The sequence below is a fragment of the Nonomuraea sp. NPDC049709 genome (assembly GCF_040674815.1).
In the GTDB taxonomy this organism is placed as follows: Bacteria; Actinomycetota; Actinomycetes; order Streptosporangiales; family Streptosporangiaceae; genus Nonomuraea.
Genome location: NZ_JBFANM010000030.1, coordinates 56630 through 112366 on the forward strand (window position 1 = coordinate 56630; position 55737 = coordinate 112366).

Annotated in this window: 59 protein-coding genes (2 of these 59 only partly in view); 34 read left to right on the plus strand and 25 right to left on the minus strand. The window is 72.2% G+C overall.

Going from position 1 to position 55737, the window contains the following annotated elements; genetic code table 11:
* Together AB0J69_RS28640 and AB0J69_RS28645 are read right to left on the minus strand one after the other, a co-directional pair.
* A protein-coding gene (locus tag AB0J69_RS28640; protein WP_364123219.1) for a cytochrome P450 crosses the window boundary here: on the minus strand, positions 1-1163 show its 5' portion. The gene continues 70 nt to the left of window position 1, outside the view; the window shows 1163 of its 1233 coding nt (coding positions 1-1163); its start codon is at positions 1161-1163; its stop codon lies off the left edge, out of view.
* Positions 1164-1412: 249 nt separating this feature from the next.
* Positions 1413-2189: an AfsR/SARP family transcriptional regulator gene (locus AB0J69_RS28645; RefSeq protein ID WP_364123221.1), complete on the minus strand. Its 777-nt coding sequence runs from the start codon at positions 2187-2189 to the stop codon at positions 1413-1415.
* Positions 2190-2958: 769 nt separating this feature from the next.
* Here AB0J69_RS28645 and AB0J69_RS28650 point away from each other — a divergent pair.
* Complete coding sequence (locus tag AB0J69_RS28650) at positions 2959-3657, plus strand: PEP/pyruvate-binding domain-containing protein (protein ID WP_364123223.1); 699 nt, start codon at positions 2959-2961, stop codon at positions 3655-3657.
* A gap of 85 nt (positions 3658-3742) precedes the next feature.
* Here AB0J69_RS28650 and AB0J69_RS28655 read toward each other — a convergent pair whose 3' ends face one another.
* The 5 genes from AB0J69_RS28655 to AB0J69_RS28675 form a co-directional block, all read right to left on the minus strand.
* A complete protein-coding gene (locus AB0J69_RS28655) occupies positions 3743-5212 on the minus strand; it encodes an oligopeptide:H+ symporter (RefSeq protein ID WP_364123225.1) in 1470 nt (489 codons plus the stop codon).
* Positions 5209-6087, minus strand: a complete 879-nt coding sequence (locus tag AB0J69_RS28660) for an NAD(P)-dependent oxidoreductase (RefSeq protein WP_364123227.1) — start codon at positions 6085-6087, stop codon at positions 5209-5211. The genes AB0J69_RS28655 and AB0J69_RS28660 overlap by 4 nt, the downstream gene beginning before the upstream one ends.
* Positions 6084-6494, minus strand: a complete 411-nt coding sequence (locus AB0J69_RS28665) for a SchA/CurD-like domain-containing protein (protein WP_364123229.1) — start codon at positions 6492-6494, stop codon at positions 6084-6086. The genes AB0J69_RS28660 and AB0J69_RS28665 overlap by 4 nt, the downstream gene beginning before the upstream one ends.
* A gap of 21 nt (positions 6495-6515) precedes the next feature.
* Positions 6516-7253 (minus strand): SDR family NAD(P)-dependent oxidoreductase, encoded by a 738-nt coding sequence (locus AB0J69_RS28670; protein ID WP_364123230.1) that lies wholly within the window; start codon positions 7251-7253, stop codon positions 6516-6518.
* A gap of 90 nt (positions 7254-7343) precedes the next feature.
* Positions 7344-7799, minus strand: a complete 456-nt coding sequence (locus AB0J69_RS28675; RefSeq protein WP_364123232.1) for a DUF1772 domain-containing protein — start codon at positions 7797-7799, stop codon at positions 7344-7346.
* Between the two features lie 264 nt (positions 7800-8063).
* On the opposite strand from AB0J69_RS28675, the gene AB0J69_RS28680 reads away from it, so the two are divergent.
* From AB0J69_RS28680 to AB0J69_RS28745, 14 genes are read left to right on the plus strand one after another with little or no spacing between them, the layout of a single operon-like run.
* Positions 8064-8384 carry a TcmI family type II polyketide cyclase gene (locus AB0J69_RS28680; protein ID WP_364123234.1) on the plus strand — a complete coding sequence of 107 codons (321 nt, stop codon included), beginning with the start codon at positions 8064-8066 and terminating at the stop codon, positions 8382-8384.
* Positions 8385-8388: 4 nt separating this feature from the next.
* A complete protein-coding gene (locus AB0J69_RS28685; RefSeq protein ID WP_364123236.1) occupies positions 8389-8835 on the plus strand; it encodes a cupin domain-containing protein in 447 nt (148 codons plus the stop codon).
* Entirely contained in the window at positions 8832-10103 is a 1272-nt protein-coding gene (locus tag AB0J69_RS28690) for a beta-ketoacyl-[acyl-carrier-protein] synthase family protein (protein WP_364123238.1), read from the plus strand. Before AB0J69_RS28685 ends, AB0J69_RS28690 begins: the two co-directional genes overlap by 4 nt.
* A complete protein-coding gene (locus AB0J69_RS28695; protein ID WP_364123239.1) occupies positions 10100-11302 on the plus strand; it encodes a ketosynthase chain-length factor in 1203 nt (400 codons plus the stop codon). Before AB0J69_RS28690 ends, AB0J69_RS28695 begins: the two co-directional genes overlap by 4 nt.
* Positions 11303-11337: 35 nt before the next feature.
* Positions 11338-11586: an acyl carrier protein gene (locus tag AB0J69_RS28700; protein WP_364123241.1), complete on the plus strand. Its 249-nt coding sequence runs from the start codon at positions 11338-11340 to the stop codon at positions 11584-11586.
* Position 11587: 1 nt separating this feature from the next.
* Positions 11588-12070: an SRPBCC family protein gene (locus AB0J69_RS28705; protein WP_364123243.1), complete on the plus strand. Its 483-nt coding sequence runs from the start codon at positions 11588-11590 to the stop codon at positions 12068-12070.
* A 29-nt stretch (positions 12071-12099) separates the two neighbouring features.
* Positions 12100-12558, plus strand: coding sequence for a DUF1772 domain-containing protein (locus AB0J69_RS28710; RefSeq protein WP_364123245.1), 459 nt, complete (start codon positions 12100-12102; stop codon positions 12556-12558).
* A gap of 10 nt (positions 12559-12568) precedes the next feature.
* Positions 12569-13321: an SDR family NAD(P)-dependent oxidoreductase gene (locus AB0J69_RS28715; protein WP_364123247.1), complete on the plus strand. Its 753-nt coding sequence runs from the start codon at positions 12569-12571 to the stop codon at positions 13319-13321.
* 2 nt (positions 13322-13323) lie between these two features.
* The gene (locus AB0J69_RS28720) at positions 13324-13650 is read left to right on the plus strand and encodes an antibiotic biosynthesis monooxygenase family protein (RefSeq protein ID WP_364123249.1); all 327 of its coding nucleotides are present in this window, start codon (positions 13324-13326) and stop codon (positions 13648-13650) included.
* 14 nt (positions 13651-13664) lie between these two features.
* On the plus strand, positions 13665-13955 hold the full coding sequence (locus tag AB0J69_RS28725) for an antibiotic biosynthesis monooxygenase (protein ID WP_364123251.1): 291 nt from the start codon (positions 13665-13667) through the stop codon (positions 13953-13955).
* Positions 13956-13977: 22 nt separating this feature from the next.
* The gene (locus tag AB0J69_RS28730; protein WP_364123253.1) at positions 13978-14325 is read left to right on the plus strand and encodes a DUF6059 family protein; all 348 of its coding nucleotides are present in this window, start codon (positions 13978-13980) and stop codon (positions 14323-14325) included.
* Positions 14322-15995: an acetyl-CoA carboxylase carboxyltransferase subunit alpha gene (locus AB0J69_RS28735; RefSeq protein ID WP_364123255.1), complete on the plus strand. Its 1674-nt coding sequence runs from the start codon at positions 14322-14324 to the stop codon at positions 15993-15995. The genes AB0J69_RS28730 and AB0J69_RS28735 overlap by 4 nt, the downstream gene beginning before the upstream one ends.
* Positions 15996-16012: 17 nt before the next feature.
* Positions 16013-16528, plus strand: coding sequence for an acetyl-CoA carboxylase biotin carboxyl carrier protein (gene accB, locus AB0J69_RS28740; RefSeq protein ID WP_364123257.1), 516 nt, complete (start codon positions 16013-16015; stop codon positions 16526-16528).
* 24 nt (positions 16529-16552) lie between these two features.
* Entirely contained in the window at positions 16553-17932 is a 1380-nt protein-coding gene (locus AB0J69_RS28745; RefSeq protein ID WP_364123259.1) for an acetyl-CoA carboxylase biotin carboxylase subunit, read from the plus strand.
* A 54-nt stretch (positions 17933-17986) separates the two neighbouring features.
* On the opposite strand, the gene AB0J69_RS28750 is transcribed toward AB0J69_RS28745, so the two are convergent.
* Positions 17987-18415, minus strand: a complete 429-nt coding sequence (locus tag AB0J69_RS28750) for an SCP2 sterol-binding domain-containing protein (RefSeq protein ID WP_364123261.1) — start codon at positions 18413-18415, stop codon at positions 17987-17989.
* A 181-nt stretch (positions 18416-18596) separates the two neighbouring features.
* Here AB0J69_RS28750 and AB0J69_RS28755 point away from each other — a divergent pair, with 181 nt between their 5' ends.
* From AB0J69_RS28755 to AB0J69_RS28805, 11 genes are all read left to right on the plus strand, one after another.
* Positions 18597-19988: an FAD-binding oxidoreductase gene (locus tag AB0J69_RS28755; protein WP_364123263.1), complete on the plus strand. Its 1392-nt coding sequence runs from the start codon at positions 18597-18599 to the stop codon at positions 19986-19988.
* Positions 19985-20878 (plus strand): SDR family NAD(P)-dependent oxidoreductase, encoded by an 894-nt coding sequence (locus AB0J69_RS28760; RefSeq protein ID WP_364123265.1) that lies wholly within the window; start codon positions 19985-19987, stop codon positions 20876-20878. Before AB0J69_RS28755 ends, AB0J69_RS28760 begins: the two co-directional genes overlap by 4 nt.
* Before the next feature lie 30 nt (positions 20879-20908).
* Positions 20909-22186: a glycosyltransferase 87 family protein gene (locus tag AB0J69_RS28765; RefSeq protein WP_364123267.1), complete on the plus strand. Its 1278-nt coding sequence runs from the start codon at positions 20909-20911 to the stop codon at positions 22184-22186.
* Complete coding sequence (locus AB0J69_RS28770) at positions 22173-23087, plus strand: decaprenyl-phosphate phosphoribosyltransferase (protein WP_364123269.1); 915 nt, start codon at positions 22173-22175, stop codon at positions 23085-23087. The genes AB0J69_RS28765 and AB0J69_RS28770 overlap by 14 nt, the downstream gene beginning before the upstream one ends.
* 13 nt (positions 23088-23100) lie before the next feature.
* Positions 23101-24750, plus strand: a complete 1650-nt coding sequence (locus AB0J69_RS28775; RefSeq protein WP_364123271.1) for a glycosyltransferase 87 family protein — start codon at positions 23101-23103, stop codon at positions 24748-24750.
* 86 nt (positions 24751-24836) lie between these two features.
* Positions 24837-25442: a DUF1579 family protein gene (locus AB0J69_RS28780; RefSeq protein ID WP_364123273.1), complete on the plus strand. Its 606-nt coding sequence runs from the start codon at positions 24837-24839 to the stop codon at positions 25440-25442.
* Between the two features lie 18 nt (positions 25443-25460).
* On the plus strand, positions 25461-27329 hold the full coding sequence (asnB, locus tag AB0J69_RS28785) for an asparagine synthase (glutamine-hydrolyzing) (protein WP_364123275.1): 1869 nt from the start codon (positions 25461-25463) through the stop codon (positions 27327-27329).
* An 11-nt stretch (positions 27330-27340) separates the two neighbouring features.
* Positions 27341-28693, plus strand: coding sequence for a type III glutamate--ammonia ligase (gene glnT, locus AB0J69_RS28790; protein WP_364123277.1), 1353 nt, complete (start codon positions 27341-27343; stop codon positions 28691-28693).
* A 1-nt stretch (position 28694) separates the two neighbouring features.
* The gene (locus AB0J69_RS28795) at positions 28695-30263 is read left to right on the plus strand and encodes an FAD-dependent monooxygenase (protein WP_364123279.1); all 1569 of its coding nucleotides are present in this window, start codon (positions 28695-28697) and stop codon (positions 30261-30263) included.
* A gap of 17 nt (positions 30264-30280) precedes the next feature.
* Positions 30281-31942 (plus strand): FAD-dependent monooxygenase, encoded by a 1662-nt coding sequence (locus tag AB0J69_RS28800; RefSeq protein ID WP_364123281.1) that lies wholly within the window; start codon positions 30281-30283, stop codon positions 31940-31942.
* 1 nt (position 31943) lies between these two features.
* On the plus strand, positions 31944-33071 hold the full coding sequence (locus AB0J69_RS28805) for a nucleotide disphospho-sugar-binding domain-containing protein (protein WP_364123283.1): 1128 nt from the start codon (positions 31944-31946) through the stop codon (positions 33069-33071).
* A 66-nt stretch (positions 33072-33137) separates the two neighbouring features.
* Here the strand turns inward: AB0J69_RS28805 and AB0J69_RS28810 are convergent, their stop codons facing one another.
* The 14 genes from AB0J69_RS28810 to AB0J69_RS28875 all read right to left on the minus strand — a co-directional run bounded on the left by AB0J69_RS28810 (position 33138) and on the right by AB0J69_RS28875 (position 46494).
* On the minus strand, positions 33138-34091 hold the full coding sequence (locus tag AB0J69_RS28810) for a DUF3500 domain-containing protein (protein WP_364123285.1): 954 nt from the start codon (positions 34089-34091) through the stop codon (positions 33138-33140).
* A gap of 446 nt (positions 34092-34537) precedes the next feature.
* Positions 34538-35023, minus strand: a complete 486-nt coding sequence (locus AB0J69_RS28815) for an Ohr family peroxiredoxin (protein WP_364123287.1) — start codon at positions 35021-35023, stop codon at positions 34538-34540.
* Positions 35024-35073: 50 nt separating this feature from the next.
* Positions 35074-35781 carry a hypothetical protein gene (locus tag AB0J69_RS28820; protein ID WP_364123289.1) on the minus strand — a complete coding sequence of 236 codons (708 nt, stop codon included), beginning with the start codon at positions 35779-35781 and terminating at the stop codon, positions 35074-35076.
* 211 nt (positions 35782-35992) lie between these two features.
* Positions 35993-36934: a sigma-70 family RNA polymerase sigma factor gene (locus AB0J69_RS28825; protein WP_364123291.1), complete on the minus strand. Its 942-nt coding sequence runs from the start codon at positions 36932-36934 to the stop codon at positions 35993-35995.
* Positions 36935-37006: 72 nt separating this feature from the next.
* Positions 37007-37732, minus strand: coding sequence for an alpha/beta hydrolase (locus tag AB0J69_RS28830; protein ID WP_364123293.1), 726 nt, complete (start codon positions 37730-37732; stop codon positions 37007-37009).
* On the minus strand, positions 37729-38691 hold the full coding sequence (locus tag AB0J69_RS28835) for an alpha/beta hydrolase (RefSeq protein WP_364123295.1): 963 nt from the start codon (positions 38689-38691) through the stop codon (positions 37729-37731). Before AB0J69_RS28835 ends, AB0J69_RS28830 begins: the two co-directional genes overlap by 4 nt.
* 94 nt (positions 38692-38785) lie before the next feature.
* Complete coding sequence (locus AB0J69_RS28840; protein WP_364123297.1) at positions 38786-40507, minus strand: ferritin-like domain-containing protein; 1722 nt, start codon at positions 40505-40507, stop codon at positions 38786-38788.
* Positions 40500-40730 (minus strand): hypothetical protein, encoded by a 231-nt coding sequence (locus AB0J69_RS28845; protein ID WP_364123299.1) that lies wholly within the window; start codon positions 40728-40730, stop codon positions 40500-40502. The genes AB0J69_RS28840 and AB0J69_RS28845 overlap by 8 nt, the downstream gene beginning before the upstream one ends.
* Complete coding sequence (locus AB0J69_RS28850; RefSeq protein ID WP_364123301.1) at positions 40727-41518, minus strand: methyltransferase domain-containing protein; 792 nt, start codon at positions 41516-41518, stop codon at positions 40727-40729. The genes AB0J69_RS28845 and AB0J69_RS28850 overlap by 4 nt, the downstream gene beginning before the upstream one ends.
* Positions 41519-41588: 70 nt before the next feature.
* Entirely contained in the window at positions 41589-42011 is a 423-nt protein-coding gene (locus AB0J69_RS28855; protein ID WP_364123303.1) for a cupin domain-containing protein, read from the minus strand.
* Positions 42012-42045: 34 nt separating this feature from the next.
* The gene (locus AB0J69_RS28860; RefSeq protein ID WP_364123305.1) at positions 42046-42804 is read right to left on the minus strand and encodes an SDR family oxidoreductase; all 759 of its coding nucleotides are present in this window, start codon (positions 42802-42804) and stop codon (positions 42046-42048) included.
* Between the two features lie 140 nt (positions 42805-42944).
* Positions 42945-43763, minus strand: a complete 819-nt coding sequence (locus AB0J69_RS28865) for a universal stress protein (RefSeq protein WP_364123307.1) — start codon at positions 43761-43763, stop codon at positions 42945-42947.
* Positions 43764-43794: 31 nt separating this feature from the next.
* Positions 43795-45537, minus strand: a complete 1743-nt coding sequence (locus tag AB0J69_RS28870) for an FAD-dependent oxidoreductase (RefSeq protein ID WP_364123309.1) — start codon at positions 45535-45537, stop codon at positions 43795-43797.
* 123 nt (positions 45538-45660) lie between these two features.
* Positions 45661-46494, minus strand: a complete 834-nt coding sequence (locus tag AB0J69_RS28875) for a helix-turn-helix transcriptional regulator (RefSeq protein WP_364123311.1) — start codon at positions 46492-46494, stop codon at positions 45661-45663.
* 275 nt (positions 46495-46769) lie between these two features.
* On the opposite strand from AB0J69_RS28875, the gene AB0J69_RS28880 reads away from it, so the two are divergent.
* From AB0J69_RS28880 to AB0J69_RS28900, 5 genes are all read left to right on the plus strand, one after another.
* Positions 46770-48125, plus strand: coding sequence for an aldehyde dehydrogenase family protein (locus tag AB0J69_RS28880; RefSeq protein WP_364123378.1), 1356 nt, complete (start codon positions 46770-46772; stop codon positions 48123-48125).
* A 92-nt stretch (positions 48126-48217) separates the two neighbouring features.
* Positions 48218-49156 carry an RNA polymerase sigma-70 factor gene (locus AB0J69_RS28885; protein ID WP_364123313.1) on the plus strand — a complete coding sequence of 313 codons (939 nt, stop codon included), beginning with the start codon at positions 48218-48220 and terminating at the stop codon, positions 49154-49156.
* A complete protein-coding gene (locus AB0J69_RS28890; protein WP_364123315.1) occupies positions 49153-49587 on the plus strand; it encodes a hypothetical protein in 435 nt (144 codons plus the stop codon). The genes AB0J69_RS28885 and AB0J69_RS28890 overlap by 4 nt, the downstream gene beginning before the upstream one ends.
* A 128-nt stretch (positions 49588-49715) precedes the next feature.
* Positions 49716-50543, plus strand: coding sequence for a HAMP domain-containing sensor histidine kinase (locus AB0J69_RS28895; protein ID WP_364123317.1), 828 nt, complete (start codon positions 49716-49718; stop codon positions 50541-50543).
* Positions 50540-51280, plus strand: a complete 741-nt coding sequence (locus AB0J69_RS28900; protein WP_364123319.1) for an ATP-binding protein — start codon at positions 50540-50542, stop codon at positions 51278-51280. Before AB0J69_RS28895 ends, AB0J69_RS28900 begins: the two co-directional genes overlap by 4 nt.
* 16 nt (positions 51281-51296) lie before the next feature.
* Here the strand turns inward: AB0J69_RS28900 and AB0J69_RS28905 are convergent, their stop codons facing one another.
* Positions 51297-51650, minus strand: coding sequence for a helix-turn-helix domain-containing protein (locus AB0J69_RS28905; RefSeq protein WP_364123321.1), 354 nt, complete (start codon positions 51648-51650; stop codon positions 51297-51299).
* Positions 51651-51717: 67 nt separating this feature from the next.
* Here AB0J69_RS28905 and AB0J69_RS28910 point away from each other — a divergent pair, with 67 nt between their 5' ends.
* Positions 51718-52485, plus strand: a complete 768-nt coding sequence (locus AB0J69_RS28910) for an SDR family oxidoreductase (protein ID WP_364123323.1) — start codon at positions 51718-51720, stop codon at positions 52483-52485.
* A gap of 88 nt (positions 52486-52573) precedes the next feature.
* Positions 52574-53500, plus strand: coding sequence for a glucosyl-3-phosphoglycerate synthase (locus AB0J69_RS28915; RefSeq protein WP_364123325.1), 927 nt, complete (start codon positions 52574-52576; stop codon positions 53498-53500).
* A gap of 461 nt (positions 53501-53961) precedes the next feature.
* Here AB0J69_RS28915 and AB0J69_RS28920 read toward each other — a convergent pair whose 3' ends face one another.
* Both AB0J69_RS28920 and AB0J69_RS28925 read right to left on the minus strand, forming a co-directional pair.
* Positions 53962-54393 carry a hypothetical protein gene (locus AB0J69_RS28920; protein WP_364123326.1) on the minus strand — a complete coding sequence of 144 codons (432 nt, stop codon included), beginning with the start codon at positions 54391-54393 and terminating at the stop codon, positions 53962-53964.
* A gap of 308 nt (positions 54394-54701) precedes the next feature.
* Positions 54702-55274 carry a TetR/AcrR family transcriptional regulator gene (locus AB0J69_RS28925; RefSeq protein ID WP_364123328.1) on the minus strand — a complete coding sequence of 191 codons (573 nt, stop codon included), beginning with the start codon at positions 55272-55274 and terminating at the stop codon, positions 54702-54704.
* Positions 55275-55360: 86 nt separating this feature from the next.
* Between AB0J69_RS28925 and AB0J69_RS28930 the strand changes: the two genes are divergently transcribed.
* On the plus strand, positions 55361-55737 hold the start of the coding sequence (locus AB0J69_RS28930) for an MFS transporter (RefSeq protein WP_364123330.1). Its footprint extends 835 nt past the window's final position; 377 of the gene's 1212 nt are visible here — the first part of the coding sequence; it begins with the start codon at positions 55361-55363; its stop codon lies beyond the right edge, outside the window.

Below are 55737 nucleotides of genomic sequence, written 5' to 3' on the forward strand. Positions count from 1 at the left end.
TTCCAGGTCAGCTCCTCCACCGGCACGGCGAGGCTCAGCCCGGGCAGGCGACGCACCAGCGAGCCGATGGCCAGGCGCATCTCCAGCCGGGCGAGGTTCGCGCCGAGACAGTGGTGGAAGCCGTGGCCGAAGGCGACGTGGGAGACGTCGCCGCGGCCGAAGGGCCGGTCGAGGACCAGGCTGTCGGGGTCGGCGAAGGCGCAGCCGTCCCGGTTGGCGGAGGTGGTCGAGGGGATGACGGCCTCACCCTGGCGGATCGTCACGCCTCCCAGCTCGACGTCCTCGGTGGCGACCCGGATCGTCCCGCCGCTGACGGCGCCCGGGGTGAAGCGCAGCAGCTCCTCGACCGCCGTCGTGATCAGCTGCGGGCGCTCACGCAGGCGGGCCAGCTCGTCCGGGCGGAGGAGCAGGACCAGCGTGCCGTTGATGAGGGCGGCGGCCACGGTGTGGTAGCCGGCCGTCAGCAGCGTCGCCCCGAAGGTGAGCAGCTCCTCGTACGTCAGGCGCTCGCCGTCGTGGTCGGAGGCGAGCACGCTCAGCACGTCCCCGCGGAACTCGTGCCGCTTGGCCGCCACCAGAGAGGCCAGGTAGTCGTGCAGCGTGGCCCTGGCCGCGACGAGCCTGTCGGCGTCGGCCGGCACCAGGCTTAGCGCGATGTCGGCCGACTGCCTGAACCGCTCCCGGTCCTCCTCCGGCACGCCGAGGATCTCGCAGATCACCGCCATGGCGAGCGGCACCGCGAACCCCTGCGCCAGGTCGCCGGGGGCGCCCTTGGCCACCAGCTCGTCGAGCAGCGCGTCGGTCAGCTCCTGGATGCGCGGTCGCATGGCGGCGATCCGGCGCGCGGTGAACGCGTACGCGACGAGGGACCTGAGCCGGGTGTGCTCGGGCGGGTCGAGCGAGAGGATCGAGGTCGAGTCGGGCGGCACGGGCCGCAGCCGCGGCGCCCCGGGCCTGGCCGCCGCGGCCCTGCTGAAACGGTGGTCCGACAGCACCTGGCGGACCTCGTGGTAGCCGGTGACCAGCCACGCGTGGTCGCCGGTGGGCAGCTCCACCAGCGCCACGGGCTCCTCCTGGCGGAGCTGCGCGAACTCGGGGGGTGGATCGGTCAGCGCGGCTCCCCGGAACGGGAACTGGTATCTCGGTGTCGCCTTACTGGGCACGGGCGGCCTCCCATCGCCGGATCGCCGTACGGGCGGGTCCATGGTCGCGAGGAGACGTCGAGCCCCGATCGAGAGCCGTTAGGACCCCCACCGCCGCCACCTCCCGCACTGGGGTGTGAAGGAGCAGGGCGCGAAGAAGACGGGATGCGAGGAGGGCGGGACGGGCGAAGGAACCGGGTGGGAAAACGAGAGGCGCACCCGTTGCCACGGGTGCGCCTCGGTGGAAACGCCTCAGGGTTCTGCCGGCCATTACGTCCGCATGAGGACGTCTGCAGCAGACCCTTCGAGGATCACCTGCTGCGCATGACGCAGCTCGGCCGAGGGTTCAAGGCCGATCTCGGCGCGGATCACCTTCCGCAGGCGTTGGTAGACGTCGAGCGCGTCGGCCCGCCGGCCCGAGCGGTGGAGCGAGACCATCAGCTGCAGGTGGTACCACTCGTGCAGGGGATGAGCCGCGGCGAGTGCCCGCAGTTCGCCAACCAGCTGGCGATGTTTGCCCAGGCGCATATCGGCCTCGATACGCAACTCGAGCGCGGACAGGTGGCTCTCCTCCAGCCAGGCCAGATGTGCGGCGAGACGCGGCCCCGGCTCGACGTCGGCCAGTGCGCGCTCCCGCCACAGCGCGAGAGCCTGGTGCAGCAGCCGGCTGGCGGTCCGGGCGTCGTCGAGGGCGAGTGCCGCCTGTCCTTCCTCCACGAGCTTCTCGAACAGCGTCGCGTCGAGATGGTCCGGATCCAGCCGGATCATGTAACCCGGTGGCCGGGTCACCAGCAGTTCGCAGTCGTCCGCCGAGGGGCCGTAGCTCAGGATTTTCCTGAGCTGGTAGACGTATGTCTGCAGGGTGGCCACCGCGCTGCGGGGCAGTTTGCCCCGCCACAATTCCTCTAGCAAAATCTCGGTGGGGACGACCCGATTGGGCTGGACGAGCAGCAGCGAAAGGACTTCACGGAGCTTCGGTGCGGTCGGGGTGCAATCTCCTTCTCCATTGCTCACCTCTAGCGTGCCTAGGATGCCGAATCGCAGCATGGCTGCTCCCTAATCTGATGATGTTGCGTTGCTGCCTGACTTGCCAGCCCCTTATTGCCGCTGTGACCTCGCTCGGAGCCAGTATCGTCCAGCCGTGTTCGAGTGTCACTACTCGTTTGTCTATATCTCTGCACATGAATGGCTGGGGAAGCGCACGAGGCGTTCTCGAACGCATCTGGACCTTTCATGACCTGCGACTCTCACCCATTAGGCAAGGTCGCTGTTAACATTCTGATGTTGATCAACTGATTTGGTCAGGACGAAAGTCAGGACGTTTCGGTGGCCCGAATGGGGCGATCACGGCCGTAATCGCAGCTCGCGACCCGTGCTCCGGATCACCGTGTCGCCGCCGCTACTCTCCGTGCCGGAGTCGTCCAAAGGGAGTAGGCCGGCGCCGGGCTACTCCCCCGGTCGTACCCGGCGTCGCTGCGCGCCGAGTATTCGACGGAATCCCAGAATGGGTAGGCTTAATTCAGGCTCTTCACCGAGCCGTGCGTCCTGTCGTCGAGTAAGGAGCCAGATAAATCCAGTCACGTATCCGGTGATGAACCGCGGCTCCGATGATGAACGCCGGCGCTGCCCGTTCATCGTGATTTACGCTCGTGGAGATGAAGCTCACGTGGGTGACGAGGGTACTTCCGGCTTCCGCCGGGACTTTCAGCTCTATTGGTCTCAGGAGCCGCAGAGCCGCAGCGTCGAACTCGTCGGGGAGAAAGCGGCGTACCTGAGCCGGCTCGGCCATGCCTTCGGAGTCCCCCGGGGATTCAGCGTGACCGCGCTGTCGTACCTTGACCTGCCCGCGCCGGACCGTGACGCGGTGCTGAGCGCCGCCGCGGCGGCCTACTGGGAGCTGAGCCGGCCCGAACAGGGTGACGGCCTCGCGGTCGCGGTACGGCCCTCTCCGCCCCCCGGCATGACGCGCATGCGGCCGCAGGCCTTCCTCAACATCCGCGGGCACGAGGCGCTGTCCTCCGCCGTGACGGAGCTGCTCGCATGGCCGATGCCGTCCCGCGGCTGGGCGCCCGGCCTGCCCGTGCACGCCATCGGCGGCCTCGGCAGGAGGGCCGTGCTGATCCAGGACCTGGTGGCCGCGGAGAGCTTCGCCCGGGTGTACCCCGCCGACACCGCCCGCGCGGACAGCGACATCATCGTGCGCGCGACGTGGGGGCTGGGGGAGAACCTGGCCAAGGAGTGCGAGCCGGCCGACGTCTTCGTCTTCGACACGGGCCTGCGGCTGCTCAGCCGTCAGGTGGCGGTCAAGGAGCGGATGGTCACCCTGGCCGCGGGCGGCGTGACCGAGGTCGCCGTGCTGAACGGCATGCGGCTGCGGCCCTGCCTCAGCAACGCGCTGTCACGGCGCCTGGCCAGGCGGCTCCAGGCGGCGCAGCGGCTGCTCGGCCAGTCCGTACGCCTGGGCATGGCAGTGATAGGTGACGAGATCTCGACCGTGTCCTGCCGCCCCTCCTGAAGCCGGGCACACGCGAAAGTCCCCGGGTACACGCGAAAACCGCGGGTCCCGGGACCTTGCGATCCGGGACCCGCGGGTGAGGGGCTCAGCGCAGGCCGCGGTCGATCCTGCGGGCGCCGAGCGACACGGCCAGGCCGACGAGCAGGACGAGACCGCCCAGGCCCGCGAAGTACACCGGCTGCGGGATGACCGTGCTGATCCGGGCGAGCTGCCCGCCGAGCCCGACCCCGAGCGCCGCGAACAACCACCAGACCCCCATCATCTGGCTGACGTACGCCCGCGGCGCGGCCTGGGACAGCGCGCTCATCCCCGGAGGGGCCAGCGCGAGCTCCCCGGCCACCTGCAGCAGGTAGACCACCACCAGGAACGTCATCGACACCTTCGCGCCGCCCGCCGCGCCGAGCGCCGCGAACGCCATGACGACGAAGCTCGCCCCCATCATGAGCAGGCCGACCGCGAACTTCGCCGAGGTGCCGATGTGCTGCCCCTTGCGCACCCAGAACCAGGCGTACAGCGGCGCCAGCAGCAGGATGAAGCCGGGGTGCAGCGACTGGAACCAGCTCGCGGGCAATTCGAAGTCGAACAGCACCCGGTCGGTGCTGCGCTCGGCGAACAGGTTGAGCAGCGAGCCGCCCTGGTCGTACGGCATCCAGAACACGGCGGAGGCCAGCAGCAACCACAGGAACGCCTTCACCCGCCGCCGCTCCTCGGGCAGCAGCCCGCGATCGCGCATGATCGAGCGGTAGTAGAGGATCGGGACCACCACGACGGTGATCCCGACGAGCGCCAGGAGGTGCTCGACGGTGAAGGTGCCCGCCAGCACGTCCACGCCGAACAGCACGACGGCCGCGCCGCCGATCACGCCCGTCCTGACCAGCACCGGCCGCAGCTCCGCCGCGCTCATCGGCCGCGGCGGCCGCGCGCCGAGGTCGGCGAAGTGCCGCAGGCCCAGGACGTACTGGACGACCCCGAACGTCATGCCCACGCCGGCCGCGGCGAAGCCGAGGTGCCAGTCGACCCGCTCGCCGAGGAACCCGGTGACGAGCGGCGCCAGCAGGGCGCTGACCTGGATGCTCATGTAGAAGACCGACCAGGCCGCGTCCCGCTTGCCGGTGTCGTGCGGGTAGAGGTGGCTGACCATGGCGCCCATGCTGGGCTTGAGCAGCCCGGTGCCGGCCGCGATGAGCGTCAGTCCCGCGTAGACGAACGGCACGGACGGCACCGCCATCGCGTAGTGACCGGCGGCGATCGTGACCGCCCCCACGAGCACGGTGCGGCGGGGACCGAGCAGCCGGTCGGAGATCCAGCCGCCGGGCAGCGCGGCCAGGAAGACCGTGGACATGTAGAGCCCGAACAGGGCGGCCGCGGTGCCGATGGGCACGCCCAGGCCGCCGCGCTCGGCCGGGGCCACGAGGTAGAGGATGAGGATGGCGCGCATCCCGTAGAAGCTGAACCGCTCCCACATGTCCACCATGAACAGCGTGCCGAACCAGCGGGGCTGCCCGAACAGCCGCCCGGGCTCCGCCGGCCGGGTCGCCTCCACCGACGTGGTCATGTGACCACCTGGGTGATCATCTGGGGGTGCTCGACCAGGACGGCCGCGTCGGCCTCGCCGTCGCCCGCGCCGATCACCTGCTCGAACCGCTCGGCCGCCCGCCGGGTCACCGGCAGCGCCAGGCCGGCCCGCTCCGCCTCGTCGAGGGCGAAGCGCAGGTCCTTGGCCATCAGCCGGGTACGGAAGGCCGCGGGCACGTAGTCGCGCCGCTGCATGATGTCCGCGCGGAAACCCATGACCAGGGAGCTGAAGCCGCTCTCCTTGATCGCGGTCAGCAGTTCCCCGCGGTCCAGCCCGGCGCCGACGCCCAGGGCCACGGCCTCGGCGAGCGAGGCCACCTGCGCGCCGATCAGCAGGTTGAACGCCAGCTTCATGACGGCGGCCGAGCCTGTGTCGCCCACCCGGACGACCTGGTGGCCCAGCGACTCCAGCACGGGCTCCACGGCGTCGACGTCGGCCGGCGGGCCCGCGGCGAGCACGCGCAGCAGCCCCTCCCTGGCCTGGGCGGGATTGCCGAGCACGCACGCCTCCACCCGGCGCACGCCGGCCGCGGCGAGCCGCTCGGTGGCGGTCCGGGAGAAGGCCGGCGACAGGGTGGAGGTGTCGATCACGTAGGCGCCCGGCCGCAGCGCCGCCAGCGCGTCGCCGAGGACCACCCGCTCCACGGCGGCCTGGTCGGCCAGGCTCACCACGACGGCGTCGGCGCCGGCCACCGCCCCGGCGGGACTGGCGGCGATCACGCCGCCCGCCGCGGCGACGGGCGCCGCCTTCTCCGGCGTCCGGTTGTGGACGACCAGGTCGTGGCCGCAGTCGAGCAGCCGCAGCGCCATGCCCGCCCCCATGCCGCCGAGCCCCAGGAAGGCCAGGCGTTTCACGGCTGCCTCCGCAGCAGGTGCTCGGGGATGTCCTTGAGCATCTCGGTGGGCACGCCGAGCTGCTGGATGCAGCGCATGGTGCTGTTGCCGAAGTACTTCATGAAGCCCTCGACGGTCTCGGTGTCGCGCGGCTCGGCCAGGTACGGCTGGAGCCTGCGCTCCGCCTCGCGCACGCCCTCCTGCACGGCCATGTGCCTGGCGACGTCGTCGAGCCGGCCCTCGTACTGGATGACCCGGAACATCCGGTCGCCCGAGATGAACAGGCCGGTGGCGAGGATCACGCCGGTCTCCTCGCCCTCCTCGTCGTGCAGGATGGGCGAGTCGGCCCGCTGGAACTCGGCGAAGATCTGCGCGATCTCGTCCTCGTGCCCGGGCTTGATCTTGTAGGTGATCGCGGCGAAAGTCATGGGTTACCTCACTCCAAGGGTTCAGATACCGCCGTCGACGGCGATGGTGACGCCGTTGACGAACCGCGACAGGTCCGCGGCGAGGAACAGCACGGCGCCCGCCACGTCGTCCGGCTGAGCCAGGCGGCCGAGCGGGGTCAGGCCGGTGAAGCGCTGGAACAGCTCCTCGGGCAGCCCCGCGCCGGGTTCGGTCTCGACGATGCCGGGCGCGACGACGTTCACCCTGATCCGGCGCTCGCCCAGCTCCTTCACCAGCGAGCGGGTGAACCCGGCGAGCCCGGCCTTGGCCGCGCCGTAGTGGGCGCGCATGGCCACCCCGCGCTCGGCGGCGGCGCTGCCGATCATGATGACCGACGCGCCCTCGCCGAGCAGCGGCAGCATGGTCTGGGTGACCAGGAAGGCGGAGGTCAGGTCGGTGTCGAGGACCCGCCGCCACTCCTCGCCCTCCAGCACGGCGAGCGGGGCCATCGAGTCCACGCCGGCGTTGTTGACGACGACGTCGAGCCCGCCGTACACGGTGCGTACGTGGTCGGCGAGCGCCGCCACGTCGGCGGGCACGGTGACGTCGGCGCGCACCACGTGGTGGTCGCCGCCGAGCTGCTTGAGCTGCCTGCCGAGCTCGGCGGCGGACTCCTCGTCGGTGCGGTGGCAGGCGACCACGTTCGCGCCGGCGCCCGCCAGGGCCAGGGAGATGGCGCGTCCGACGCCGCGGGTGCCGCCGGTCACCAGGACCCTGCGGCTGTTCAGGTCGAGATTCACGAGTGCCTCCGTCTCAGGGGATGGCCGTCGAAGGGGTCCGGCACGTCACACGAGCACGACCGCGGTCGTGCCGCATGGGCGCGATCGTGGTCACACGAGCACGACGGCGGTCGCGTTGAGCGCGAAGGCCGCGCCCGCGAGCGCCGTCCGGACCAGGTGGTAACCGCGCCAGGTGGGCCGGGGATCGACCCATCCCGGCGGGATGGAGCTGCCCGGACCGAGCGCCTTGACGGCCCGGTTCAGGGGGACGTTCAGCAGGTGGGAGACCCCGGCGACGCCGAGCATCAGCACCGCGGCCGCCGCGTGCAGCACCGTGCGCGCCGGGTCGCCCGAGAGCGGCACCAGCGCCAGGCCGGCCAGCGTGGTCGTGATGACGATGATCGGCATGGTGGGGTCCCAGTTCCGGCCGAGGAGCTGGTGCGCCTCGACGTACCGGGGCACGGGCATCGCACCGAGGGCGGGGACCATGCTGATCGCCACGGCGAACATCACGCCCGCCGTCGTCCCGCTGCCCAGCAGGGCGAGCACGCTCAGGATCTCGTTCACGGGCGCACCGACCTTTCGCTCTCCGACGCGTACCGCGGGCCGCGCCGAAGACGCGCACCGCGGGCTGCTCGAAGGTGACACCGGCGGCTCGTGGGCGGCTCGGAGCTCGCTCGACGGAGTCGATCGGATGGCGGCCGGGAGTCGAGCGGTTCTCGATGAGCCCCCGAGGGGCCCTTGTCAGCATCCGTGCATTGGTCGCAGCCGGTCCATGAGACCCAGCCGCAGTAGACCCAGCTCAGTAAACCCTTAGACGGGGAGTCGCACATGCACAGAACGCTCATCGTGGCGCGTATGGACCCGGCCGATTCCGACGCGGTGGCCGAGATCTTCCGCGATTCCGACGCCACCGAACTCCCGGAGCTGATCGGCATCCGCGCCAGGTCGTTGTTCAGGTTCAACGGACTCTACTTCCACCTCACCGAGGCGGACGGCGATCCGACGGAGCGGCTCTACGCCCATCGGGAGCACCCGTTGTTCCAGGACGTCAACACCAGGCTCGCCAAGTACATGAGCCCGTACCTGCCGTCCTGGCGGGAGCCGAAGGACTCGATGGCCGAGCAGTTCTACCTGTGGGAAGGGAAGTGACCCGATGTCCACGTCGACGCCCAGGAAAGTGTCGTTGCGGGACGTACCGGTGGACCACCGGCGGGGCGGCCGGATCCAGCTGCTGCTCAGCCCGCGGTCGGCGGGCTCGACCTCCGGGTTCATGGGGGTGGGCGTGCTCCAGCCCGGCGAGTTCGTGATCGAGCACCACCACCCCTACTCGGAGGAGTTCATCTACGTCGTCAGCGGCACGCTGACCGCCCGGATCGACGGCGAGAGCCACGTCCAGCTGCGGGCCGACGACGGCCTGCTGATCCCCAAGGGGGTCAGGCACCGCTTCGAGAACAACGGCGAGGAGCCGGCGAAGGTGGTCTTCCACAACGGGCCCCTGGCGCCCCGCCCCGACCTCGGCCACGTCGACACCGAGCCGCTGCTGGAGGAGGGCCCGCCACCGAACGTCGGCGGGCCGGTGGCCGCGGGCGGGCCGTCATGAGACGTCGCCGGGCCGTCATCACCGGCATGTCGGTGATCGCCCCCGGCGGGGGCGACACCGCGGCCTTCTGGGACATGCTCTCCCACGGCCGCACGGCAACCAGGAGCATCTCCCTCTTCGACGCGACGGGGTTCAGGTGCCAGGTGGCCGCGGAGTGCGACTTCGACCCGGCCGCGCGGGGCCTGACCCCGCAGGAGGTCCGCCGCATGGACCGGGCCGCGCAGCTCGGCGTGGTCGCCGCGCGCGACGCCCTGGCCGACAGCGGGCTCGCCCTCGGCGAGCTGGACCCGGGCCGGGTGGCCGTCAGCATCGGCAACGCCGTCGGCAACACGACGATGATGGAGCAGGAGTACGTGGTCGTCAGCGACGGCGGCCGGCGCTGGCTGACCGACTGGTCGTACGCCGTCCCGCACAGCTACAACTTCATGGTCCCGAGCTCGATCGTCACCGAGATCGCCTGGGCGGCCGGCGCCGAGGGGCCGACGACCCTGATCTCGACCGGCTGCACGTCCGGCCTGGACGCGGTCGGGTACGCCCTGCAGCTCATCGAGGAGGGCACCGCGGACGTCGTCGTCACCGGTGCGGCCGAGGCCCCCGTCTCGCCGATCACCGTGGCCTGCTTCGACGCTCTGAAGGCCACCACGCCGCGCAACGACGACCCCGCCACCGCCTGCCGCCCCTTCGACAGGGAGCGCAACGGCATTGTCCTGGGCGAGGGCTCGGCCGTGTTCGTGCTGGAGGAGGCCGACCACGCCAGGCGCCGCGGCGCCAGGACGCGGGCCGCCATCGCCTCGTACGCCAGCCGGGCCAACGCCTTCCACATGACGGGCCTGAAGGAGGACGGCCGGGAGATGGCCGAGGCCATCCGGGTGGCGCTGCGCAACGCCGGCCTGACGCCCGGGGACGTGGACTACGTCAACGCCCACGGCTCGGGGACGAAGCAGAACGACCGGCACGAGACCGCCGCGGTGAAGGAGAGCCTGGGCGAGCGGGCGTACCAGGTGCCGATGAGCTCCATCAAGTCCATGATCGGCCACTCCCTGGGCGCGATCGGCGCCATCGAGATCGCCGCCAGCGTCCTGGCGATCGAGAACGACGTGGTCCCGCCCACGGCGAACCTGACGAACTTCGACGAGGAGTGCGACCTGGACTACGTGCCGGTCGAGGCGCGCGAGCACAGCACCGACGTGGTGCTCAGCATCGGCAGCGGCTTCGGCGGCTTCCAGACCGCGGTGACGATCACCGCTCCCCACAAGGTGGCGGCATGAGCGCGGCGGTGGTCACCGGCATCGGCGTGATGGCGCCCAACGGCCTCGGCACCGAGGACTACTGGGCGGCCACGCTGGCCGGCAAGAGCGGCATCGACGTGATCTCGGCCTACGACGTCTCCGGCTTCCCCGTACGGCTGGCCGGCGAGGTCAAGGGCTTCGACCCGGTGGAGCGCGTGCCCAAGCGGCTGCGCGCGCAGACCGACCACATGACCCACCTGGCGCTCGCCGCCACCGACGAGGCGCTGGCCGACGCCGGCGTCGACCCCGCCGAGCTGCCCGAGTACGCGATGTCGGTGATCACCGCGAACTCCTCGGGCGGCACCGTGTTCGGCCAGCGGGAGCTGCAGAAGCTGTGGGCCAAGGGCCCGCTGTACGTCGGCGCGTACATGTCGGTGGCCTGGTTCTACGCGGCCACCACCGGACAGCTGTCCATCCGGCACGGCATGCGCGGCCCCTGCGGCGTGATCGCGACCGAGCAGGCCGGCGGGCTCGACGCGATCGGCCACGCCCGCAGGCAGGTGCGTCTCGGCACCCGGCTGGTCGTCACCGGGGGCACCGACGCCTCGCTGTCCCCGGCGGGGCTCACCGCGCAGATCGCCACCCGGCTGCTCAGCCGCCGCGACGACCCCACCACGGCGTACGTGCCGTTCTCGGCCGAGGCCTGCGGCTACGTACCGGGGGAGGGCGGGGCGATCCTCATCGTCGAGGACGCCGCGACCGCGGCGCGCCGGCCGTACGGCCGGATCGCGGGCTACGCGGCCACGTTCGACCCGCCGCCGGGCTCGCCCAGGCCGCCCGCCCTGCGCAGGGCCATCGAGTCGGCGCTGGCCGACGCCATGGTGACGCCCGACGGTGTGGACGTGGTCCTCGCCGACGCCTACGGCGTGCCGGAGCTCGACGCGGCCGAGGCGGCCGCGCTGCGCGAGGTCTTCGGCCCGCGCCGGGTGCCGGTCACCGCCCCCAAGACCATGACGGGCCGCCTGTACGCGGGCGGCGCCGCACTGGACCTGGCCACGGCCCTGCTGGCGATCCGCGACCAGGTGATCCCCCCGACCGTCAACGTGGCGGAACCGCTGCCCGCCCACGACCTCGACCTCGTCTGCGGCGAGCCGCGGGAGGCCCGGCTGCGGACCGCCCTGGTGGTGGCCCGCGGCTACGGCGGGTTCAACGCCGCCGCGGTGGTCACCGCCGGCTGACCACGTAACGCACCGACACCATCTGGAGGAAAGAGATGAGCCTGCTCACCCTGGACCAGCTCAAGACGATCATGATCCAGGTCGACGCCGAGTCGGCGAAGGAGCTCGACGGCGAGATCCTCGACGTCGGGCTCGACCACCTGGGCTTCGACTCGCTGGCCGTGCTGGAGATCGCCACCCGCATCCAGCAGGCGCACCAGCTGCCGATCCCGGACGAGGCGATCGAGGAGATGACGACGCCCCGGAACATCCTCGACTACGTCAACCAGCGGCTGGCGGCCTGACATGCCCGGCAGGACCGACAACGAGATCGTGATCGCCGCGCCGGTCGACGTGGTCTGGGAGATGACCAACGACCTGGAGTCGTGGCCCACGCTGTTCAGCGAGTACGAGCGGGTGGACATCCTGGAGCGCGACGGCGACCGCGTGCGCTTCCGGCTGACCATGCACCCCGAGCCCGACGGCACGGTGTGGAGCTGGGTCTCCGAGCGCAGGACCGACCCGGTCACCCGCACCGTGCACGCCAAGCGCATCGAGACCGGGCCGCTCCTGGAGTTCATGCACCTCTTCTGGGAGTACCACGAGGTCGACGGCGGCACCCGGCTGCGCTGGATCCAGCAGTTCGAGATGAAGCCGAGCGCCCCGGTCGACAACGAGGGCGCCGCCCGGCACCTCAACGAGCAGACCCGCAACGAGATGCGGCACATCAAAGAGGTCATCGAACGGCAGGTCGCCGGCGCCCACGACCCGGCCGGCACCGCCGCCTGAGCCCGCCACGAGAAGGGGAGTGAGCGCAGATGATCGACGCCCTGGTGCCGCTGGCCCTGCTGGGCAGCGGCCTCGCGGCCGGAATCCTGTTGTCCACCGCGCTCGGGATCATTCCCCTGATGGAGACGTTCCCCGCGGACAGGTACGTGTACTCCCACCGCTATCTGTGGGGCCGCTACGACCCGTTCATGCCGATCTGCTTCGGCCTCACCGTAGTCGCCGACGTCGTGCTGGCAGCCACCGCGCCGGACCGGGTCGCGCAGGTCATGTTCGCTGTCACGGCCGTCACCCTCTGCTGCGTGATGGGCATCTCGATCGTCAAGCAGGTGCCCATCAACCGGTGGGTCAAGTCCATCGACCCCGAGTCGCTGCCCGAGGACTTCGAGCGCCTCGACCCGAGGTCGCGCTGGCGGAACTGGAACCTCCTGCGCACGGTCCTGTCGTGCGCGGGGTTCGCGCTCAACATCGCCGCCGCCTCCGTCCTGTGAAGGAGTCATCATGAGCCAGCAACTGTCAGGAAAGACGGTCCTCGTCACCGGGGGGAGCCGCGGGATCGGCCGCGAGATCACCCTCGGCGTGGCGCGGGCCGGAGCCAACGTCGTCTCCTGCTACCGGCAGGAGGGCGAGCACATCGAGCACCTCGCCGGCGAGCTCAAGAACATCCCCGGCGACCACCAGCTCGTCCGGGCCGACGTCACCGTCCCCGCCGAGGTCGAGCAGCTGGTGGCCGGGGTGCGCGACGGGTACGGCGCGCTGCACGGCATCGTGCACAACGCCGGCGTCATCAGCCACGTCCCCTTCGGGCAACTGCCGCTCGACGAGTGGCACCGGGTGGTGGACACCTCGCTGACCGCCGCCTACCTCGTCATCAACCGGGCCCTGCCGCTGCTGTCCGAGGGCAGCTCCGTGGTGGCGATCGGCTCCCGCGTGGCGACGGTGGGCATCCCGCTGCGCTCGCACTACACCGCGGCGAAGTCGGCCCTCATCGGCCTCGTCCGCGGGCTCACCAAGGAGCTCGGCCCGTCCGGCATCCGCGTCAACCTCGTCTCCCCCGGCATGATCGAGACCCCGGAGGCGGCGGCCAAGCTCTCCCCCGAGCAGCGCCGCGCGTACGAGGAGCGCTACGCCGACATCATCGCCATGGGCCGCTTCGGCCGCCCGCAGGACATCGCCGAGGCCGTGCTCTTCCTGCTCAGCGACCGGTCCGCCTACATCACGGGCGAGAACATCAACGTCGACGGAGGCATCTGACCATGACCGCGAACCCGTTCCGCGTGATGCTGCGCGCGGAGATCAAGCAGGGCATGGAGAAGGAGTTCGAGCAGGCCTGGCTGGCCATCGGCACCGGCGTCACCGGGCACCCCGCCAACCTCGGGCAGTGGCTCTACCACAGCGAGTCGGAGGAGCGGGTCTACTACATCGTCAGCGACTGGGTCGACGAGCCGAGCTTTCGCGAGTTCGAGCGCAGCGACCAGCACGTGGAGCACCGGATGAAGCTGCACCCGTACCGGTCGGGCGGCTCGATGACCATCATGAGCACCGTGTACAGCCTGATGGGCGGCCAGGCGGTGGCCCGGTGAAGGGACGCGCCAGGGTGATCGTCTACTTGGCCGTGCCCGAGGCGGGGCCCGGGGCGATCGAGGACGCCTACCACGAGATCAGCCGGCGGCTGGCCGACACGCCTGGCCTGCTGAAGAACGAGCTGTTGCGTTCCGCGCTGGACTCGACCGGCTTCGCCGTGCTGTCGGAGTGGGAGAGCATGGCCGACTTCAAGGCGTGGGAGGAAGGCGCGGCGCACCGCAACGCCACCTCCCCGCTGCGGCCCTTCCAGGACCGCAGCGGGGATCGGCACTACGGCATCTACGAGGTTGTGGCGGCGTACTGACCGCGTGGGGAGCGTGCGCACGATGAACGACCGGAATCAGGCCGGACGCCTGCTGCGGGCCGTGCTGCGCGGTCTCGGCCGGGCCCTGGTCGCCTGCGGCCGCTACCAGTGGGTGCTCCCGTTCCCCGTGACGTACCAGGACGAGCCGCACGGGGCCGGGACGCACCGGGACGGGGCCCCGCGTTCGGCGGGGCCCGACCGTGGGCCCGACCAGGCCCTGGACCAGGGCCCGGACCAGGGCCCCGCCGGCCCGCCGGCGACGCCGCCCGGCCATCCGGAACGGCTCACTCCCCTCACCCCGCCGAAGGCCGCCGAGCGCGCCCTGCGAGCGGAGCTCGAGAAGATCTTCATGACACGAGGAGAGTCATGACCGACCTGTCCACCGAGGAGGCCGCTACCGGCTGGTCGACCTGCCCGGCCTGCCGCGGCCTGATCTACAACCGGCGCCTGGAGTCGCGGCTCGGCGTGTGCCCGGACTGCGGGCACCACACGCGGCTGTCCGCGGACGAGCGGCTCCGGCAGCTCCTCGATCCCGGCTCGGCCGGGCCCATCCCCTGTGGCCCGGTGGCCGTGGATCCGCTGGAGTTCAGCGACGGCAAGCCGTACGCGTGGCGGCTGATGGACGGCCGGGCGCGGACCGGCATGGACGACGCCGTCCTGTGCGTGAGAGGGACGGTCGACGGCCGGCCCGTGGTCGTCGCCGCGATGGACTTCAGGTTCATGGGCGGCAGCCTCGGCGTCGCGGTGGGGGAGCGGATCGCGGGCGCGGCCGAGGTCGCGCTCCGCGAGCGCGTCCCGCTGCTCGTCGTGTCGTCCTCGGGCGGCGCCCGCATGCAGGAGGGGGCGCTGGCCCTCATGCAGATGGCCAAGACCAGCCAGGCGCTGGCCGCCCTCGACGAGGCGGGCGTGCTGACGCTGTCGCTGACCACCGACCCCACCTACGGGGGCGTCGCCGCCTCCTACGCCTCGCTCGGCGACGTGATCGTGGCCGAGCCGGGCGCGCGCATGGGCTTCGCGGGCCCCCGCGTCATCGAGCAGACCATCCGCCAGCAGCTGCCCGCGGGTTTCCAGACCGCGGAGTTCCTGCTGGAGCACGGGCTGATCGACGACGTCCAGCCGCGGGCCGCGCTGCGCGGGCTGCTGGCCAGGCTGCTGTCGATCCAGGACCGCGGCGGCGCCGACCGGCTGCCGGCGTACGAGGAGGAGGGCGCCACCGAGCTGATCGAGGACTTCTCGCGGCTGCCGGAGGTGCCGGCCTGGGACTGCGTACGGCTGGCCAGGGACGTGGGACGCCCCACGACCCTGGAGTACCTCAGCCACCTCCTCGACTGGTTCGTCGAGCTGCACGGCGACCGGATGGCGGGCGACTGCCCGGCCCTCGTGGGCGGCATCGGCGTCTTCGCCGGGCAGCCGGTCGTGGTCCTGGGCCACCAGAAGGGGCACACCACGCACGAGCTGGTCGCGCGCAACTTCGGCATGCCGAGCCCCGAGGGCTACCGCAAGGCCGCCAGGCTGATGCGGCTGGCCGCCAAGCTGGGCCTGCCGATCATCACGCTCATCGACACGCCCGGCGCCCACCCCGGCATGGAGGCCGAGGAACGCGGGCAGGCGGGCGCCATCGCGGAGAACCTGCGTCTCATGTCGGGCCTGCCGGTGCCGGTCGTGTCGGTCGTCATCGGCGAGGGCGGCAGCGGCGGCGCCCTCGCGCTCGGCGTCGCGAACCGGGTCCTGGCCTGCTCCAACGCCGTCTACTCGGTCATCAGCCCCGAAGGCTGCGCCTCGATCCTGTGGCACGACGCGGGGGCCGCCCCGGTCGCTGCGGAGGCGCTGCGGCTGCAGGCGCGGGAGCTGCTGCGCCTCGGGATCGTGGACGGGGTCGTCCCGGAGCCGGCGGGCGGCACGCAGGCCGGTCACGTCGAAGCGGCGGACTCCCTGCGTCACGCGCTGGCGGCGACGCTGAACGAGCTCATGCCCATGACGTCCCAGGAACTGATCCGGGACCGCCGGCGGCGCTTCCGGAATTTCGGGTCGAATCACTGAGTGAAGGTAGGAAAACCGTGGCCAAGAGGGAGAGACGGCCGGACGACGGTTCCGAGCTGGACGTGGTCCGGGCGAGCGCCATCGAGCTCATGAAGAACGCCTCGCCCCGGCTCAGGCGGATCAAGGTCCACTCCGGGGACGCCGACGTCGAGCTGGAGTGGGTGACCGACGAGCCCCGCCCGCCGGCTGCCCCGGTGGCCGGCCCCGTGGCCGGCACGTTCTCGGCCGGTGCCGTCACGGTCGCCGTCGAGGCGGCGGCCGTGGCGGCGCCGGTCGACGAGGACCTGCTCTTCATCCGCTCGCCGATCGTCGGCACCTTCTATCACGCGCCCGAGCCCGGCGCGAAGCCGTTCGTCGCGGCGGGCAGCCGGGTCGAGAAGGGCCAGCAGATAGGCATCGTCGAGGCGCTGAAGATGATGAACCCCATCGAGGCGGACTGCTCGGGAGAGGTCGTCGAGGTGCTGGTCGCCGACGCGACCCCGGTCGAGTTCGACGAGCGCCTCATCGCCGTCAGGCCGGTCGAGTCCACATGACGAACGTTCCGTGATAGGGAGCCCATGTTCAGCACCGTCCTCATAGCCAACCGAGGTGAGATCGCGCTGCGGGTCGCGCGGACGTGCCGGGAGCTCGGCATCCGCACCGTCGCGGTGCACTCCACCGCCGACCGCGACTCCGCGGTGACCCGGTTCGCCGACGAAGCCATCCAGATCGGCCCGCCCCAGCCCAAGGCGAGTTACCTGAACGTGCCCGCCATCCTGGAGGCCGCCCTGCGCACCGGGGCCGACGCCATCCACCCGGGGTACGGGTTCCTGTCGGAGGACCCCTACATCTCGGAGATCTGCGCCGGGAACGGCATCACGTTCATCGGGCCGCCGCCGGAGGTGATGGCCCGGCTGGCCGACAAGGCGGAGACCCGGGCCGTCATGGCGGCGGCCGGGCTGCCGGTCCTGCCGGGCAGCAACCAGACGATCGCCGACGGGATGGCCGCGGCCGAGCTCGCCGACGAGATCGGTTACCCGGTGATCATCAAGGCTGCGGCGGGCGGCGGGGGCAGGGGCATGCGGGTGATCCACGACCCGCGCGACTTCCGCTCCGCCTACCAGCGCACCCGGGCCGAGGCGCAGGCGGTCTTCGGCGACGGCCGGGTGTACGTCGAGAAATATCTGGAAAAAGCCCGGCACATCGAGGTGCAGGTGCTGTGCGACACGTACGGCAACGCCGTCCACCTCGGCGAGCGGGACTGCTCGGTGCAGCGCCGGCACCAGAAGCTGGTCGAGGAGACCCCCGGCCCCGGGCTGCCGCCCGGACTGAGCGGGCGCATGGGGGAGATGGCCGTCCGCGGCTGCCAGGCCGTCGGCTACGTGGGCGCGGGCACGTTCGAGTTCCTGGTGGACACCGACGGGTCCTTCTACCTGATGGAGATCAACTGCCGGATCCAGGTCGAGCACCCGGTCACCGAGATGGTCACCGGCATCGACATCGTGGCCGAGCAGCTCAGGGTGGCGGCCGGCGAGCCGCTGTCGATCCGGCAGGAGGACGTCCAGCCGCGCGGGGTCTCGATCGAGTGCCGGGTCATCACCGAGGACGCCGACCGCGGCTTCATCCCGACGCCGGGGCTGCTGGCGGAGTTCCAGCCGCCGGCGGGGCCGTTCGTCAGGGTGGACACGCACGCGCGGCCCGGCTTCCGGGTGACGCCCGACTACGACTCGCTGCTGGCCAAGGTCGTCGTCTGGGGCTCGGACCGGGAGCAGGCGATCGCCCGGATGGACCGGGCGCTGCAGGAGTTCACGGTGACCGGCAAGGGCGTGCGCACGACGATCGGGTTCCTGCGCCGCATCCTGGCCGACCCGCAGTTCAGGGCCGGCGAGCACACCACGTCGCTGGTCGACAGGATGCTGGCCGAGGCCGCCAGGAAGCGGGCCGAACCGGCCGCCTGAGCGGACGCGAAGAAGGCGCTCCCGGGCTCCGGGAGCGCCTTCTTCGTGCGGGTTCTAGAGAGTGGTGAACCAGTCACGCCACTTCATGGCGAAGAAGGTGTTGCCCGACACCTTCAGCTTGCCGGTCATGAACGCCTGCGGCCCCGCCAGCTTCCCCGTGGTCATCTTGAGGAAGTCGCCCAGGTCCACGCCGATCGTGACCTTGGGGGAGTCCAGCTGCCCCTGCCCGACCGCGCACGTGCCGTGGTCCACCGACACGTGGTAGAACTTCGGGCCCTCGGGCGTGGTGATCTCGTACTGGAAGGTGCCCTCGCCCTTGCGTGCCTTCTCCGCCCTGAAGCTCTCGGGCGTCAACTCGAAGACCAGGCCGAGCACGCCGTCGATGCCGCCGGGCTGCGCACCGATGTGGCTGAGCAGCTCGTCCTGCGGGCTGCCGTCGATGACGGGGCGCAGCTCCTCGAAACGGGTCCGTGCGTCGCTCATGAATCGCTCCTCCTTGGACGTGTCCTGCCCGCAGCGTCACAGCAGCGCCTAGGGGGCACCTAGAGGTCCGCTCGACGGGCCCGCGGGGGCCTCCAGGAGTTCTCGATCTGGCTCCTAATCCCGGTTGCGACGATGCCTGCACCCCGGAGCCGACGGGGGCCCACCGGATCGAAGGACGCTCATGGAGATCGCACAGGCCCTGCTCACGGGGTTCGGCAGGACGGCGCCCACCCGGGCGTCCGTCGCCCGGCCGCGCTCGGTGCACGAGGTGGCCGAGCTGCTCGCCGCCCCCGGGGCGCGCGGTGTCATCGCCCGCGGTCTCGGCAGCTCGTACGGCGACGCCGCCCAGTGCGCCGGCGGCCTGGTGATCGACTGCACCGGCCTGCCCCCGTTCATGAACCTGGACCGGAAGACGGGGCTGTGCGCGGCCGGCGGCGGCGTCACCCTGGACGCGCTGATGCGCGCCCTGCTGCCGCACGGCTGGTTCGTGCCGGTGACGCCCGGGACCCGCCGGGTCACCGTGGGCGGCGCGGTCGCGGCCGACGTGCACGGCAAGAACCACCACGTGGACGGCTCGATGGGCCACCACGTCAGAAGCCTCACCCTGGTGCTGCCGGGCGGCGAGGTCAGGACGGTCACGCCGGACTCCGACCCCGCACTGTTCTGGGCCACGGTCGGCGGGATGGGCCTGACCGGCGTGATCACGGAGGCGGTCGTCCAGTGCGTGCCGGTGGAGACCTCGTACGTGTGCGCCGACACCGAGCGGACCCGCGACCTCGACCACATGCTGGAGGTCATGGCGGCGACCGACGCCCACCACCGCTACTCGGTCGCCTGGATCGACCTCACCGCGCGGGGCCGCGCGACCGGCAGGGGAGTGCTCACCCGCGGCCGGCACGCGCGCCGCGACGAGCTGCCCCGGCGCGCGAGAAAGGACCCGCTGGCGTTCGCGCCGGGCCGCGGGCTGCGCGCCCCCGGCTGGGCGCCGCCCCGCCTGCTGAACCGGCTCACGGTCGGCGCCTTCAACGAGGCGTGGTACCGCAAGGCCCCCCGGCTGCGCCGGAACGAGATCCAGGGCATCGGCGCCTTCTTCCACCCGCTCGACGGCGTGCGCGGGTGGAACGCGCTGTACGGGCCGCGCGGTCTGGTGCAGTACCAGTTCGTCGTGCCGTTCGGCGCCGAGGAGGCGTTGCGCGAGGCCGTGGCCCGGCTGTCGGGTGCGGGCGTGGCGTCCTTCCTGGCCGTGCTGAAGCGGTTCGGCCCGGGGAATCCGGCGCCGATGTCGTTCCCGATGCCCGGCTGGACGCTCGCCCTGGACCTGCCGGCCGGCGACCCCCGGCTGGGCCGCCTGTTCGCCGGGCTCGACGAGCTGGTGGCCGGCGCGGGCGGGCGCGTCTATCTCGCCAAGGACTCGCGGATGCCGGCGTCGGTCCTGGCCCGGATGTACCCGCGGCTGCCCGAGTGGAACGCCGCGCGGCGGGCCGCCGACCCGGACGGCCTGCTCGTCTCGGACCTGGCGCGCCGCCTGGCGCTCTCCGGCCGAGGGACCGGACACGAAGGGGTGCTGTCATGAAGAACGCGCTCGGGACGGTCGCGACCGTGCTGCTGCTCGGCGGCCGCAGCGAGATCGGGCTGGCCATCACCGCCCGCCTGGTCCGCGACGGCGCCCGCCGGGTCGTCCTGGCGCAGCGCGACACCGACACTGCGCGGGCCGACACGGCGCGGGCCGACACGGCGCGGGCCGACACGGCGCGGGCCGACACTGCGCAGGGTGAAACGGCGCAGGCCGACACCGCGCAGGGCGACGCGGCGGGGGTCCACACGGCGCGGGCCGACGTGACGCAGGCTGTCGCGGCGCTGAAGGAGGCGGGCGCCGACGAGGTGCACACGATCCCCTTCGACGCCGCGGACCCGGGCGGGCACGCGGCCGTCTTCCGCGCCGCCCGGGAGCGGCTGGGCGACGTGGACGTGGTGGTGGCCGCCTTCGGCGTGCTGGGCGACCAGGCGGCGATCGAGCGCGACCCCCGCGCCGCCGCCCGGGCCGCGACGGTGAACTTCACCGGCCACGTCTCCACCGGCCTGCACGCCGCCGGCCTGCTGCGCGCCCAGGGCCACGGCACCCTGGTCGTCCTGTCCTCGGTGGCCGGCGTCCGGGTCCGCAGGTCGAACTTCGCGTACGGCGCCGCCAAGGCCGGGCTCGACGCGTTCGCCCACGGGCTGGCCGACGCGCTGGCCGGCAGCGGGGCCCGAGTCATGGTGGTACGCCCCGGCTTCGTACGCACCCGCATGACCGAGGGCCAACCCCCGGCGCCGTTCGCCACCACACCCGAGCAGGTCGCCGGTGCCGTGGCCGAGGGCCTGCGCCTGGACCGGCTCACGGTCTGGGTGCCGGCCCCGCTGAAAGTGCTCTTCGCAGGACTCCGCACGATCCCCCGGCCCCTCTGGCGGCGGCTCCCCCGGTAGGCGGGCCCACCCCCGAAATGAGGAGATGTCATGACCACAACCACCAAGACCACCCGACCTCCGGACACCCCGGCGGGGACGTGGGCCCGATGGATCCGTCCCGTCGCCTTCGCGCTGGGCGTGGCGATCACCCTGTCCATCCTGCTCTGGGCGGCCCAGCGCACGATCATCTGGTGGATGGCCGACTGGAACGTCTACTACATGTCGAGCGAGGTCGTCCTGCGCGGCGGCGGCGACCTGTACGACGTCGTGGCCCCGCCCCTGGGCCCGGACCTGCAGTTCAACGCCCCCTTCAACTACCCGCCCTTCGCCGCGCTGCTGCTGACCCCGTTCAGCTTCCTCGGCGTGGACGTGCTGAGCGTGGTCTGGAGCACGCTGAAGATGCTCACGCTCGGCGGCGTGGTGTGGGTGTCGCTGAAGGCGGTCGGCGTGCCGTACGGGCGCCGGCGCCTGGTCCTCACCGCGGTCATCGTCACGGTGGTCCAGCTGCTCGACCCCGTGCTGCAGGACGTGCAGGTCGGCAACATCAACATCTTCATCCTGCTGGCGTTCCTCGACCTGATGCGCCCTGACGGGGCCCGGGGCAAGGGCATCCTGGTCGGCCTGGTCGCCGGCATCAAGATCACGCCCGGGATCTTCATCGTCTACCTGCTGGTCACCCGGCAGTTCAAGGCCGCCGTGACGGCGACCGTCACCTTCCTCGCCACGGTCGGCGTGGCCTTCCTGGTGCTGCCCGCCGACTCCCTGCGCTACTGGACCTCGGCCATGTGGGAGCCGGACCGGGTGTTCATCCCCGAGTTCACCTACAACCAGTCGCTGCGCGGGGTGGTCGTGCGGTTCCTCGGCAACGATGACAACAACCTGCTCTGGCTGGCGCTGGCCGCCCTCACCTTCGTGGCCGCCCTCGCGATCGGCGCGGGCCTGCACCGCAGGTCGATGAACTTCGAGGGCATCCTGGTCGTGTCGATCGCGATGCTGCTCATCTCGCCGTTCTCGTGGATCGCGCACTGGGTGTGGATCGTCCCCGTGCTGATCCTGCTGTGGACGATGTCGCGCCGGGTGCGGTCCAGGTGGCTGTACGCGCTGACGACGTTCGTGGTGCTGGTCTTCATGCTCAGGCCGTACATGTTCGCCTCGTTCAACCCGCTGGAGGGCTACGGGCTGAGCCCCGGGGCGCAGCTGCTGGCCGCCTCCTTCGTGATCGCCGGGGTGCTGCTGCTCGCGCTCGCCGAGGTGTACCGCAGGCGCGGGCCCCTTCCCGAGCTGAGCCCTGCTGTGGAGAGCGGCGAGGGACATGGCGCCCGTTGACGCCGTCCGCCGCGCCGGGACGCCGGCCCGCCGCCACGCCGCCCTCCTGGGCGGCCTGGTGCGGGCCTGCCGGCCCCGGCAGTGGGTCAAGAACGTGCTGGTGGCGGCGGCGCCGGGAGCCGCCGGCGTGCTCTTCACGGTGCGCGGCGGAGGGCTGACGCTCGGCGCGTTCGCCGTCCTCTGCCTGGCCGCCGGCGGCACCTACCTCATCAACGACGCCGCCGACGCCAAGGCCGACCGGCTGCACCCGGTCAAGCGGTTCCGGCCGGTCGCCGCGGGGATCGTCCCCGTCGGCGTGGCCGCCGCGCTGGGCGCCGTGCTGATCCTCACGGCCGTGGGCTCCGCGCTGCTCGCGGGGCCGGGGCTGGCGGCGGCGGTCGGCGGCTACGTCGCCCTCACCACGGCGTACACGTTCTGGCTCAAGCACGTCCCGGTGCTCGACCTGATCGGGGTCGCCGGCGGGTTCGTCATCAGGGCGGTCGCGGGGGCGGTGGCCGTGGGCGTGCCGATCTCGGTCTGGTTCTACGCGGTCGTCTCCCTCGGGTCGCTGTTCATGGTCGCGGGCAAGCGCTCGGCCGAGCTGCGGCACGCCGGGTCGGGGCGGACCAGGGCGACGCTGACCGCGTACTCGGCCCGGTATCTCGCCCACGTCCAGGCGATGTCGTCCGGAGCCATGATCGTCACCTACAGCCTGTGGGTCTTCCAGCGGCACGACGGGATCGGGCTGGCGCTGCTGACGCTCAGCATCGTGCCGTTCGTCGCGATCGTCCTGCGCTACGCGCTGCTCATCGACAGCGGTCAGGGCGAGGCGCCCGAAGAGCTGGTGTTCCGCGACCGGCAACTGCTCGTCACCGGTGTCGTCCTGGTCGCGCTGCTGGTGGCCGGTACCTATCTGAACTGAAGGGATGTCCACGATGAGCGAGAGAGCCCATCGGCTGATGCGGGCCGGCCTGGTCGCCCTGACGGTGGGGGCCATCGTCGCGGTCCTGTGGATGCTGCTCGGCGGGGTGCCATGGTGGCTGGGCGACCTGCGGGTTTACCACTTCGGCGGCGAGCTGGCCAGGTCCGGCCAGTCGTTGTACGGGACGCCGCTGGTGGCGGAGCAGGGCACGGCCGACCAGATGGAGATCGTGCTGTGGTTCACCTATCCGCCGTTCGCCGCCCTGTTGTTCACGCCGTTGTCGTTGTTGCCCGTCTCCGCGTTCGGGGCGGTCATGCACGTCCTCACCGTGGTCAGCCTGGTGGCGCTGGTGTGGCTGGTCCACCGGGCCGTCCGGCCCGAGCGGCGCCGCCTGCGCATGGTGCTCGCGGTGACCCCGCTGCTGCTCTTCCTCAACCCGGTCGCCGAGACGATGATGCTCGGCCAGGTGAGCGTGCTGCTGGTGGTGCTCGTCCTGGCAGACCTGATCCGGCCCGAGGGGGCCGCGTGGCGCGGCGTCGGGGTCGGACTGGCGGCGGGCATCAAGGTCGTGCCGGCCGTCTTCATCGTCCACCTGTTCCTGACCGGGCAGCGCAGGTCCGCCATCACCGCGACGATCACGTTCGCCGGGACGGTGCTCGCGGGCGCGCTGCTGTTCCCCGCCGACACGTGGACGTACTGGACCGGGCTGCTGTGGGACGTGGCGCGCGTCGGCGAGGTGCACGTGACGTTCAACCAGTCGCTGCACGGCGTCGTGGCCAGGCTGCTGCACGCGCCCGACGCGGGCACCCTCGGGCTGGTCCTGTCGGCGGTCGTCCTGGCCGCCGGGCTGTGGGTGGCGTTCCGGCTGCACCGGAGCGGCCACACCGTCGAGGGCCTGCTGGCCGTGGGGATCACCGCGCCGATGGTCACGCCCATCGGCTGGCATCACCACTGGTCGTGGATCGTGCCCGTGCTGGCGCTGCTCTACACGACGGCGCGGCGGGCCCGCTCGGCGCGGATGTGGGCCTTCACCGCCTTCATCACGCTGATGTACACCGGCGGCCTGTTCTACCTGGCCAGCCCCTATCCGGTGATCTATCCGGAGGGCGTGGCCGGGCACCTGCTCGGGAGCGTATTCGTGATCGGCGGGCTCTCCCTGCTCCTCGCCGGGGCCGTCCGGTCCCGCCGCGTCCCGGAGACCGCCGAACCGTCGCGGGTATCGCGCCGGGTCTCGCGGCTGGCGCACGAGGTGACCGCGTTCGGGGCGGTGGGGGCGGTCGCGTACGTGATCGACGTCGGCGGCACCAACCTGCTGTGGATGGTGCTGGGCGAGGACCAGGGGCACCTGACCGCCAAGGTGGTCGCCGTCGTCGTGGCGACCACGTTCGCCTACTTCGGCAACCGGCACTGGACGTTCCGCCACCGCGAGCGCGGCGGCCTGGCCCGCGAGTACGTGCGCTTCGCCGCGCTCAACGGCGTCGCGGCCGGCATCTCCCTGCTCTGCCTGGGCTTCACGGTGTACGTCCTGCAGCTCGACGACCTGCTGGCCAAGAACATCGCCGCCAACGTGGTCGGTGTCGCCCTCGGCGCGGCCTTCCGGTTCTGGTCCTACAAGAAATGGGTGTTCCCGCCCCGCCTGGCCGAGGTCGAGCTCGCCCGGTGAACCCCGCGGGCGGCTTCCAGACGGCCTCGATGCCGCCCCTAGAGACGGTTGCGACGATGCGGAGGCCGCAGCTCAAGGAGGTTTCGATGGCAGCGAAGCGGGTCCGCCTGGCGATCGTCACATCGGTCGCGGCCGCCGGGCTCATCGCCACCGCGGGGTTCGTCCTGGCGGAAGGCGGCCGGGCAGGGCAGGGGGTGACCGTCGGCCCGCCCCAGGCGGCCGCGCCGAAGGGGCCCGCGCCCGCGGAGGCCCTGAAGAGCATGGCCTTCTTCGCCGGCGCGTGGCGGTGCGCGGGGCGCAACTCCTCGCCCGAGGGCAAGTCCTTCCCGGTCGAGGCCACGGCGCGGGTCGAGGTCCGGCACGACGGTAGCTGGCTGATGTTCGACCTGCGGGAGATCCGGACGAAGGACAATCCGCGACCGGCCTCGGGTACCTGGATGTGGGGCTTCGAGAGCGCGCACAACCGCTACAGCGGGTTCTTCTTCGACAGCATCGGCAACCGCACCGAGCAGTACGCGCCCGGCTGGCGCGACGGCGGCCTGCTGTTCGAGGGCCGCATCCTCGGGCCGGGGTTCGAGGCGCCGTACAAGGACGTCATCAGGAAGACGGGTGACACCTCCTTCAGCATCTCCGGCCAGGGCTACGTGGTCGGCAAGTGGATCGTCTTCCAGCACCTCGACTGTCACCGGTGAAGAGGAAGGAAAGCGCATATGTGTGGAATCGCCGGTTTGGTGGACTTTGATGGAGACCTTTCCCGCGAGTCCGGTCTCGCGGAGGCCATGACCGACGCGATCGCCTGCCGGGGCCCCGACGGGAGGGGGATCTGGGTCGGCCGGCACGCCGTGCTCGGCCACACCCGCAACGCGGTCATCGACATCCCCGGCGGCGGCCAGCCCATGGTCGCCGAGGAGGACGGCCGGGCCATCGCGGTGATCACCTACAACGGGGAGATCTACAACTACCGCGAGCTGAAGATCGAGCTGGAGTCGCACGGCCACCGGTTCCGCTCCAACTGCGACACCGAGGTGGCGCTGCGCGCCTACCTGCAGTGGGGCACCCGGTGCGGCGAGCACCTGAACGGCATGTTCGCCTTCGGCGTCTGGGACCTGCGCAACGAGCAGCTCGTCCTGGTCCGCGACCACCTCGGGATCAAGCCGCTGCACTACGCGCGCGTCCCCGGCGGCATCGTGTTCGGCTCCGAGCCCAAGGCGATCTTCGCCTCCGGCCGGCTGGCGCCCGAGGTGGACCTCGACGGCCTGCGCGAGCTGTTCGTCCAGGCCAAGACGCCCGGCGCGTCTGTCTACAAGGGCATGCGGGAGGTCGAGCCCGGCCACGTCATGGTGCTGCGCGAGAGCGGCGCGCACCACGAGTGCTACTGGCGCCTGGAGTCCCGGCCGCACACCGACGGCCAGGCCGCGACCGTGGACACCGTGCGCGGCCTGCTGGAGGAGTCGGTCCGCAGCCAGCTCGTCTCCGACGTGCCGCTCGGCGTGCTGCTGTCCGGCGGCCTCGACTCCAGCGTGATCGCCGCCATCGCCGCCCGCGAGCTGCGCCGCCAGGGCGTGGAGTCGATGCCGACGTACGCGCTCACCTTCCAGGGCTACACCGAGAACTTCGAGCCCGACGAGGTCCGCGACACCCCCGACGCGCCCTACGCCCGCGAGATGGCCCGGCACATCGGCGCCCGCCACCAGGAGATCCTGCTCACCCCCGAGCAGATGATGCACCCCGACACCCGGCGGGCCACCCTGCGCGCGCAGGACCTGCCCACCCCCATGGGCGACGGGGACGCCTCCATCTACCTGCTGGCCCGCCAAGTCCGCGACGAGACCGTGGTGGTGCTCTCCGGCGAGACGGCCGACGAGATCTTCGGCGGCTTCAACTGGGTGCACGCGCCCCAGCTCGTCTACGCGCCCACCTTCCCGTGGGTGGCCATCGGCCAGCTCGTCGACCCGACCTGGCCGGGCCTCGGCGCCGGCCTGCTCGAACCCGGCCTGCTGGAGAAGCTCGACATCCCCGGCGTCACCGCCCAGCGCTATCAGGAGGCGCTGGCCGACGTGCCGTACCTGCCCGGCGAGGAGGGCCACGAGCGGCGCATGCGCGAGCTGCTGCACCTGCACATCACCCGCTGGCTGCCGGTCCTGTTCGACCGCACCGACCGGCTGGCCATGGCGGGCGCGCTGGAGATCCGCGTGCCGTTCTGCGACCACCGCCTGGTGGAGTACGTCTTCAACACCCCGTGGGCGCTGAAGAGCTTCGACGGCAGGGAGAAGAGCCTGCTGCGGGCCGCCTCGGCCGACCTGCTGCCCGCCTCCATCCTGGAGCGGCGCAAGAGCCCGTACCCGGTGACGCAGGACCCGGCGTACGCGCGGGCGCTGTGCGCCGAGTTCGCCCGCTTCGAGGCCGACCCCGCCGCCCCCGCCGCCGGCTTCTACGACGCCCGGGCGGCGCGCGAGGTGCTGGCCGACCCCGACGAGCTGGCCACCGGCATGGGCGCCTGGGTGCAGCGCTCCAACCTGGAGATGGTCCTGCAGTTCAACGCCTGGCTGCGCGACTACGACGTCCGCCTGTCACTGTAGGGGAGCCCACGATGACCTATGCACCGCCCCGTGACGCGGAGGAGCTGGCCGCCGCGATCGCCCGCGACGGCGTCGAGTTCCTGCTCGTGATGTTCGTCAACCTGCACGGCAAGCCGTGCGCCAAGCTCGTCCCCGCCGGCACCGCCGGCCTGCTGATGCGCGAGGGCATCGGCTTCGCCGGCCACGCCGCCGACGGGCTGGGCCAGTCGCCCGCCGATCCCGACGTCGTGGCCATGCCCGACCCCGGCTCCTACATGCCGGCCCCCTGGCAGGACGGCCTGGCCGTGGTCCAGTGCGACCTGCGGGTCGAGGGGGAGCCCTGGCCGTACGCGCCGCGCGTCATCCTCAAGCGGCAGCTGGACCGGCTGGCCGCCAGGGGGATGGTGTTCAAGGCGGGGGCCGAGCCGGAGTACTTCCTGCTGGAGCGGGACGAGGCGGGCCGGCTCAAGGTCGCCGACCCTCTCGACGACGCCGGTTCCCCGTGCTACGACGCGCGGGCCGCCTCGCGCAACTTCGCGCACCTGGCCGCCGTCAGCCGGGCCATGAACCGGCTGGGATGGGAGAACTACTCCAACGACCACGAGGACGCCAACGGGCAGTTCGAGCACAACTTCGGCTACGCCGACGCGCTCACCACCGCCGACCGGGTGATCTTCCTGCGGTACATGGTGCACATGCTGGCCCGGCGGGAGGGAAAGATCGCCACGTTCATGCCCAAGCCGTTCGGCCACCTGACCGGCAACGGCCTGCACCTCCACCTCAGCCTGTGGGGCGACGACGGGGTGGAGCTGTTCGCCGGGCAGGACGCCCACGGGCTCGGCCTGTCCGGCCTCGGCCGGTCGTTCGTGGCCGGCGTGCTGGAGCACGCGCCCGGCCTGATGGCGCTGACCTGCCCGACCGTCAACTCCTACAAGCGGCTGGGGGCGGGGGCCGCCACCGCGTCCGGGTCCAGCTGGGCCCCCGGGTACGCCACCTACGGCGGCAACAACCGCACGCAGATGCTGCGCGTGCCCGCGCCCGGCCGGGTCGAGGCCAGGTGCGTGGACGGGGCCGCCAACCCCTACCTGGCGCTGGCGGGACTGCTGGCCGCGGGGCTGGACGGGATCGACCGGCAGCTCGACCCCGGCCCCCCGAACCCGCACAACCTCGAGCACGACGGGCAGGGCAGGGGCAAACCCCTTCCCCGGACGCTCGTGCACGCCGTGGCGGAGCTGAGCGAGGACGCCGTGCTGCGGGCCGCGCTGGGCAAGGTCCCCGGCGGCGAATACTGCGACTACTACGCGGCGGTCAAGCAGGAGGAGTTCGCCGCCTACCACTCCCAGATCACCGACTGGGAGCTCCACCGCTACCTGCTGGCCTGCTGACATGGACGTCCTGGTCGTCGGGGCCGGACCGGCGGGGCTGACCGCCGCGGCCGAGCTCGCCCGCCGGGGGGTGGCCTGCCGGGTCGTGGACCGCGCGCGGGGTCCCGCGCGCGGCACCGGCTGCCCCAACGTCTGGCCGCGCACCCTGGAGGTGCTGGACGCGCTCGGCCTGCCGATGGCGCGTTACCTGTCCGCCGGCGTGGCGTTCACCACGAAGGTGTGGCAGCCGTTCGGCGCCGAGCCGATCGCCATCGACATCCGCGAGGAGCACGGCCCGTGGCCGACGCCGCTGCTGGTGCCGCAGGAGACCACGGTGACGCTGCTCCTGGAGCGGCTGAGCGGGCTCGGGGTCGAGGTCGAGTGGGGGACGGACCTGCTCAGCCTCGACCAGGACGACCGGGGGGCCACCGCGTGGCTGTCCTCGGGCGGCACCCGGGCCGGATGGGTGATCGCCGCGGACGGGGCGGGCAGCACCGCCCGGGCCTCGCTCGGCATCGGGTGCGAGGTCACCGCCTATCCGGACGTGACCTGGCTGCAGCTCGACGTCACCGTGGGCTCGCCGTACCCGCTGGACCCGCACACCGAGTACATCTTCCACGGCCCCCGCACCCACGCGGGCCTGGTGCCGCTGCCCGGCGGCCGGCACCGGCTGTTCATGAGCCGGCCGGGCGACCTGGGCGACGTCCGCGACGTCGAGGCCGTCCTGCGCGAGATCGCCGGGGCCGGGCTGACGCTGTCCGAGCCCGGGCGGCCCTGGCGGGTGCGGCCCGCCGGCGTCCTGGCCGCGGCCTACCGCGTCGGGCGCTGCCTGCTGCTGGGCGAGGCGGCCAGGACGTTCCCGCTGCCCGTGCAGTCGATGAACACCGGCATCCAGGACGCCGCCAACCTGGCGTGGAAGCTGGCGTCGGTGATCGGCGGGACGGCCTCGCCCCGGCTGCTCGACACCTACGAGGCCGAGCGGCGGGCCGTGGCCCGGGAGCAGCTGGCCCGTACGGGATGGCTGCTGACGGGGAGCCTCGAACCCGACGCCGAGGCGATGTTCCGGGAGGGGCACCGGCGCAGGGGCGGCCGGCCGCTGGTCCGCACCGAGCCGCCCGTGGACTACGCCGAGGGGGCGCTGAGCGGCCCGTCCTGCCCCGGCGTGAGCCCGGCGGCCGGGCAGCGGGCGTTCGACGCGCCCGTCGTGACCCGCGACGGGGATGTCACGCGGCTGTTCAGGCTGCTGAGCGGGTCGGAGTGGACGCTCCTCGTCCTCGCGGGCGGGGGCCTCGACCCGGCCGCGGAGCGGCGGCTGAGCGGCTACGCCCGCGCCGGTGTCGCCGTCAAGGTCGTCACCACCCGCAACGCCGACGCCCGCGACGTGCCCAACAGGGACGCCGACGCCTTCCGCAGCGCGACCACCGGGGGCGGCGGGACCCTCCGTGACGTGACCGGCCTGATCCACGAGGCCTACGGCGCGGCCGGCCGGCCGATCGCCTGCCTGGTGCGCCCCGACGGCTACCTCGCGGGCCACGCCCCGCTCGACGACGCCGCCGCCCTCGACGCGCACCTCCGCACCGTTCTCAGCTGACCTACGGGGAGACGATCATGTACGACGAGCACGTTCCCGTCCTGATCTCGGGCGGCAGCCTGGTGGGCCTGTCGACGGCGGTGTTCCTCGCCTGGCACGGCGTCACCCCGCTGCTGGTGGAGCGGCACGAGGACACCTCCATCTACGCCCGGGCCTGGGGCGTCAACCCCCGCACCATGGAGCTCTACAGGTCGGTCGGCCTGGAGCCCGCGATCCGCGCGGCGCAGCGCCGGCTGGAGGGCAGGCAGCGCTCCAGCGGGATCCTGCGCGCCGAGAGCCTGGCGGGGGAGGAGCACGAGTGGTTCGAGATGCCGTACCTGCACGGCGTCTTCGAGGACTCCAGCCCGGTGAGCCCCACGGGCTGGGCGCCGTGCCCCCAGGACAAGCTGGAGCCGCTGCTGCGCGCCCGCGCCGTCGAACTCGGCGCCGACGTGCGGTTCGGCGTCCGGCTGGCCTCCTTCGAGCAGGACGGCGACGGGGTCACGGCCGTGCTGGAGGAGCGCCGCACGGGCGCCCGGCGGACCGTGCGCGCCGGCTACCTCGTCGGCTGCGACGGCAACACCAGCCAGGTACGCCAGGCGCTCGGGATCCCCACCGGAGGCATCGGGACGATGGTGCACAACATGGCCATCCTGTTCCGGGCCGACCTGACCGAGGCGCTGCGCGGCCGGGCGTTCATGCACTGCCAGGTGATGAACGAGGACGTCATGGGCGTGCTGGGCACCGACGGCGAGCGCTGGCAGCTCGACGCCATGTACTTCCCCGGCGGGGAGCAGGAGGAGTTCACCGAGGAGCGCTGCGTGGCCCTGGTACGGGCCGCGGTCGGCGTTCCCGACCTTGAGGTCGAGATTCTCGGCCGGCTGCCGTGGGAGCTCGCGGCCAGGGTCGCGGCGTCCCTCGGCTCCGGGCGCGTGTTCCTCGCCGGGGATTCGGCCCGCGTGCACCCGCCCACCGGCGGGTTCGGGGCCAACACCGGGGTGCAGGACGCGCACAACCTGGCCTGGAAGCTCGCGTACGTGCTGGCCGGCCGGGCGGGCCCGGGGCTGCTGCGCACGTACGAGGCCGAGCGGCTGCCGGTCGGCCGGTTCACCGTGGACCAGGCCGTCGCGCGCTCGCTCGACCGGTTCAAGAACCCGGCCGTCGGGGACGTGGCGGCGGTGCCGATCGCCGACGACCTGACGGTGATGATGGGCTACCGCTACCGGTCCGCCGCGGTGCTGCCCGAGCCGGGCGAGCAGTGGCCCCGCGACGGTGACCATGACATCGGCGACTACGACATCGGCGACTACGACGACGTGAACGCCCCCTCCGGGCGGCCGGGCACGCGGGCGCCGCACGTCGTGCTCGACTCCGGCGTCTCCACGCTCGACCTGCTCGGCAAGGATCTCACCCTGCTCACGGGCGGGGACGGCGCCCCCTGGGCCGACGCCGCCGCCCGTGCCGCCGGCCGGCGCGGCCTGCCCCTCGACACCCACCTGATCACCGACGAGCCCTGGGCCAAGGCGTACGGCGTGAGCGGCCGCGGCGCGGTGCTCGTCCGGCCCGACGGCTTCATCGCCTGGCGCGCCGAGCGGGACGCCCCGCCGGGGAGCGACCGCGAGGGCATCCTCGCCGACGTCCTCGACCGCGTCCTCGGGCGCGTCATCGACCGGCGCCACTTCCCCGAGGAGACGAGCTGAGATGAGGATTCTCTTCACCATGTCACCCGGGCTCGGCCACTCGCTGAGCCTCGTCCCGCTGATCTGGGCGGCCCGCTCCGCCGGCCACGACGTACTGGCCGGCACCAGCGGCCACTCGCTGCACGCCATGGGCAAGGCCGGGCTGCCCGCCGTGGACGGCTACCCCGGTGGCGACATCATGGCCGTCTTCGGCGAGCACGAGCAGCGGGCCGCCGCGGCGGGCTTCGAGCTGACCGGCTTCCTCGGCGGCCTGTTCGGCGACTTCACCGACCGGGTGGTCGACCGCTTCGTGGCCCTGGCGGACGGCTGGGGACCGGATCTCGTGGTGCACTCGTCACTGGAGTACGCGGGCCCGATCGTGGCGGCGGCCCGTGGCGTGCCCGCCGTCTGCTACCACCTGGGCCTGCCCGTCCCGGCGGAGATCCGGGACGCGGTGCGCGCCGAAGTCCGGCCCGCCGCCGAGCGCCACGGGGTCCGCTCCTGGCCCGTCGAGCCCGCCGTCGTGCTCGACCCCATGCCCGCCAGCCTGCTCGACCCCGACGTCGAGCTCGACCGGCCGATCCGGTTCGTCCCGTACAGCGGGGGCGACGCCGCCCGCCCGCCGTGGATGTTCCACAAGCCGGAACGCCCGCGCGTGTGCGTGACCCTCGGCACGGAGGTGCCGAGGTGGGCCGGGATCGGCGTGCTGGAGGACTTCGTCGCCGCGGCACAGGGCCTGGACATCGAGCTGGTCCTGGCCCTCGGCGGCGCGGACCCCGCCGACCTGCCCGAACTGCCCGCCAACGTGCGCGCCGCCACCTGGCTGCCGATCGCCGACGTGATCGCGACCTGCTCCGGGATCGTCCACCACGGCGGCGCGGCCACCATGCTGACCTCGTGCGCGGCGGGCGTCCCGCAGCTCGTCCTGCCGCACGGGGGCGACCAGTACCTGCACGCGCCGCTGCTGGAACGGCGGGGCCTGGCCGCGGTGCTGGACCCGTCCGAGGTCTCGGTGGAGACGGCCCGCGACGCGCTGCGCCGGCTGACCGGCGACCAGCGGATGGGCCGGGCGGCGGAGGAGGTACGGGCCGAGATGGCCGCGCTGCCCTCGCCGGCGGACGTCGTACCGGTCCTGGAGAAGCTGGCCTGACGCCTGCCTGAGGAGCCTTGGTGCGCGGCGGGCGGGCGCCGGATCCGGCCCGCCGCGGCCCGGCCGTCAGTGGTGGTCGGCGTAGTGGCGCGCGAGCAGGTCCCCGCCCCAGTCGTGGCGCAGGTCGCGCCACACGGAGTGGATGTGGTTGGCGTCGTCCTGGGTGTTGTCGTACTCCAGCAGGAACGTGGGGCCGACGACGCAGTAGTAGTGGCCCTGCCCCCGCTGGTCCGATCCCGCCCACGCGAACGTCACCTTGTCGAGGCCGGCGTCCACCGCCTCGCGCCAGCACGTCTCGCCGTACCAGCCGGGGGCGCGGTCGAAGTAGCGGCGGACCAGCCGTTCGAGCAGGTCCCTCGACGGCGCCGACATGTCGGCGTAGGACAGCCCGCGGGGGATCCCGTCGAGCTCGGCCACGGGGTCGTTGCGGGTGAGGACGTCGTCGGGGGCCACCTCATCGGTGATCGCGATCGAGCGCTGGTACGGCGAGAGCTCGGCGAGCAGGGCCCGGCCCATCTCCTCCTCCTCGGCGAGCAGCCGCAGACCCCGCTGCGGTCCGGACAGGACCATGGCCGGCTCGGCGCCCAGGAAGCTCGGCGTGACCGTGATCGAGTCGCCCACGACCGTGATGTGCACCGCGAGGTGGTGGCCGTTGACCCGCCACGCCCACGGGGCCGCCCCTCCCGGCTCGCCGAACACCCGGAACCAGTAGCGGTCGCCGTCGATCTCGTCCACCCCGGTGACCAGGCGGCGGCGGACGCGCTCAAGCTCGATGACGCCTCTCGCCGTGCGTGCGCCGGCCACGCCGCAGCCGGCGTCGAGCAGGGCGAGCGCCAGGTCCTGCTGGGCGGAGGTCATCTCGACCAGCGGCAGCCCCGGACGGGGGCCGGGGAGATAGGACCACTCGGTACGCTCCGGCGAGCCGAACGGCGCCGTCGCCGCGGCCCGCCGCTCGGTGTCGAGCGAGCCGAGGAACCTCAGCACCGCCTGCCGCATCACCTGGACGTCATGTGCACTCATGGGGGATTCCTCAAAAACGGGGGCAAATCGGATGACACCCTCCATGGTGCCCTTTACCGGCAACCCGTTCCACCACGATCCCGCCCGCCCACCCCCTCCACGACAGCACCCCACCTCCCGCCCCGCCCCGCGACACGTCCGCCTCCTGGCCCGGCCGGCGATCCCGCGCTCGCCTCGCTGCGCCTGCCACGCCGCCACCTTCCGTGCTGCGCCGCCCGGCCTGCGCCGCCCCACGGGCCCGCGCTCCCGTGCCACCCCACGGGCCCGGGCCGCCCGCGCCGACCCGTGCTGCGCTGCCCGTGCTGTGCCGGGCTGTCCCCGGCGCGCCGGGCTGGCCGGGCCGACCAGGGGCGGATAGGTGTCCGGTTCGCGCGGCTGGGAGGTCAGGGGCGGGCGGCGGGGGAGGGTCTCCGGTCAGGTGCCTGCTGGGCTTCGTCAACCACTCCTCAGGAGGTGAAGATGATCGTGGTCGGAATGCCCTGGCGGGTCATCTTGGTGTAAGGGCACAGCGTGGCCGCCTGGGTGAGCAGCGGGGCGGCCGTGTCGCGTTCGACTCCCGGCCAGTCCACCACGAGGTCGGCGCGGAGCTGGTAGCCGCCGTCGGCGGGGTCGCGGCCGACGGCGACGGCCACCTCCACCGCGATCGTCGCGGGGTCGAGGAGGCTCCGGCGGGCCAGCAGGCTGAGCACGCCGTGGAAGCAGGCGGCGTACGCGGCGGCGAAGAGCTGTTCGGGGTTCGGCCCCGGGGCGTCGCCGCCCAGCTCCTCCGGCATCCGCAACTCCAGGTCGAGGGCGCCGTCGGCGGAGCGGGCCCGGCCGCTGACGCGGCCGTGGGCGGCGCTGCCGCCGGTCACCCCGACGCGCGTGGTGTAGAGCGGTTTGAACGCGGGGCCGCCGTAGTCGTGGTCCGCGGTCAGGTTCAGGTCGGTCACCGGTACGCCTTTCAGCGGCGAATGAGAGCTCTGTAACGGGGGCACGTCAGTCATGGGCGATGCCAGCGCTCCAACTTGTCGGGGTTCAGGACGATCCAAACGGCGGTGACCTCGGCCCCGGCGACGCTCACGCTGACCACCGCCACGGCCCGGCCCGCCCGGCGCAGCACCAGGCCCGCCCGGCCGTTCACGGATCCGACGGCCACCTCGGTGGCCGGCCGGCCGGTCAGCAGGGCGGTGACGAACCGGGCCACCGCGTCCGCGCCGTACGTCGGATGCACGGCGGCGCGCAGCTTGCCGCCACCGTCGCTCACGACCAGCACGTCCCTGGCCAGGACCGCCCGCAGCCCGGCCGGGTCACCCGCGTCGCAGGCCGCGGCGAACCGGCGTACGACGCGGTCGTGCCCGGCCCGCATGGCCTGGCGGGACCTGGCCTGGAGCTGGGCCAGACCGGGGGTGGGCTCGGGCCGGCGTACCGGATCCCCGGCGGGGGGCGCGGCGGACGGGACGGGGTGCCACACGCCGCCGGGGGTGGCGAGCAGCTCCAGGCAGATGCTGCCGGCGACCCGCGTCAGCCAGGCGCGCGGCACCGCGATGCCGGCGCGGTCCTCGTCGCCGAGGGCGTACCAGCGGCGATAGGTCTCCTGGACGATGTGGTCGGCCGTGACCTCCGAGCCGAACATCCACAGGGCGATCTCGAGCAGGTGCTGGCGTTCGTCGAGCATCTCAGCCAGCGACTCGGCGCCCGCCCCGGTCATGTCCCACCGTCCTGGCAGCCGGGAGGGTCCGCCTGCGAGCGGCGGGGCTGCTCCTGTTCGCAGGCCGTGGCAGGGCCGACGCGGTGGTCGGCCAACGGGGTCGTCCGCACGATGTCCTCTGTTCTTTCGGGTGTCGCAGTTAAGACCGGGCAGCCGGTCGGGTTGTGACATCCGGCTATGACCGGACAGCCCGGCTGGTTGTGACACCCCGCTAGGGCCGGGCGGCGCCCCCGGTTGTGACACCTCCGCCCGACCGCTCGCGTGACCGTTCGAAGGCGTGCAGTTTGTCGGGATTGACGATCCACATGAGGTGGTGGATGCCCTGCGGCGAGGCCTCGATGGCGAGCAGCGCGACCCCGGTGCGGCCGCCGGGGACGAGCACGCCGGCGAGCCCGTTCACCTCGACCCACTCCATCTCGGCACCCGGCCAGAACCTCGGCGCGAACGCGGCCACGAAGTGCGCCACCCGATCGCCGCCCAGCAGCGGGAACCGGGCGGCCCCCCTGAGGCCGTTGCCGTCGGCGGAGCTGACGATGTCCGCGGCGAAGAGGTCTTCCAGGGCGGCGATGTTCCCCGTCCGGGCGGCGTCGACGAAGGCCTGGAGGAGCTGCCGGTGCTCGCCCTTGCCGATCGGCTCGCGCCGGACGGCGGCCAGCCGCTTGCGGGCGCGGCTGACGAGCTGGCGGGCGTTGGCCGGGGTGAGCCGGAGGACGTCCGCGATCTGGCGGTAGGGGTAGGCGAAGGCCTCACGCAGGACGTACGCGGCCCGCTCGGCCGGGCTGAGCCGCTCCATCAGCAGCAGGACGGCGAGTTGGAGCGCTGCGCCACGTTCGGCGCCGAGCGCGGGGTCGGCACTGGTGTCCACGGGTTCCGGCAGCCAGGAGCCGATGTAGGTCTCGCGGCGCGCACGGGCGGAGGTGGCGGCGTTGATGGACAGGCGGGTGGTGATCGCGGCCAGGAACGCCGAGGGGGTGTCGACGGCCGCCCGGTCGGTGCCCTGCCAGCGTAACCAGACTTCCTGCAGGATGTCCTCGGCCTCGGACGCGCTGCCGAGTATCCGATAGGCGATGCCGAACAGGCGCTGACGCAGCTCGACGAAGGCGGAGGCCGCCTCGTCGAGCGCGCCCGCCTGTTCCGGTGATTCTGCCTGCATGTACGACCGCGCCTCCGACTTGAATGCGTGGCCGGCCGGCGACCCTGGCCGCCGGCCGGCGGGTGACTCCGCTCAGCCGTTCACATGGGCGACCGCATCCAGGATGGCGTCGGTGACGGCGTCGGGCTGGGACGCGGCGAGCGCGTGGGAGGCGCCGGCGACCTCGCGGGTGCCGCGGGAGCCGGCGCGGTCGGCCATGAAGCGCAGGGCCTGGGCGGGGATGTTGAGGTCCTGCTCGCCGTGCACGAACCAGGACGGTGTGGTGCGCCAGGCGGGTTCGCTCGCGGTCAGGCCGTCGGTGAGGGCCTTTTCGGTGACCGGTCGCTGGGTGGCGGCCATCAGGGCGGCCTCGCGGGGGTCGAGGTCGGCGCAGAACTGGTGGTGGAACTTGTCCGGGGCGATGCGGAACTCGTTGCCGCCGGTGCTGACCGGGTAGGCCTCCAGCGCGGCGCCCAGGGTGCTGCCCTCGAACTTGCCCGACAGCAGCAGTGCGCTCTCGCCGGTTCCGGGGGCGAAGGCGCCGACGTAGACCAGTGCGTGCACGGCCGGGTGGCCGGCGGCGGCCTGGGTGATCACCATGCCGCCGTAGGAGTGGCCGGCCAGCACGACCGGCCGGTCGAGGCCGGTGATGACGTCGCGGACGTAGGCGGCGTCGCCGTCGAGGCTGCGCAGCGGGTTGGCCACGGCGACGGCGTCCAGGCCCCGCTCGTGCAGGCGTCGGAGGACGCGGTTCCAGCTGGCCGATTCGGCGAACGCGCCGTGGACCAGGACGACGACGGGCTGCGGGGCGGTGGTCATGAGCGGGCCTTTCCGGGGTGCAGGGCGTGGGTCAGGACGGTGATGGCCTGGGCGGTGGCGGCGCGGGCGGCGTGGGTGTCGCGGACCGGGTTGAGCATCATGAAGTCGTGCAGGGTGCCGTTGTAGCGGACGCTGGTGGTGGGCACGCCGGCCTGGGTGAGTTTGCGGGCATAGGCCTCGCCCTCGTCGCGCAGCACGTCGTTCTCGTCGACGATGACGAACGCGGGCGGCAGGCCGGCCAGGTCCTCCAGGGTGGCGCGTAGCGGGGAGGCGGTGATCTCGGCGCGCTGGGCGGGGTCGGGGGTGTAGGCGTCCCAGAACCAGGCCATCGCCTGGGCGGTCAGGTGCGGGCCGTGGGCGAACTGGCGGTAGCTGGGGGTGTCCTGGGCGGCGTCGGTGACCGGGTAGTACAGCGACTGGTGAATGAAGTGCACGTCGCCGCGCTGTTTGGCCATGAGGGTGAGGGCGGCGGTCATGTTGCCGCCGACCGAGTCGCCGGCCACGGCCAGCCGGGTGGCGTCCAGGCCTTCCTCAGCGCCGTTCCGGGTGATCCACTGCGCGGTGGCATAGGCCTGTTCGATGGCCACCGGGTAGCGGGCCTCGGGGGAGCGGTCGTACTCGACGAACACCAGCGCGGCGCCCGTGCCGACGGCCAGTTCGCGGACCAGCCGGTCGTGGGTGCTGGTGCCGCCGAGCACCCAGCCGCCGCCGTGCACGTACAGCACCACGGGCAGGGTGACGGTCGTGCCGGCCGGCTTGACGATGCGTACCCGTACGTCACCGGCCTCGGCCGGCACGGTGATCCACTTCTCGTCCACCTCCGGCATGTCCACCGGTGCGGCCTGGACGTCGTCCAGCAGCTTGCGGGCGCCTTCGGTGCCCAGCTCGTACACGAACGGAGGCTTGGCGGTCGCGTCGGCGAACGCCTGCGCCGCCGGCTCGAGAACGGGACTGCTCATGGTCTCTCTCTTTCTCATGGTGAATCGGGCAGGCCGAGGTCTCGCCTGCCGCCGCACGGGCGGCGGGAGGCGATGAAGCCGCCGCGGCCGGGGTCTACTCGTGGAAGCCGATCTCGCGATGGGTGCCGTCGCACAGCGGCTTGTTGCCGGAGTGGCCGCAGCGGCACAGCGTCACCCGGTTGCGGGTCTCCAGCGGCCGGCCGTCCGAGCGCACGACCGGCACGCCGCCGGTCACCCACAGCGCGCCGGCCAGCCCGTCCTCCTCCTCCAGGACCGAGACGGCCTGCGGGAGGTCGGCCTCGATCGTGTCGCCGCCGCGTTCGAGGGCGTAGCTGTAGGAGCCGGAGGGGCAGTGGTCGATGCGGCTCATGACGTCGGAGCGCACGTCACTGTCGCCGGTGTCGGCGAGCATCGCCGCGATCGGCCGGGTGCGGCCGATGCAGAAGGCGGCGTGCACGCACAGCTCGCCCACCCGCTGGGCCGAGATGCCCACCCCGTCGTGCACGTGCTGCAGCTCCTTGTACGGCCGCATGACCTCGCTCTCCGTGCCGTCGAACCCGATCACGGCGTGGGTCCCGTCGCAGAACGGCTTGGCGCCCGAGTGGCCGCAGCGGCACAGCGCGTACGTGTCCTCGGTCTCCAGCGGCTCGCCGGTCTGCCAGGTCAGCGCGTTCTTCTCCGGCTCCGAGACGATCTTGCGCTTGCGCCTGAGCGGGACGCCGCCGTACACGACGTACGGGCCGTCGCGCAGGACGACGATCCGCTGCCCGTCGCCGGCGCTCCACCGGCGCAGCTCGGGTTCGACGTAGTCGAAGGTGGGGCCGGCCGTCGTGCTCTCCCCGTCGGGCATCCGCATCAGGGCCTGCGCCTGGGCCTTGAGCGCGTACATGGTGCCGGTGGCGACCTTGAGCAGTCTCGGGCTGCCGTTGAACGCCCGCTCCAGCAGGTGCAGGACGGCGCAGTAGGTGTGGTTGAACTCCTCCTGGGCGGTGCGGATCGCGCTGCCCGGGGCGTGATCGGTCAGGCGCGGGTTGCGCCGCATCGGATGCACGCCGGCCGGATCCACCGAGATCGCCTCGCCGGTGGGCCCGGTCTGCGGGGTGTCGCCCCGCCGGTAGCGCCGACCGGCCTTGAGCTCCTGGAACCGGTAGTAGTGGGCCACCTCGTCCCGTTCGGGGTGGAAGATGTCCTGGTCGCCGTCCCAGACCCCGCCCCGCGCGGTGCCCTCGCCCTGCTCGACGATCTCCTCCAGCGCCGCCAGAGCCGACTTGAGGTCGCTGACGGTGACCAGCCGTCCGGCGGTGTGCCGGAAGTGCGCCGCGCTGACCTGGCGGGCCGGATCGCCGGTGAAGACCGCCTGCTCGCCGAGCCGGTCGCACAGCAGGAGCAGCCTCTGCTCGATCGCGGCGTAGAACTGCCCGATCGTCTCGTACTCGTCGCCCTCCGCCGGGGCGCCGGGCGGCGCCGGCTGCTCGATCCGCAGGAACAGCTCCAGCGCCTCCGCGCCGAAGGGGACCAGCGACAGCTCCAGCGAGCGGTCACCGTGGGGCAGGGGCCGGGGATGGGGCGGGAGCATGCCCGGCGTGTCCAGCCGGGGGCTGCCGCCGACGGCGTTGAGCAGGTTCGCGGCCAGCGTGAGGTGCAGCATCTCCTCGGCGAAGACGCTGCCCACCACCTCGACGGCCTCCCGGTTCCGCTCCGGGTCCAGCGAGTACAGCGCGCACAGGTACGGCGGCAGGGTCGCGTGCTCCAGCTCGATCGCCCACTGCAGGTGCTCGCGCAGGCTGTCGAGCGTGTCGATGCGCGCTTCACGCACCCTGATCACCGTGCCGGGAGTGCTCCTCCAGCACCTCGACCGCGTCGTGCAGACCCCGCAGGCCGATCTCCTCGCGCTCGACGTCCGTCGGATCGAACAGCCACTCGGTGACCGGCAGCTCCATCTCCTCCTCCGGATGGCTCGCCTCGGCGAGGGTCAGCTCGATCTCGACCTCGGCCTTGAGCTCGTACAGAACCTGGTCCTCGCCGTCAGGGATGCTCATCTTTCCTCCATGCGTGGCTTGAATGGGTGTCCGGCAGGCCGGCTGACCGCGTGGATCAGCCGCACGGCGATCTGGCCGGAGGCGAACAGGCGGGTGAAGCGCTCGCCCTGGTGAGCGGCCAGCGCGTAGGCGGGGTCGGACCGATGGCGGGTCGCCACCACCGCGGCCACCTGCTCGGCACGTCGTGACCAGGACAGCGGCGCCCCGGTGGGCGGGTCGATCTGCTCGACGACCTCGAACCCGGCGCCGGCGAGCAGCGAGAGCAGCTCCCGCCGGGTGGGGAAGTGGTTGCCCTCCGGAACGGGAAGGAGCTGCGGCCCCCGTGCGACGACCACCAGGAGCCCCAGCGAGGCGCCGGGCCTGAGCACCCGGTGGATCTCGCCGAGTACGGCGGCCTTGTCCGGCACGGTGCACAGCACCCCCAGGCACCAGGCGGCGTCGGCCGACCCCGTACGGAGCGGGATCCGCCGGCCGTCCGCCGCGAGGACCGGCAGCCCGAACAGCCGGGAGGCGGCCCGTCCCGCGGCCGGCATCGGCTCCACCAGGATCGGCCGGACCCCGAACCGCTCGGCGGCCCAGGCGGCCGGCCCGCCCGCGCCCGCGCCCACGTCCAGCAGCCGCATCCCCGGGGCCAGCTCGCACGCCTCGGCCAGCCAGGCCAGCGCGGCCGGGCTCGCGCTGCCGCGGCAGGTGGCCGGTATGGCGTGCCGCCGCCCGAGCTGCTCGACGGCGTCGGCGGTCCAGCCGGCGACATCGTCGAACTCGGCGACCATCGCCAGTGCGGTCACTGCACGACTCCTGTCTCGTCGGAGGCGCATGTGCCGCCTGCCGGCCTGTGTCCTCATGGTGCGAATCTGCTCAGGACGGGCGCGGGGCGCGGCGGTCCTTGCGCTGGGCGAGCTCTTCCTCGTCCACGAGGGTGAGCATCGGCTTGTCGGGATCGCACAGCATGGTGACGGTGAACCGCAGCGGGACGTCGTCGCGGTGGTTCCCGTCCTGGTAGTGGATGACGTCGCCGCCGGGCTCCCAGAAGGCCTCCCCGGCGCGTACGACCCGCTCCGGCTCGCCCTCGATCTCCAGCAGCATCTCGCCTTCCAGCACGAAGCCGAACGCGGGCCCGGTGTGCCGGTGCGGCGGCGTGCCGGGGTCACCGGGCGGGTACTCGATCACCACGGTCATGGCGTGCGCGCCCGCCGGGATGAACGGCGGCTCAGCCTCCTGCACCATGGTCAGCGCCGTCTGCCACGCGGTCGATCGCTGCTTCGGGTCGACGTCAGACATGGGAACTACCTCTCGTGAACTATGGGCATCAGGGCTACTTGCCGGTCGCGTTCCGGGCGGCCCAGTCGCGGTAGTGGATCGCGCCGAGGGTCGCGTCGTCACCCAGCGGCACCAGCGACCGCTCGGTGAGCTCGCTGCCGAAGTAGGTCGCGTGCGGATCGGTGACCACCTCGCGCTGGTCGCCCAGGCCGGCCAGCGCCTGGCGGAAGAACTCGTCCATCCGGAACTGGTCCGGCCCGGCGATCTCGATCCTGCCGTTCAGCGGCTCGCCCACCGCGGTCCGGCCGACCGCCTGCGCGACGTCGTCGCCCGCGATGGGCTGGAAGAGCACCGGCGCCATGTGCACCTTGCCGTCCTTCGTCCCCGAATCGGCGATGGCCCGGACGAACTCGAAGAACTGGGTGGCGTGCACCAGCGAGAACGGGATCATCGACTTCTCGATGAGCTGCTCCTGGGCGATCTTCGCCGCGAAGTAGCCGTTCTCGGGCATCCGCTCCGTGCCCACGATCGACAGCGCCACGTGGTGACCGACACCGGCCGCCTTCTCCGCGGCGAGCAGGTTGCCCGTGGAGGTCTGGAAGAACTCCATCACCGCCGCGGGCTCGAACGACGGCGAGTTCGACACGTCGATCACCACTTGCGCACCCTCCAGCACCTCGGCCAGCCCTTCACCGGTGAGGGTGTTCACACCGGTGTTCGGCGACGCGGCCACCGCTTCGTGACCGTGCTCGCCCAGCTTCGTCACCAGCTTCGACCCGATCAGGCCGGTGCCGCCGATAACCACGATCTTCATGGGACATCCTTTCTGTCCGCCGGGGACAGCTTTGCCCTCCGGTCGTCAGCTAAGACAGCGCAGCCGCCGGGCTTGTGACAGCTGCCGCGAAAATCTTTCTTGGTGCCTGATCAAGCCATCGACGATGCTCGGGCGCGGGCCTATCGATGGACCTGGATGATCGCGACCGGGCAGGTGGCGTGGTGCAGGACAGCCTGGCTGACCGAGCCGTGCACCAGCGCGCTGAGCTCGCGCCGGTGGTGCGAGCCGACGACGAGCAGGGACGCCGCCGACGCGGCGTGCATCAGCGCCTTGCCCGGGTGGCCGGTGAGGGACTTCTGGACGGTCGTGACCGAGGGGAAGAGCTCCTGCCACTTGGCCAGGGTCTCCTCGGGCAGGACCGTGGGACTCGGGTCGGCCGACCCGTCGGGGCCGACGTGCGCCAGCACCAGGTCGTTCCCCGTCCGGGCGGCGTGCGCGAACGCGAAGGGGAGTAGCGCCTCGCTCTCGCCGTGCCCGGCGATGCCGGCCACGACGGGGCCGCGGGGCGTGGCGGGCTCGCGTACGACGACGACGGGGCAGTGGGCCACGATGCCGAGCCGGGCGCCGACCGAGCTGAGCAGCAGCCCGCCGACCTCGCCGAGCCCGCGGCTGCCCACGACCAGGAGTCCTGCCTGGTGGGAACGGCGCAGCAGCGCGGTGAGCGGATCACCTTCCGGCATGTCGGTGGTCACCTCGATGCCGGGCGCGACCGACCGCGCCCGGTCCAGCGCCGTGGCCAGGACGCGTTCGGCGGCGTGCCGGAGGCCGCCCTCGGGCGGCGCGCCCGGCGCCGGGCCCAGGGGCGCGTTCAGGAGGGGCCAGATGAAGGCGTGCAGGATCTCCAGCGGCCGCCCGCGGCGTTCCGCCTCGGCGGCGGCCCACTCCACGGCACGCAGGCTCGCCTCGGAGTCATCCACGCCCACGACTACAGGGCTCATCTTTGGGGTCCTTTCACGGGTTATGGGGGAGTTACTCGACGAGCTTTCCGGCGGATGAGACCTCGCGCATGAGCGCCGCGATCTCCGCCGGAATCGGCGGGATGCTCTCCTTCTCCACCGATCCGGGGCCGGACCACACGAAGTTGACCTGCAGCTCGGGGTCGAGCTCGGGGTGGTCGGAGCGGTTGTGGCAACCGCGGGTCTCGCGACGCTCACGAGCGGTCTCGATCGTCGCGCGGGCGGCGAGCGCCGCGGACTTCAGGTCGAAGGCGTGCGCGAGGTCCTGGAAGCCGGCGATGTCCGGGTGCACGCCGACGTTCTCGATGCGCGCCTCCACCGCGGCGAGCTCGGCGAGGCCCTTCAGCAGTCCGCTCTCGTCGCGCACCACGCCGGCGTGCTCCGTCATGATGTCGCGCAGGGCCCGCTGCAGCGCCCGTACGTTCTCGGGGCCGTCGGCGGCGAGGAGCTCGTCCACCTCCGCCCGCGCCGCGTCGAGCGCCTCGGCCGAGCGGCGCTGGGCTTCCAGGCCCGCGGAGTGCTCGGCCGCCGCCTGCCCGACGATGCGGCCGAAGACGAGCAGCTCGATGAGCGAGTTGCCGCCGAGGCGGTTGGCGCCGTGCAGGCCGCTGGCCGCCTCGCCGATCGCGTACAGGCCGTCGACGCCCGTGCCGTGGTCCTCGGGCCGCACCCAGACGCCGCCCATCGAGTAGTGCGCGGTCGGCGCGATCTCGATCGGCTGCTTGGTGATGTCGAGCATCTGCAGTTCGAGGAGCGTCTGGTAGACGCGGGGCAGCCGCGTCATGATCGTCTGTCGCGGCAGGTGCGACACGTCCAGCCAGACGCCGCCGTCCGGGGTCCCGCGGCCCTCCTTGATCTCGGTGTACGCGGCCAGCGCGACGCGGTCCCGCGTCGACAGCTCCATCCGCTCCGGGTCGTACCGGGACATGAACCGCTCGCCGAGCTGGTTGCGCAGGATCCCGCCCTCGCCCCTGGCCGCTTCGGAGACGAGGGTGCCGGCCGCGTTCTCGGGCGAGATGAGACCGGAGGGATGGAACTGCACCAGCTCGGGGTCGCGGATGCGGCAGCCGGCGAGGACGGCGAGGCGGAAGGAGTCGCCGGTGTTCTCGTCCCTGCGGGAGGAGGTACGCCGCCAGATCCGGGTGTGCCCGCCGGCGGCCAGGATCACCGCGTCGGCATGGATGACGTAGCGGGTGCCGTCGGTCAGGTCGAACCCGTACGCGCCGAAGACCGCGTTGTCGCGGACGAGGAGGCGCGTGATGTACACGGTGTCGAGGATGGGGACGTCGAGCTGCGCCGCCCGGTTGATCAGCGTGCGCTGGATCTCCAGCCCGGTGTAGTCGCCAGCGTACGCGGTGCGCCGGTAGGTGTGGGCGCCGAAGAACCGCTGCGAGATGCGCCCGTCCTCCTCCCGGGCGAACGGCATGCCCCAGCGCTCCAGGTCCTCGATGCCCCGCGCCGCCCCCTCGGCGACGATGCGCACCGTCTCCGGGTTGGCGAGCAGATAGCTCTCCTTGAGGGTGTCCGCCGCGTGCTGCTGCCAGCTGTCCTCCGGGTCCATCGTGGCGAGCGCCGCGTTGATGCCGCCCGCCGCGAGCGAGGTGTGCGCGTCCGCCTTCGGTCGCTTGCCCACCGCGAGGACGCCGACCCCGCGCTCGGCGAGCTCGATGGCGGCCCGCAGCCCGGCCCCTCCCGTGCCGATGACCAGGACGGATGTGGCGACCTGTCTCTCGGGCCGCCTCTCCGGCCGTCCCACTGGCCCTATCTCTCGCGACTGCATGGTGCCCCTCCGGTCTGTCACAAGAACGTGTCCCGGAAGGACGACAGGACAGAGGCCGGATTTGTGACAGGCCGGACCGGCGCGCGGGCAATTTCTCTGCTAGCGGCGCTGGTCCCCGATGACCGACAGCAGGCGCAGCTTGTCGTAGCTCTCGCTGCCCGACGGCGCGGTGTAGACGACGAGGCTCTGGGACTGATCGGGGTCGACCAGCGTCTGGCAGTGCAGTTCGAGCAGGCCGAGCTCCGGGTGCCGGATGCGTTTCTGCGGGCAGTAGAGGCGGCTGACCGGGTGCTCGCCCCACAGCTCGGCGAACTCGGCGCTCTCGGCCAGCAGCGCGTTCACGATCGCCGCCGTGCGCGGGTCCGTGCGGTCGCGGGTGTGGAGGTCGTGCAGGTTCGCCGCCATCAGCCTGCTGTGCGCCGGGTGGTCGTCCTCGGGATGCATCGCCCGCGCGCCGGGATCGGTGAACCATCGGTAGTGCGGGTTGCGGGCCATCCCGGTGCGTACGGTCTCGTCGCCGATCAGCGCCTTCGACAGCCGGGTCTGCTTCAGCGTCTCGCCGAGATAGTTCACGACCTGGGCGGCGGCGTCCTCGAGGCCGTCGAAGATGCGCATCATGCCGGGGTTGATGTGGTCGGCCCGCAGGGTCCGCTGCGGGGTGGCGTAGCCCGCCAGGCGGAACAGGTGATCGCGTTCCTCCAGCGACAGGCGCAGCCCACCGGCGATGGAGGCGAGCATCTGCTCCGACGGGTGCGGCCCGCGCCGCTGCTCCAGCCGGCTGTAGTAGTCGACCGACATGTCGGACAGCACGGCGACCTCCTCGCGCCGCAGCCCGCCCGTACGACGCCGCCCGCCACGGGGCAGCCCCACGTCCTCCGGCTGCAACGCCTCCCGGCGGCTGCGCAGGAACTCGGCGAGTCGGGCCCGGTCCACGATGGTCGACCTCCTCTTGATACGTCCGCCCCCCATGAACACTTCCCGGCCGGAAATGTTTCCTTGGCGTGCCGAGTATCGGGCCGCCGCGCTCCCGTATCCATGCTCTGCCGATCCCTGGACAGGCGGAACGGGGACCGCGCCCGGCCGGATCCCCGGATCGGCAGGACATTCCTCCGGCCCGGCCCCGCTGCCACGGTCGTCTCATGAGCACAACCGCACTCAAGACAGCGACCCACTGGATCGGCGGCCGGAGCGTCCCCGGATCCACCCATATGATCGACGTGGTGAACCCGGCGACCGGCGCCATCATCGCCCAGGTGCCGGAGGGCACCACCGCCGACGTGGACCGCGCCGTCGCCGCGGCGCGGGCGGCCTTCCCCGGCTGGGCCGCCACCGACCCGGCCGTACGCGCGCGGATCGTCGGCCGCATCGCCGACGGGCTGCGCGGCCGGACCGAGGAGATCGCCACCACGATCACCAGCGAGATGGGCGCCCCCATCACGCTGTCCCGCGCCGCGCAGGCGGGCTTCCCGGTCGCGGTGGCGGCGTCCTTCGCCGCGCTCGCCACCGATTTCGCCTGGTCCGAGCGCATCGGCAGCTCGCTGGTGGTGCGCGAGCCGATCGGGGTCGTCGGCGCCATCACGCCGTGGAACTTCCCGCTCCAGCAGATCGTCTCGAAGCTGGCGCCCGCCCTGCTGGCGGGCAACACCATGGTGTTCAAGCCGTCGGAGATCGCGCCGCTCACGGCGGCGATCCTGGCCGAGGTCGCGGCCGAGGCGGGGCTGCCCGCCGGGGTGTTCAACGTCGTCCACGGCACCGGCCCGACCGTCGGCGCGGCCATCTCGGCACATCCGGGCATCGACATGGTGTCGTTCACCGGCTCCACCCGCGCGGGCCGGCTGATCGCCGCCGCGGCCGCCGAGACCGTCAAGCGGGTCACGCTGGAGCTCGGCGGCAAGTCGGCCAACGTCATCCTCGACGACGCGGACTTCCCCGAGGCGGTCGCCCACGGCGTGGCCATGACCTACACCAACGGCGGGCAGGTCTGCGGCGCGTGGCCGCGGATGCTGGTGCCCGCGTCGCGGCAGGAGGAGGCGATCGAGCTGGCCGTGGCCGCCGCGAAGGGCTACGTCGTCGGCGACCCGATGGACGAGGCCACCCTCATCGGGCCGATGGCCTCCGAGCAGCACCGGCGGCGGGTCGAGGGCTACATCGAGCGCGGCGTCGCCGACGGCGCCCGGCTGGTCCTCGGCGGCCCGGGCAGGCCCGCCGGGCTGGACGGGGGCGCGTACGTACGGCCGACGATCTTCGCCGACGTCGCCCCGGACGCGGTCATCGCCCAGGAGGAGATCTTCGGGCCCGTCCTGACGATCATCCCCTACCACGGCGACGACCAGGCCGTGGAGATCGCCAACAGCACGATCTACGGGCTCACCGGCGCCGTCTTCGGCAGCCCCGACCGCGCGATGGCGATCGCCCGCCGGCTCCGCACGGGTCAGGTGGACGTCAACGGCGGCGAATGGAACGTCCTGGCGCCGTTCGGCGGATACAAGCAGTCGGGCAACGGCCGCGAGTTCGGCCGGCAGGGCCTCGAAGAGTATCTTGAGACCAAGTCCATCCAGGGCTGATCTCCTGACGGGGGAAACCTTCCCGGACTGTTACCCGCCGCTGGCCTGTCCCCGCTGCTCAAGGGGTAGGCGCAGGGCGGGGGCGATGAACTGTGACGGAAACCGTACCGACCGGCGAGCCCGGCGGGCCTGACGATCTCGAACAGGCCGCGGCGGTGTTCAACGGTGTGCGGCCGCGCCTGTTCGGCATCGCCTACCGGATGCTGGGCAGCGCGGCCGAGGCCGAGGACCTGGTGCAGGACGTCTGGCTGCGCTGGCAGTCGTACGACCGCTCCACGGTGGACAGCCCGGCCGGGTTCCTGGCGACGGTGACCACGCGGCTCGCCATCAACGCCGCCCAGTCCGCCCGCGTGCGCCGCGAGACCTACATCGGGCCCTGGCTGCCCGAGCCCGTCGACACCGGCGCGGACCCCTACCTCGGCGCCGAGCGCGGCGAGGCCCTGGAGGTCGCGGTGCTGATGCTCCTGGAGCGGCTCTCGCCCACCGAACGGGCGGCGTACGTGCTGCGGGAGGCGTTCGACTACCCCTACCAGCGGATCGCCGAGATCGTCCGGCTCAACGAGACGGCGGTCCGCCAGCTGGTCAGCAGGGCCCGCAAGCGGGTGCTCGCCGGGCGCCGCCGGCCCGTGACCACGGACGAGCAGCGCAGGCTGCTGAAGGCCTTCGTCGCCGCCGCCCGCTCCGGCGACCTGACCGCGTTGGAGGAGCTCTTCACCGCGGACGTGGTCAGCTACTCCGACGGCGGCGGCGCCGTACGCGGCGCGGCACGCTTCCCCGTGGTGGGCGCGACGCGGCTGGCGAAGGTCATCAAGGCGTTCTCCGGCCGGTTCTGGGACGGCGTCGACGTGGGCTGGGGGAGCACGAACGGCCGGCCCTCCGCGCTGCTGAGCCGGGACGGGCAGCTGTTCGCCGTCATCACGGTCAACGCCTCGGACCAGGGCATCGACCAGGTGTTGTGGATGCTGAACCCGGCCAAGCTCACCGCGGTGTCCCCGCCGCACGGGCCGTTACCGCTGCAGTCGCGATCGTGACGGCGACCAGCAGGACGCAGAAGGCTGTGCTCGCGGCGACCACGGCGGCCACGCCGATCCGGGGCGCCGTGAGCGGCAGTAGGGGGATGGCGATGACGCGGCCCGCGGCCGCCGCGGAATCGATGACGGGCTCCCTGACGACGCCGGGACGGCGCGAACCACGTGACGTTCGCCCATGCCCGGCAGATCGCGAAGCACACCTGCAGGAACGGCATCACCTCGGCGAGGCCGTGCCCTTCGGCGAGTGCGCGAGCCGGGCGGTGAACGGCCGCGACCGCGACCACGAAGGCGCGGTCGAACAGCAGCTCCCGAGCCGGCTCGAGGCGCGGTGCGGCCCATCGATGGCCTGCGCCGCCATCCGGATCCGCCTGGCGGCAAGGTCTCGCTCCTGTCGCTGCGCGTTGTCGTCGATCTGTGACACCGGCCACTGAATCCAGGGGCTGTCACAGACAACGAGGTTGACCTGTCTCAGCTGGTAGCCGAGACGACAACGGGATGCACCGACCGATGACCTGCGGCGATATCTCCGGTGCGAACGCGAACGGAAGGAAGTCGTGTTGTGACGGCAAACGTCATGCCCCTGTACGACGGCGAGGCCCCACGCCCGACCGGTGACGGAGGGGCTGCGCCGGCGATCAGAGCGGCCTGCGACAAGGTGCGCGACCTGAAACGCGAGCTGCGCAAGAAACAGCGGTTCGCCTCCGACGCCGCGCACGAGCTGCGCACGGCGATCGCGGGGCTGCGCACGGAGCTGGAGGAGGCGAGGCTGTATCCCGACGAGACCGACCTCGGCGACCTCCTCACCCGCGCGTTGCGAGACGTCGACCGGCTGAGCATGATCATCACCGATCTGCGGATCCTCGCCGAGATGGAGTCGGGCCCGCCCGTCCGGCCGCAGCACGTCGACCTGGCCGAGCTGGTGCGTGGCGAGATCGCCCGCAGGTCCGACCGCATCGAGGTCCAGCTCCGGCTGGAGCCCGGGATGACCGTCCAGGTCGTCCCGATCCGGATCGGCCGGGTGCTGACCAACCTGCTGGACAACGCCCAGCGGCACTGCCGTCACCTGGTCGAGGTCCGGCTGTGCCGGGACGACGGCCACGCCGTGCTGACGGTGTCCGACGACGGGGAGGGCGTCGCCGAATGCGAACGGGAGCGGATCTTCCAGCGCTTCACCCGGCTGAAGGCGGCCCGCCGCCTTGATGGGAGCGGCACCGGCCTGGGCCTGGCGATCGCCCGCGACATCGCCCGGGCGCACTTCGGCACCCTGCACGCCGGGGAGTCCGAGACGGGTGGTGCGAGCTTCGTGCTGCGCCTGCCACTCGCCCGTTCAGCCGCTCCGGCCGGCCCGCGTACGGACCGGTGCCTGCACGAGGCGATGGACCCGTGAGCGCGGGTGAGCGGGCGATGGAGCCGGAGCCCCACACGTGCGCCCGAGAGCTGAGAGCGGCGCGGACGTTCGCCGAGCAGCTGATGGATCGGCGACGCCAGTTCACCGCCGACGCCTCGCACGAGCTGCGAACCCCCCTCGCCGCGCTACGCGTGCAGGTGGAGGAGGCGCGGCTGCACCCGGACGAGATCGATCTGCCCGAACTGCTGCACCACGTGGCCGACGACCTCGACCGGCTGGAGAACATCGTCAACGACCTGCACCTGCTGGTCACCCTGGAGGACGACCTCGGCAGAAGCCTGGCGGAGGTGAACCTCACCACGCTGGCCGAGACGGCGGCGGCCCGGTGGGCCGGGACCCACGACGTACGGCTCGATCTCGAACCCGCGGTGATGGTGGAGGCCGCCTCCTGGCAGATCACCCGGCTGCTCGACAACCTGCTGGACAACGCCCGGCGCCACGCCACGCACAGGCTGGAGGTGAGCCTGCGCCGCGCGGGCGATCAGGCCGAGCTGGCAGTGTCCGACGACGGGCAGGGGGTTCCGCAGGCCGACCGCGAACGGGTCTTCCAGTGCTTCGCCCGCCTGGACACCGCCCGCAGCCGCGACCGCGGCGGCGCCGGCCTGGGCCTGGCCATCGCCCGCGGCATCGCCTCGGCCCACCGCGGCACCCTGCACGTCGAGGAGACGCCCGATGGCGGCGCGCGCTTCGTGTTCCGCATCCCGCTCGCCCGTTGACCGGCTGCTCCCGTCATCAGGTGGGCTGCGGACCGTCCTTCAGGCTCACCTGGTGCCCGACGTCCTCGTCCTCGGCCGCGGCCAGCACCACCTGCAGCAGCCCGGGGAAGCGGGCCTGCAGATCCTGCGCGCGCAGGGTCACGAAGCAGCGGGTGCCCTCCTGGCGCGTACGGGTCAGCCCGGCATCGCGCAGGACCCGCAGGTGGTGGCTGAGCGTCGACTTGGCGACGGGCGCCCGCAGCTCGCCCCACCCGCGTTCGCGACCGTCGGCCAGCACCCGCACCAGGCCGACCCGGATCGGATCGCTGAGCGCGGCCATCACCCCGGTCAGCCCGATATCGCCAACTTCAGGGTGATGCGCCTGTCTCATCCCATCATGATAGCTTGTTCGATATTTCACGAACATCGAACGAGTGCCGCGAACAGAGGAGTATGACGTGACCGTCCAGCCCAACGGCCATCTGCAAGACCAGGTCGCGATCGTGACCGGAGCCGGCTCCGGCATCGGCCGGGCCACCGCGATCGCCCTCGCCCGCGCCGGAGCGCGCGTGCTCGGCGTGGGACGCCGTGCCGAAGCCCTGAACGAGACCGCCGCCCGGCATCCCGGCATCGAGCCCATGCCCGCCGACATCACCGCCGGGGGCGCGCCGCAGGCCGTCGTCGAGGCGGCCGTCGACCGCTGGGGCCGCCTGGACGTCCTGGTCAACAACGCCGGCGCCACCGCCGTCATGTCGCTGGCCGACACCGACGCCGACCGCATCGCCGGCCTGCTGGCGCTCAACGTCACCGCGCCCAGCCTGCTCGCCCACGCGGCGCTGCCGCACCTGCGGGCCAGCCGTGGCACGATCATCAACCTCTCCAGCACCTACGGCCACTGCCCGCTGCCCGGCGCCGCCCACTACGCCGCCACGAAGGCCGCCGTGGAACAGCTGACCCGCAGCTGGGCGCTGGAACTGGCCGGCGACGGCATCCGGGTCAACGCCCTGGCGCCCGGTCCCACCGAGAGCGAGGCGCTGACCGCCGCCGGCCTGCCCGACACGGTCGTCGAGCAGATCAAGCAGGACGAGGCCGCCCGCATCCCGCTCGGCCGCCGGGGCACCCCCGAGGAGGTGGCCACCTGGATCGTGCACCTCGCCGACCCCGCCGCCACCTGGATCACCGGGCAGGTCCTCACCATCGACGGGGGCCTGGAACTCGCCCCGTGAGCGAGGTTTGAACGCCGGAGCGGGGTGCCGGGAGGGGTGCTGGGCCGTCACATAAGCTGACACGTGGGGATTCGGGGGGAGGGGTCGCATGCTGCCTGAAGTGCACGGATGGTTGCGACGCCGTACTTCGTCCGCAAGTGACTGGCCGCTCCGGGATCTGGTGGCCGCCAAGGGGGAGACCACGGTCAGCGTGGTCCTCCCGGCCCGCGACGAGCGGGAGACCGTGGGGGAGATCGTCGGGATCATCCGGCGGGAGTTGGCCGGGCTCGTCGACGAACTCGTGGTCATCGACTCGCGCTCCACCGACGACACCGCGCTGGTGGCCGCGCGGGCGGGGGCCAGGGTGCACGCGCAGGACGAGATCCTGCCGCAGCTCAAGCCGCTCGACGGGAAGGGCGAGGCGCTGTGGAAGTCGCTGGCCGTCACGTCGGGGGACGTGCTGGTGTTCGCCGACGCCGATATCCGGAATTTTCGTGCTTCTCTGATACTCGGGGTGCTTGGTCCGCTTTTGGCTGACCCCACCGTGGTGTACGCCAAAGGGTGCTATGACCGTCCACTCCACGACACCCCCAACGGCGGGGGTCGCGTCACCGAGTTGGTCGCCCGCCCCCTGATCAACCTGCACTGGCCCGAGCTGGCCGGTTTCGTGCAGCCGCTGGCGGGGGAGTACGCGGGGCGCCGCTCCGCCCTCGAACGCGTACCGTTCCTGACCGGTTACGCCGTGGAGCTGGGCCTGCTGATCGACCTGCTGGAGCTGGCCGGGCTGGACGGGTTCGCGCAGGTGGACCTGGGTTCGCGCGAGCACGCGCCGCAGTCCATCGAGGCGCTCGGCGCGATGGCCTCGCAGATCATGCTCGCCGCGTGGTCGCGGCTGGAACGCCAGGGCAAGATCGAGACCCGCCACACGCCGTCCGCGCGGCTGGCTCAGTTCCGGCGGGTGGAGGACGGACACGAGGCGACGACGAGGGACGTCGGCATCGGCGAGCGCCCGCCGATGCTCACCATCGACACCTGACTGGGTATCCAGGACGACCGGGCTCGGATCGGCTGATCGACCCTTCTTCTCGCGCACGTGCCGGCGCAGCAGTCGTGGATCTTCTGGGCGGTGCCGTCGTCGCGCCACTTGGCGAAGTAGCAGGAGGTCGCGCTGCCCGGCGGCAGGTAGTCCCACTGGCAGCCGGTCCGTCCTGGTAGAGGATCGCGTTGACGATCTCGCGCGCCCTCCGTGCTACGCGCGGAGGGCGCTGACACACTGGGGGCTGCGCTTGCAGGCGAGATCGCCGGCCAGGAAGCCGCCATTCGGCGACCGGCCCTTTGCCGACGCTCATGCGGCGGCCCCGCGAGTTTCCTTGACCAGCCGGGCGGAGGAGATGAGAGGTCCTCCCGGTCGGGAGCGCATGGCGAGCACACCTCGGGCGGCAGCTGCCGGCGATGATCGCACAGAGGTTCGACCACTGCCCCAGCTCTCGGCCGGCCCTACCTGATCGTGATATAGCCGGAGCTGTTCAGGCACTTGGTGCTGTTGCAGGTGCGCAACATGTACTTGTAGACGGTGCCGATGGAAGCGGTGTAGTTGTAGCCGGTCTTCGAGCTGCCGCAACCGTTGTCGTTCTTCTGCACCCAGTTGGCGATCCAGATCTTGGGGCCGTAGTTGTCGCACTTGGTGTCCCTCGTCCTGAACCAGATGTAGTCCTGGTCAATGCGCTGCCATCCACTGCCCTTGACGGTGCATCCCCTCTTGACGTACCCCTCGACGGAGGCGCCGGTGATGCTCTTGGAGAAAGTCTGCGTGGACTTGCAGCCCGTGACGGTGAGGGCTGCGGCAGGGGACGCATTGAGGGTAATGGTCGTGGCAGCTGCGACCACGCCGACGGCGATCGCGGCGATGCGCTTGGAAGTGAACTTCATGAGTCGGGAAGTTAGCGGTGCCCGGTATAGCGCCGGTATGCCGGGCAGGCGCGGCCAAGTCACCGGTTCGGCCACACCTGCGCCTGGGCGCGTTATGGTCGGCGGGCTGGCAGCGTGAGAATCGCGGTTTGTCGGAGCAGGCATCGTTGGTCTTGCCGTCGCCCGCAAGCCGGCCCGTAGCACGACCGCGACGTTCCTGACCAGCGCGCCCCACTCAGTCCAAGCGACGAACGTGACATCAACTCGCGCAACGCCCGCTGAGACCCACCATCCGAGAAGCCGCTTGAAGGGCGGCCACTACGGGGGCGTTACTTGAGGGCGGCCGCCACGAAGGCGGCGATCTGGTCGCGCATGCCCTCGTGATCGTCGGCCGCCTCGCCCAGGATGATCCGCCCGAGCTGCGGCATCATCGATGGGAACAACGCCAGTCCCGTCAGCGTGAACAGCATGCGCGCCGTCGCGGCCGACGGCTCCTCCCCCCGCCCCGCCGCCAGCGAGGCCGTCTTCCGCCCGCAGCGCTCCACCCGGATCTCCTGGCCGGGCAGCAGGTCCTGCCCCCGGTAGTTGAGCGCCTCCCACATCAGCAGCCGCACCAGGTCGGGATGCGAGCGGTAGTAGTCGGTCAGCTTGGCCACGTAGTCCACGGGGTCGGCCCCCGGCAGCGCGATCTGCCGGGTCAGGTCGTCGAGCGCCTCCTCGATGACCGCGTCGAACAGTTTCTCCTTGCTGCCGAAGTGGCCGTAGATGCGCTCCTTGTTGACGCCGGCGCGCTCGGCGATGCGGTCCACGCGGGCGCCCGCCACTCCGTACGCGGCGAACTCGTCCCGCGCGGCTTCCAGCAGGGCGGCCCGGGTGGCGGCGGTCGAGACCTTGGGTGCCATGCGGCCTATCCTAGCCACCAACCGGTTGGTTGCAAACCAACCAATTAGTTGACATCCAACTAGTTGGTTGGCTACTGTCCCCGCTCATGGCACTAACCGTTCCGCGCACCCCGCCCCTCCAGCCCCCGGCCCAGCCCGCCGCCCCCATCGCACCGTTCGGGCGCACGCTGACCGCCTTCACCCTCACCGCCGTCCTGGTCAGCGGCCAGCTCTACGTCGTGATCCCGCTCCTGCACGACATGGCCACCGCCTGGGGCACGTCGGCCGACAGCCTGACCTGGCTGGTGACCGCTTTCGGCATCGGGTACGGCGTCGGCTTCCTGGTGTTCGGCCCCCTTTCGGACCGCTACGGCCGCCGCAGGCTGCTGATGATCGGATTGCCGCTGGCCGCCCTTACATCGGCATTGGTCGCGTTGAGCCCCTCTCCCGAGGTGGCGCTGATGTTGCGGGGCGTGCAGGGTGT

Coding starts and splice junctions, on each gene's coding strand:
- AB0J69_RS28800 (WP_364123281.1), top strand. CDS start 30,281: ATGTACGACGAGCACGTTCCCGTCCTGATCTCGGGCGGCAGCCTGGTG.
- AB0J69_RS28665 (WP_364123229.1), bottom strand. CDS start 6,494: ATGACTTTCGCCGCGATCACCTACAAGATCAAGCCCGGGCACGAGGAC.
- AB0J69_RS28735 (WP_364123255.1), top strand. CDS start 14,322: ATGACCGACCTGTCCACCGAGGAGGCCGCTACCGGCTGGTCGACCTGC.
- AB0J69_RS28690 (WP_364123238.1), top strand. CDS start 8,832: ATGAGACGTCGCCGGGCCGTCATCACCGGCATGTCGGTGATCGCCCCC.
- AB0J69_RS28770 (WP_364123269.1), top strand. CDS start 22,173: ATGGCGCCCGTTGACGCCGTCCGCCGCGCCGGGACGCCGGCCCGCCGC.
- AB0J69_RS28855 (WP_364123303.1), bottom strand. CDS start 42,011: ATGTCTGACGTCGACCCGAAGCAGCGATCGACCGCGTGGCAGACGGCG.
- AB0J69_RS28830 (WP_364123293.1), bottom strand. CDS start 37,732: ATGACCACCGCCCCGCAGCCCGTCGTCGTCCTGGTCCACGGCGCGTTC.
- AB0J69_RS28825 (WP_364123291.1), bottom strand. CDS start 36,934: ATGCAGGCAGAATCACCGGAACAGGCGGGCGCGCTCGACGAGGCGGCC.
- asnB (WP_364123275.1), top strand. CDS start 25,461: ATGTGTGGAATCGCCGGTTTGGTGGACTTTGATGGAGACCTTTCCCGC.
- AB0J69_RS28715 (WP_364123247.1), top strand. CDS start 12,569: ATGAGCCAGCAACTGTCAGGAAAGACGGTCCTCGTCACCGGGGGGAGC.
- AB0J69_RS28705 (WP_364123243.1), top strand. CDS start 11,588: ATGCCCGGCAGGACCGACAACGAGATCGTGATCGCCGCGCCGGTCGAC.
- AB0J69_RS28655 (WP_364123225.1), bottom strand. CDS start 5,212: ATGACCACGTCGGTGGAGGCGACCCGGCCGGCGGAGCCCGGGCGGCTG.
- AB0J69_RS28680 (WP_364123234.1), top strand. CDS start 8,064: ATGCACAGAACGCTCATCGTGGCGCGTATGGACCCGGCCGATTCCGAC.
- AB0J69_RS28760 (WP_364123265.1), top strand. CDS start 19,985: ATGAAGAACGCGCTCGGGACGGTCGCGACCGTGCTGCTGCTCGGCGGC.
- AB0J69_RS28820 (WP_364123289.1), bottom strand. CDS start 35,781: ATGACCGGGGCGGGCGCCGAGTCGCTGGCTGAGATGCTCGACGAACGC.
- AB0J69_RS28925 (WP_364123328.1), bottom strand. CDS start 55,274: ATGGCACCCAAGGTCTCGACCGCCGCCACCCGGGCCGCCCTGCTGGAA.
- AB0J69_RS28915 (WP_364123325.1), top strand. CDS start 52,574: ATGCTGCCTGAAGTGCACGGATGGTTGCGACGCCGTACTTCGTCCGCA.
- AB0J69_RS28805 (WP_364123283.1), top strand. CDS start 31,944: ATGAGGATTCTCTTCACCATGTCACCCGGGCTCGGCCACTCGCTGAGC.
- AB0J69_RS28700 (WP_364123241.1), top strand. CDS start 11,338: ATGAGCCTGCTCACCCTGGACCAGCTCAAGACGATCATGATCCAGGTC.
- AB0J69_RS28750 (WP_364123261.1), bottom strand. CDS start 18,415: ATGAGCGACGCACGGACCCGTTTCGAGGAGCTGCGCCCCGTCATCGAC.
- AB0J69_RS28795 (WP_364123279.1), top strand. CDS start 28,695: ATGGACGTCCTGGTCGTCGGGGCCGGACCGGCGGGGCTGACCGCCGCG.
- AB0J69_RS28695 (WP_364123239.1), top strand. CDS start 10,100: ATGAGCGCGGCGGTGGTCACCGGCATCGGCGTGATGGCGCCCAACGGC.
- AB0J69_RS28720 (WP_364123249.1), top strand. CDS start 13,324: ATGACCGCGAACCCGTTCCGCGTGATGCTGCGCGCGGAGATCAAGCAG.
- AB0J69_RS28710 (WP_364123245.1), top strand. CDS start 12,100: ATGATCGACGCCCTGGTGCCGCTGGCCCTGCTGGGCAGCGGCCTCGCG.
- AB0J69_RS28905 (WP_364123321.1), bottom strand. CDS start 51,650: ATGAGACAGGCGCATCACCCTGAAGTTGGCGATATCGGGCTGACCGGG.
- AB0J69_RS28920 (WP_364123326.1), bottom strand. CDS start 54,393: ATGAAGTTCACTTCCAAGCGCATCGCCGCGATCGCCGTCGGCGTGGTC.
- glnT (WP_364123277.1), top strand. CDS start 27,341: ATGACCTATGCACCGCCCCGTGACGCGGAGGAGCTGGCCGCCGCGATC.
- AB0J69_RS28755 (WP_364123263.1), top strand. CDS start 18,597: ATGGAGATCGCACAGGCCCTGCTCACGGGGTTCGGCAGGACGGCGCCC.
- AB0J69_RS28685 (WP_364123236.1), top strand. CDS start 8,389: ATGTCCACGTCGACGCCCAGGAAAGTGTCGTTGCGGGACGTACCGGTG.
- AB0J69_RS28780 (WP_364123273.1), top strand. CDS start 24,837: ATGGCAGCGAAGCGGGTCCGCCTGGCGATCGTCACATCGGTCGCGGCC.
- AB0J69_RS28775 (WP_364123271.1), top strand. CDS start 23,101: ATGAGCGAGAGAGCCCATCGGCTGATGCGGGCCGGCCTGGTCGCCCTG.
- AB0J69_RS28845 (WP_364123299.1), bottom strand. CDS start 40,730: ATGAGCATCCCTGACGGCGAGGACCAGGTTCTGTACGAGCTCAAGGCC.
- AB0J69_RS28860 (WP_364123305.1), bottom strand. CDS start 42,804: ATGAAGATCGTGGTTATCGGCGGCACCGGCCTGATCGGGTCGAAGCTG.
- AB0J69_RS28810 (WP_364123285.1), bottom strand. CDS start 34,091: ATGAGTGCACATGACGTCCAGGTGATGCGGCAGGCGGTGCTGAGGTTC.
- AB0J69_RS28765 (WP_364123267.1), top strand. CDS start 20,909: ATGACCACAACCACCAAGACCACCCGACCTCCGGACACCCCGGCGGGG.
- AB0J69_RS28730 (WP_364123253.1), top strand. CDS start 13,978: ATGAACGACCGGAATCAGGCCGGACGCCTGCTGCGGGCCGTGCTGCGC.
- AB0J69_RS28835 (WP_364123295.1), bottom strand. CDS start 38,691: ATGAGCAGTCCCGTTCTCGAGCCGGCGGCGCAGGCGTTCGCCGACGCG.
- AB0J69_RS28865 (WP_364123307.1), bottom strand. CDS start 43,763: ATGAGCCCTGTAGTCGTGGGCGTGGATGACTCCGAGGCGAGCCTGCGT.
- AB0J69_RS28745 (WP_364123259.1), top strand. CDS start 16,553: ATGTTCAGCACCGTCCTCATAGCCAACCGAGGTGAGATCGCGCTGCGG.
- AB0J69_RS28645 (WP_364123221.1), bottom strand. CDS start 2,189: ATGCTGCGATTCGGCATCCTAGGCACGCTAGAGGTGAGCAATGGAGAA.
- AB0J69_RS28880 (WP_364123378.1), top strand. CDS start 46,770: ATGATCGACGTGGTGAACCCGGCGACCGGCGCCATCATCGCCCAGGTG.